Origin of the sequence: Actinoplanes sp. G11-F43 (assembly GCF_050589265.1) — a bacterium.
GTDB lineage: Bacteria > Actinomycetota > Actinomycetes > Mycobacteriales > Micromonosporaceae > Actinoplanes.
The window spans coordinates 170719-220560 of the sequence record NZ_JBNZCE010000006.1; the positions used below are offsets into that span (position 1 = coordinate 170719).

General features: G+C 70.2%; 44 protein-coding genes and 2 rRNA genes (1 of these 46 only partly in view). 28 read left to right on the forward strand and 18 right to left on the reverse strand.

Annotated elements, in window-relative coordinates; genetic code table 11:
• From ACQ0O7_RS08150 to ACQ0O7_RS08170, 5 genes are all read left to right on the forward strand, one after another.
• On the forward strand, positions 1-907 hold the 3' portion of the coding sequence (locus ACQ0O7_RS08150) for a neprosin family prolyl endopeptidase (protein ID WP_430781164.1). Its footprint begins 164 nt before the window's first position; the window shows 907 of its 1071 coding nt (coding positions 165-1071); the start codon falls outside the window, past its left edge; the stop codon is at positions 905-907.
• Between the two features lie 146 nt (positions 908-1053).
• Positions 1054-1575: a sigma-70 family RNA polymerase sigma factor gene (locus ACQ0O7_RS08155; protein WP_430781165.1), complete on the forward strand. Its 522-nt coding sequence runs from the start codon at positions 1054-1056 to the stop codon at positions 1573-1575.
• Positions 1572-2291 (forward strand): zf-HC2 domain-containing protein, encoded by a 720-nt coding sequence (locus ACQ0O7_RS08160; protein ID WP_430781166.1) that lies wholly within the window; start codon positions 1572-1574, stop codon positions 2289-2291. Before ACQ0O7_RS08155 ends, ACQ0O7_RS08160 begins: the two co-directional genes overlap by 4 nt.
• Positions 2292-2322: 31 nt before the next feature.
• The gene (locus ACQ0O7_RS08165) at positions 2323-3345 is read left to right on the forward strand and encodes a S66 family peptidase (RefSeq protein WP_430781167.1); all 1023 of its coding nucleotides are present in this window, start codon (positions 2323-2325) and stop codon (positions 3343-3345) included.
• Positions 3346-3445: 100 nt separating this feature from the next.
• Positions 3446-6526 carry a S8 family serine peptidase gene (locus ACQ0O7_RS08170; protein ID WP_430781168.1) on the forward strand — a complete coding sequence of 1027 codons (3081 nt, stop codon included), beginning with the start codon at positions 3446-3448 and terminating at the stop codon, positions 6524-6526.
• On the opposite strand, the gene ACQ0O7_RS08175 is transcribed toward ACQ0O7_RS08170, so the two are convergent.
• Complete coding sequence (locus tag ACQ0O7_RS08175; protein ID WP_430781169.1) at positions 6523-7002, reverse strand: response regulator; 480 nt, start codon at positions 7000-7002, stop codon at positions 6523-6525. The genes ACQ0O7_RS08170 and ACQ0O7_RS08175 overlap by 4 nt on opposite strands.
• A gap of 75 nt (positions 7003-7077) precedes the next feature.
• Here ACQ0O7_RS08175 and ACQ0O7_RS08180 point away from each other — a divergent pair, with 75 nt between their 5' ends.
• The gene (locus tag ACQ0O7_RS08180; RefSeq protein ID WP_430781170.1) at positions 7078-8091 is read left to right on the forward strand and encodes an NADPH:quinone reductase; all 1014 of its coding nucleotides are present in this window, start codon (positions 7078-7080) and stop codon (positions 8089-8091) included.
• Here the strand turns inward: ACQ0O7_RS08180 and ACQ0O7_RS08185 are convergent.
• The 6 genes from ACQ0O7_RS08185 to pseB all read right to left on the reverse strand — a co-directional run bounded on the left by ACQ0O7_RS08185 (position 8069) and on the right by pseB (position 14366).
• Positions 8069-9073: a PseG/SpsG family protein gene (locus ACQ0O7_RS08185; RefSeq protein ID WP_430781171.1), complete on the reverse strand. Its 1005-nt coding sequence runs from the start codon at positions 9071-9073 to the stop codon at positions 8069-8071. The two genes, ACQ0O7_RS08180 and ACQ0O7_RS08185, sit on opposite strands and share 23 nt — an antisense overlap.
• A gap of 85 nt (positions 9074-9158) precedes the next feature.
• Positions 9159-9884 (reverse strand): cytidylyltransferase domain-containing protein, encoded by a 726-nt coding sequence (locus ACQ0O7_RS08190; RefSeq protein ID WP_430781172.1) that lies wholly within the window; start codon positions 9882-9884, stop codon positions 9159-9161.
• Positions 9881-11359, reverse strand: a complete 1479-nt coding sequence (locus ACQ0O7_RS08195) for a hypothetical protein (protein ID WP_430781173.1) — start codon at positions 11357-11359, stop codon at positions 9881-9883. Before ACQ0O7_RS08195 ends, ACQ0O7_RS08190 begins: the two co-directional genes overlap by 4 nt.
• The gene (locus tag ACQ0O7_RS08200) at positions 11356-12258 is read right to left on the reverse strand and encodes a hypothetical protein (RefSeq protein WP_430781174.1); all 903 of its coding nucleotides are present in this window, start codon (positions 12256-12258) and stop codon (positions 11356-11358) included. Before ACQ0O7_RS08200 ends, ACQ0O7_RS08195 begins: the two co-directional genes overlap by 4 nt.
• Before the next feature lie 3 nt (positions 12259-12261).
• Positions 12262-13386, reverse strand: a complete 1125-nt coding sequence (locus tag ACQ0O7_RS08205; RefSeq protein WP_430781176.1) for a DegT/DnrJ/EryC1/StrS family aminotransferase — start codon at positions 13384-13386, stop codon at positions 12262-12264.
• The gene (gene pseB / locus ACQ0O7_RS08210; RefSeq protein WP_430781177.1) at positions 13386-14366 is read right to left on the reverse strand and encodes a UDP-N-acetylglucosamine 4,6-dehydratase (inverting); all 981 of its coding nucleotides are present in this window, start codon (positions 14364-14366) and stop codon (positions 13386-13388) included. The genes ACQ0O7_RS08205 and pseB overlap by 1 nt, the downstream gene beginning before the upstream one ends.
• A 190-nt stretch (positions 14367-14556) precedes the next feature.
• Here pseB and ACQ0O7_RS08215 point away from each other — a divergent pair, with 190 nt between their 5' ends.
• From ACQ0O7_RS08215 to ACQ0O7_RS08245, 7 genes are all read left to right on the forward strand, one after another.
• On the forward strand, positions 14557-14799 hold the full coding sequence (locus ACQ0O7_RS08215) for an acyl carrier protein (protein ID WP_430781178.1): 243 nt from the start codon (positions 14557-14559) through the stop codon (positions 14797-14799).
• A complete protein-coding gene (locus tag ACQ0O7_RS08220; RefSeq protein WP_430781179.1) occupies positions 14796-15527 on the forward strand; it encodes an SDR family NAD(P)-dependent oxidoreductase in 732 nt (243 codons plus the stop codon). Before ACQ0O7_RS08215 ends, ACQ0O7_RS08220 begins: the two co-directional genes overlap by 4 nt.
• A complete protein-coding gene (locus ACQ0O7_RS08225) occupies positions 15524-16726 on the forward strand; it encodes an AMP-binding protein (protein ID WP_430781181.1) in 1203 nt (400 codons plus the stop codon). The genes ACQ0O7_RS08220 and ACQ0O7_RS08225 overlap by 4 nt, the downstream gene beginning before the upstream one ends.
• Positions 16723-17757, forward strand: a complete 1035-nt coding sequence (locus tag ACQ0O7_RS08230) for an acyl-protein synthetase (RefSeq protein WP_430781182.1) — start codon at positions 16723-16725, stop codon at positions 17755-17757. Before ACQ0O7_RS08225 ends, ACQ0O7_RS08230 begins: the two co-directional genes overlap by 4 nt.
• Positions 17754-18935 carry an acyl-CoA reductase gene (locus ACQ0O7_RS08235; RefSeq protein WP_430781184.1) on the forward strand — a complete coding sequence of 394 codons (1182 nt, stop codon included), beginning with the start codon at positions 17754-17756 and terminating at the stop codon, positions 18933-18935. Before ACQ0O7_RS08230 ends, ACQ0O7_RS08235 begins: the two co-directional genes overlap by 4 nt.
• A gap of 78 nt (positions 18936-19013) precedes the next feature.
• Positions 19014-20318, forward strand: coding sequence for a sensor histidine kinase (locus ACQ0O7_RS08240; protein WP_430781185.1), 1305 nt, complete (start codon positions 19014-19016; stop codon positions 20316-20318).
• Positions 20319-20346: 28 nt separating this feature from the next.
• Positions 20347-20991: a response regulator gene (locus ACQ0O7_RS08245; protein ID WP_430781186.1), complete on the forward strand. Its 645-nt coding sequence runs from the start codon at positions 20347-20349 to the stop codon at positions 20989-20991.
• Positions 20992-21001: 10 nt separating this feature from the next.
• Here the strand turns inward: ACQ0O7_RS08245 and ACQ0O7_RS08250 are convergent, their stop codons facing one another.
• Both ACQ0O7_RS08250 and ACQ0O7_RS08255 read right to left on the reverse strand, forming a co-directional pair.
• The gene (locus ACQ0O7_RS08250) at positions 21002-21346 is read right to left on the reverse strand and encodes a fluoride efflux transporter FluC (RefSeq protein ID WP_430781227.1); all 345 of its coding nucleotides are present in this window, start codon (positions 21344-21346) and stop codon (positions 21002-21004) included.
• The gene (locus ACQ0O7_RS08255) at positions 21343-21687 is read right to left on the reverse strand and encodes a fluoride efflux transporter FluC (protein WP_430781228.1); all 345 of its coding nucleotides are present in this window, start codon (positions 21685-21687) and stop codon (positions 21343-21345) included. Before ACQ0O7_RS08255 ends, ACQ0O7_RS08250 begins: the two co-directional genes overlap by 4 nt.
• A gap of 291 nt (positions 21688-21978) precedes the next feature.
• Here ACQ0O7_RS08255 and ACQ0O7_RS08260 point away from each other — a divergent pair, with 291 nt between their 5' ends.
• A complete protein-coding gene (locus ACQ0O7_RS08260; RefSeq protein ID WP_430781188.1) occupies positions 21979-22806 on the forward strand; it encodes a hypothetical protein in 828 nt (275 codons plus the stop codon).
• Positions 22806-24509 carry a class I SAM-dependent methyltransferase gene (locus tag ACQ0O7_RS08265; protein WP_430781189.1) on the forward strand — a complete coding sequence of 568 codons (1704 nt, stop codon included), beginning with the start codon at positions 22806-22808 and terminating at the stop codon, positions 24507-24509. The genes ACQ0O7_RS08260 and ACQ0O7_RS08265 overlap by 1 nt, the downstream gene beginning before the upstream one ends.
• A 112-nt stretch (positions 24510-24621) precedes the next feature.
• Here the strand turns inward: ACQ0O7_RS08265 and pseI are convergent, their stop codons facing one another.
• The 4 genes from pseI to ACQ0O7_RS08285 form a co-directional block, all read right to left on the reverse strand.
• Positions 24622-25638, reverse strand: coding sequence for a pseudaminic acid synthase (pseI, locus tag ACQ0O7_RS08270; protein ID WP_430781190.1), 1017 nt, complete (start codon positions 25636-25638; stop codon positions 24622-24624).
• Entirely contained in the window at positions 25635-26093 is a 459-nt protein-coding gene (locus ACQ0O7_RS08275; RefSeq protein ID WP_430781191.1) for a GNAT family N-acetyltransferase, read from the reverse strand. Before ACQ0O7_RS08275 ends, pseI begins: the two co-directional genes overlap by 4 nt.
• A 4-nt stretch (positions 26094-26097) precedes the next feature.
• Positions 26098-27159: a glycosyltransferase family 2 protein gene (locus tag ACQ0O7_RS08280; RefSeq protein ID WP_430781194.1), complete on the reverse strand. Its 1062-nt coding sequence runs from the start codon at positions 27157-27159 to the stop codon at positions 26098-26100.
• An 81-nt stretch (positions 27160-27240) separates the two neighbouring features.
• Positions 27241-29490 (reverse strand): putative bifunctional diguanylate cyclase/phosphodiesterase, encoded by a 2250-nt coding sequence (locus tag ACQ0O7_RS08285; RefSeq protein ID WP_430781195.1) that lies wholly within the window; start codon positions 29488-29490, stop codon positions 27241-27243.
• 139 nt (positions 29491-29629) lie between these two features.
• On the opposite strand from ACQ0O7_RS08285, the gene ACQ0O7_RS08290 reads away from it, so the two are divergent.
• On the forward strand, positions 29630-31192 hold the full coding sequence (locus tag ACQ0O7_RS08290; protein WP_430781196.1) for an APC family permease: 1563 nt from the start codon (positions 29630-29632) through the stop codon (positions 31190-31192).
• On the opposite strand, the gene ACQ0O7_RS08295 is transcribed toward ACQ0O7_RS08290, so the two are convergent.
• The gene (locus ACQ0O7_RS08295; RefSeq protein WP_430781197.1) at positions 31164-31664 is read right to left on the reverse strand and encodes a hypothetical protein; all 501 of its coding nucleotides are present in this window, start codon (positions 31662-31664) and stop codon (positions 31164-31166) included. The genes ACQ0O7_RS08290 and ACQ0O7_RS08295 overlap by 29 nt on opposite strands.
• 166 nt (positions 31665-31830) lie before the next feature.
• Here ACQ0O7_RS08295 and ACQ0O7_RS08300 point away from each other — a divergent pair, with 166 nt between their 5' ends.
• From ACQ0O7_RS08300 to ACQ0O7_RS08325, 6 genes are all read left to right on the forward strand, one after another.
• Positions 31831-33405, forward strand: a complete 1575-nt coding sequence (locus ACQ0O7_RS08300; protein ID WP_430781198.1) for an alpha/beta hydrolase — start codon at positions 31831-31833, stop codon at positions 33403-33405.
• Between the two features lie 241 nt (positions 33406-33646).
• Positions 33647-34237: a TMEM165/GDT1 family protein gene (locus ACQ0O7_RS08305; protein ID WP_430781199.1), complete on the forward strand. Its 591-nt coding sequence runs from the start codon at positions 33647-33649 to the stop codon at positions 34235-34237.
• A gap of 13 nt (positions 34238-34250) precedes the next feature.
• Entirely contained in the window at positions 34251-35159 is a 909-nt protein-coding gene (locus ACQ0O7_RS08310; protein WP_430781200.1) for a cyclase family protein, read from the forward strand.
• 24 nt (positions 35160-35183) lie between these two features.
• On the forward strand, positions 35184-36392 hold the full coding sequence (locus tag ACQ0O7_RS08315; RefSeq protein ID WP_430781201.1) for a tetratricopeptide repeat protein: 1209 nt from the start codon (positions 35184-35186) through the stop codon (positions 36390-36392).
• Positions 36393-37013: 621 nt separating this feature from the next.
• A complete protein-coding gene (locus tag ACQ0O7_RS08320; protein WP_430781202.1) occupies positions 37014-37739 on the forward strand; it encodes a tetratricopeptide repeat protein in 726 nt (241 codons plus the stop codon).
• A gap of 38 nt (positions 37740-37777) precedes the next feature.
• Positions 37778-38497 (forward strand): LamG-like jellyroll fold domain-containing protein, encoded by a 720-nt coding sequence (locus tag ACQ0O7_RS08325; protein ID WP_430781203.1) that lies wholly within the window; start codon positions 37778-37780, stop codon positions 38495-38497.
• Here ACQ0O7_RS08325 and ACQ0O7_RS08330 read toward each other — a convergent pair.
• Positions 38487-39563: a glycoside hydrolase family 18 protein gene (locus ACQ0O7_RS08330; protein ID WP_430781204.1), complete on the reverse strand. Its 1077-nt coding sequence runs from the start codon at positions 39561-39563 to the stop codon at positions 38487-38489. The two genes, ACQ0O7_RS08325 and ACQ0O7_RS08330, sit on opposite strands and share 11 nt — an antisense overlap.
• 86 nt (positions 39564-39649) lie before the next feature.
• Here ACQ0O7_RS08330 and ACQ0O7_RS08335 point away from each other — a divergent pair, with 86 nt between their 5' ends.
• The 3 genes from ACQ0O7_RS08335 to ACQ0O7_RS08345 all read left to right on the forward strand — a co-directional run bounded on the left by ACQ0O7_RS08335 (position 39650) and on the right by ACQ0O7_RS08345 (position 43947).
• Complete coding sequence (locus tag ACQ0O7_RS08335) at positions 39650-41593, forward strand: alkaline phosphatase family protein (RefSeq protein ID WP_430781205.1); 1944 nt, start codon at positions 39650-39652, stop codon at positions 41591-41593.
• 6 nt (positions 41594-41599) lie between these two features.
• On the forward strand, positions 41600-42709 hold the full coding sequence (locus ACQ0O7_RS08340; RefSeq protein WP_430781206.1) for a hypothetical protein: 1110 nt from the start codon (positions 41600-41602) through the stop codon (positions 42707-42709).
• A gap of 89 nt (positions 42710-42798) precedes the next feature.
• Positions 42799-43947, forward strand: coding sequence for a hypothetical protein (locus ACQ0O7_RS08345; protein WP_430781208.1), 1149 nt, complete (start codon positions 42799-42801; stop codon positions 43945-43947).
• A 6-nt stretch (positions 43948-43953) separates the two neighbouring features.
• Here ACQ0O7_RS08345 and ACQ0O7_RS08350 read toward each other — a convergent pair whose 3' ends face one another.
• Both ACQ0O7_RS08350 and ACQ0O7_RS08355 read right to left on the reverse strand, forming a co-directional pair.
• Positions 43954-44613 carry a DedA family protein gene (locus ACQ0O7_RS08350; protein WP_430781210.1) on the reverse strand — a complete coding sequence of 220 codons (660 nt, stop codon included), beginning with the start codon at positions 44611-44613 and terminating at the stop codon, positions 43954-43956.
• Positions 44614-44732: 119 nt separating this feature from the next.
• Positions 44733-45452 carry a SigB/SigF/SigG family RNA polymerase sigma factor gene (locus ACQ0O7_RS08355; RefSeq protein ID WP_430781229.1) on the reverse strand — a complete coding sequence of 240 codons (720 nt, stop codon included), beginning with the start codon at positions 45450-45452 and terminating at the stop codon, positions 44733-44735.
• Between the two features lie 392 nt (positions 45453-45844).
• Between ACQ0O7_RS08355 and ACQ0O7_RS08360 the strand changes: the two genes are divergently transcribed.
• Entirely contained in the window at positions 45845-46282 is a 438-nt protein-coding gene (locus ACQ0O7_RS08360; protein ID WP_430781211.1) for an ATP-binding protein, read from the forward strand.
• Here the strand turns inward: ACQ0O7_RS08360 and ACQ0O7_RS08365 are convergent.
• Entirely contained in the window at positions 46264-46413 is a 150-nt protein-coding gene (locus ACQ0O7_RS08365; protein ID WP_430781212.1) for a hypothetical protein, read from the reverse strand. The two genes, ACQ0O7_RS08360 and ACQ0O7_RS08365, sit on opposite strands and share 19 nt — an antisense overlap.
• A gap of 747 nt (positions 46414-47160) precedes the next feature.
• Between ACQ0O7_RS08365 and ACQ0O7_RS08370 the strand changes: the two genes are divergently transcribed.
• A 16S ribosomal RNA gene (locus ACQ0O7_RS08370) occupies positions 47161-48678 on the forward strand.
• A gap of 570 nt (positions 48679-49248) precedes the next feature.
• Positions 49249-49842 (forward strand): 23S ribosomal RNA (locus tag ACQ0O7_RS08375); the annotation flags it as partial.

The following is a 49842-nucleotide window of genomic DNA, read 5'->3' on the forward strand; positions in this document are numbered from 1 at the left end:
CCCGTGGGGCGACGCGCCGGAGGACCTCGACACCGGGCGGGACGGGGCCAGCAGCCGCTCGCTGAAGGCGGCCGGGCTGGACGCCGCCGCGCCGGACACCAGCGGCGAGGAGGCCGGCGAGGCCTTCGCTCCGAAGGGCGCCACCAACGGCCGGAGTTTCCGCCGGTCCGAGCGGACCACAGTGGTCCCGCCGGTGCCGCCGTCCACCGGCCCGTCCGCGTCCGCCTCCGCCTCGGCCCCGGCCGACGACAAGCCGGCCGTCCACTTCCACTACAACGTGGGTGCTCAGGCGGCGGTCACCGAGGGCGCCTACGCCAACATGACCATCAGCCGGCCGGTCCTGGACAAAGAGGACTACCACTCGCTGGCCGAGATCGCGGTGCAGAACGGTGACGGCACCCAGGTCGTCGAGGTCGGGTGGAACGTGGACCGGGTGGTGAACGGCGACGACGACCCGCACCTGTTCGTCTTCCACTGGGTGGACGGCAAGCCCACCTGCTACAACGGCTGCGGCTTCGTGCAGTACAGCGCCAACATCCGCCCCGGCGACACGCTGCCGCAGGACACCGTCAAGAAGTTCGGCATCCAGTACATCAGCGGGGCCTGGTGGATCGCGTACGACACCGAGTGGGTCGGCTACTACCCGGACAAGCTCTGGAGCACCAGCGGCTTCACCAAGTCCGGCAACGTGCAGATCTTCGGTGAGGTGGCGGCGGCCAGTCTCAAGCCGTGCACCCAGATGGGCAACGGCCGGACCCCGGACGACACCACCGCCGCCCGGGTCAGCAGCGTCACCTATCTGAACGGGCCCACTGTGGACATGGCCGTCCGGAGTACCTCGGACGTGTACCCGGTCTCCAAACTGAGCACCCGCACCTTCCGCTACGGCGGCCCCGGGGCCTGCTGATCTCGTCTTTCCCGATCGATGCCCGGTACCCGAAAGGGTGCCGGGCATCGATGTTTTCCACTTCGCCGGGCGGCCCTTGAACCGGTCCACATGCCACGATGTACATCCCTGTGGACGGGATCCACCCGAGGGGAGAGCTGGCGCCGATGAAGCGACGGGTGAGCCCCGACGAGCAACTGATGACCGCGCTCTACACCGAACACTATGCCGTCTTGATCAACTTTGTCTCCCGCTACGTGTCGGACCGGCACAAGGCGGAGGACCTGGTTCAGGAGACGCTCCTGCGGGCCTGGAAGCACATCGACCACCTCGACCCGGAACCGGGACGGACCAGGTCGTATCTGCTCACCATCGCCCGCAACGTGGTGACCAACGCCTGGCGCGCCGAACAGCGCAGACCACGCCTGGTCGCCGATGAACACGCGGTCAACTCGGTGCCGTCGGCTGACAATGTTGATCAAATGGTGGAAGGCTGGCTGGTGGCGGAGGCCCTCGAACGGCTCTCGCCGGAACACCGGGCGGTCATCCAGGCGATGTACTACGAGGGGCAGAGCGTCGCGGACGCGGCCCGGAAGCTGTCGGTGCCGGAGGGCACCGTCAAATCCCGGGCCTACTACGCGGTACGAGCATTACGCACGGTCTTTGAGGAGATGGGGATGCTTCGATGAGCGACCTCGACGAACACGGTGCCCTCCACCGGCTGCTGGGCGGATATCTCCTCGGTGGGCTCGATGAGACCGACACCGAGAAACTCGACGAACACCTGCACGACTGCGCGGAGTGCCGGGCCGAACTCGACCGGCTGGCGCCCGTACCGGAGATGCTGCAGAGCCTGCCGGACACCCGGAACCTGGCCGGCGGGGCCACCCTGGCGGTCGGGCCGACCGCGCGGCCCAGTCCCCAGAACATCGAGAACCTGCTCAGCCGGATGCGGGCGGAGAAGTACAAGGAGACCCGGGTCAGCCGGACCCGCTGGCTGGTCGCCGCCTCGATCACGCTGATCGCGGCCGGCGCCATCGGCTACGGGATCATGACCAACACCGGTGACCCGACCGTGCAGGGGCCACCGGTCGCCCTGCCCAGCGCGGTCAGCGCACAGTTCCAGCCGGCCCCGGGCAGCGGCCTGACCGGCGCGGCCGGGGTGACCCCGAAGAAGTGGGGGGTCGAGGTCTCGCTGGCCGTCGAGCGGATGTCCGGCAACGGGCCGTTCCTCTGCCTGGTCCGGATGAAGGACGGCAGCACCCAGCAGGCCGCGGCCTGGGGGGACACCGCCGACGGCGAGGCGAAACTGACCGGTGCCAGCTCGGCGCAGATGTCCCAGGTCGAGGCGATCCTGATCACCGACCGGGACGGCAAGGTGCTGGGCACGGCCTCGATGGCCTGAAAGCGGTTGCCGGGGTGGGTTGAATGGGATCATGAAACTCCGCCCCGGTGACCGTGTCGCGGTCGTCTCACCGTCGTTCGCCGCGCCCGCCCTCTTCCCCGCCGTCCACGAGCTCGCCATGCGGCGGCTGCGCGAGGAGTTCGGTCTGGAACCGGTCGAGTTCCCGACCACCAGGCGCTTCGGCGCCACCCCGCAGGACCGGGCCGCCGACCTGACGGCGGCCTATGCCGACCCGTCGATCCGGGCGGTGCTGGCCACCATCGGTGGCGACGACCAGATCACCGTGCTGCCGTTCCTGGACCCGGCGTCGTTCCGGGCCGATCCCAAGCCGTTCCTCGGCTTCTCCGACAACACCAACCTGCTGAACTGGCTCTGGGGCCAGGGCGTCCCGGCGTTCCACGGCGGCTCCACCCAGGTGCACCTGGGCCGGGGCGGCGGGGTCGACGAGATCCACGCGGCGTCGTTGCGGGCCGCGCTCTTCGACGGCGGTGACCGGGAGATCACGCCGGTGGCCGAGTTCTCCGAGGAGGAGATCGGCTGGGACGATCCGCGGGCGCTGGTCGAGTCGCCGCCGACGGTGCCGAGCCCTGGATGGCACTGGCACCGGCCGGAGCGGACGGTCACCGCGCGGACCTGGGGCGGCAACCTGGAGATCCTGCACTGGAACCTGGCGGCCGGCCGGTGGATCCTGCCGAACGAGCGGTACGCCGGATCGATCCTGCTGCTGGAGACCTCCGAGGAGCAGCCGTCGGCCGGGGAGGTGTTCCGGATGCTGCGCAACTTCGGTGAGCGGGGTCTGCTGGAGCAGTTCCCGGCGGTGCTGGTGGCGACCGCCAAGGCGACGGTGTTCAGCGCACCTCGGCCCGTCGGGGACAGGGCGAAATATCGCGACGAACAGCGCGAAGCGGTCCTGAAAGCGTTCGCCGCCTACCACCCAGAGGCGATGATCACCTTTGGAATCGACTTTGGACACACCTCGCCACAGTGGATTCTTCCGTACGGCGGGCGGATGACCGTCGATGGAGTGGCCCGCCGGATCATCGCGCACTACTAGGCTGGTGCTCGAAACAATTCCGGGGCAGACTCCTTGATCAGATCGACCCATGGCGATTACCGCCATGGGTCGAAACCTGTCTTGAGGGAGGCACGCCCGCGTGGGCCCAGAAAAGATCAGCAGGCGGTTCGCCGCCGCGGCGGGCATCAGCGTTCTGATGACCGTGGCCGGTGTCGGCAACGCCACCGGTGCGGCCGCCGCACCGTCGCTGCGGCAGACGTTCGAACCGGTCCCGGCCGGCTCCAAGATCACCAACTTGCCGGCCGGCATGCGGGACCGTCAGGTCACCGTGATGGTCGAGCTCAGCCAGGACCCGGTCGCGGTGGTCGAGGCCGCCGCCGCGGAGCCGCTGACCAGCACCCAGAAGAAGCAGCGCCGGGACCGGATCCGCACCGAGCAGACGCCCGTCGAGACGAGGGCCCGCCAGCTCGGCGGCACCGTCCTCGGCGCCTACCAGGACGCCTACAACGGTGTGAAGGTGCGGGTCGCCGCGAACGAGCTGGAGACGCTCGCCGCCGCACCCGGCGTGGTCGAGGTGCACGCCCTGCAGCTGGTCAAGCCGGACAACACCCGGGGCGCGGCGCTGATCGGGGCGCCGGCCGCGTGGAGCGCGCCGGACAACCTGCGCGGCGAGGGCATCAAGGTCGCCGTGATCGACTCCGGCATCGACTACACCCACGCCGACTTCGGTGGACCCGGCACCCCGGCCGCGTACGCCACCGCCCACGCCGCCGAGGCCACGGCCGCCGACCCGAAACTGTTCGGCCCGCGAGCGCCGAAGATCAAGGGTGGCATCGACCTGGTCGGCGACAGCTACGACGCCGACCCGGACAGCGCGACCTACCAGCCGGTGCCCAAGCCGGACGCCAACCCGCTGGACTGCGGCGGCCACGGCACGCACGTGGCCGGCACGATCGGTGGCTACGGTGTGACCGCCGACGGCAAGACCTATCCCGGCCCGTACGACAGCGGCACGATCAACGCCAAGCAGTGGATCATCGGCCCAGGTGTCGCCCCGAAGGCCGACCTGTACGCGGTCCGCGTCTTCGGCTGCAACGGCTCCACCGACATGACCGTGGACGCCATCAACTGGGCCGTGGCCAACGACATGGACGTCATCAACATGTCGCTCGGCTCCCCGTTCGGCACCGCGGACTCGCCCGAGTCGGTGGCCGCCGACAACGCCTCCAAGAACGGCGTGATCGTGGTCGCCTCGGCCGGCAACTCCGGCCCGGCGCCGTACATCACCGGCAGCCCGGCCGCCTCCACCAGCACGATCAGCGTCGCCGCCAGCGACCCCACCCCGGCCTTCCCGGGCGCGAGGCTGTCCCTCGGCATCGACGCGATCAACGCCAACGGCGCGACCTTCGCCGACGGCCTCACCGCCCCGGTCAAGGTGGTCGGCAACGGCGCCGGTGGCATCGCGCTCGGCTGCAGCACCGCCGAGTTCGCCGCCGCCGGAGTGACCGGCGCGATCGCGGTCGTGGCCCGGGGCACCTGCGCCCGGGTCGCCAAGGCGATCTACGGCCAGGCCGCCGGCGCGGTCGCGGTGATCCAGGTCAACAACGTGGACTCGCTGCCGCCGTACGAGGGCCCGATCACCAGCAACCCGGACACCGGTGAGGCCGCCACCGTCACCATCCCGCTGCTGGGTGTCCCGTCGTCGGCCGCCGCGACCCTGATCGCCGCGGACGGCAGCACCATCTCGGCGGACAACATCAACCTGGAGAACCCGGGCTACAAGGCGACCGCCAGCTTCTCGTCCGGTGGCGCGCGGACCGGTGACAGCTGGCTCAAGCCGGACGTCACCGCCCCCGGCGTGAGCATCTTCTCGGCCGGCGTCGGCGCGGGCACCGGCACCGTCGCGATGTCCGGCACCTCGATGGCCGCCCCGATGACCGCCGGCCAGGCCGCACTGGTCAAGCAGGCGCACCCGGACTGGCGCAAGGTCGAGTACTGGAAGGCGGCCATCGTCAACACCGCCGACCCGGCCGGAGTCGCCGACTACTCCACCCGCGTCGACGGCGCCGGACTGGTCCAGGTGCCGGGCGCGGTGAACACCCAGGTGGTGGCGCTCGGTGACAAGGGCACGTCCACCCTCAACTACGGGTTCGCCGAGCTGGACAAGACGTACAGCAAGCGCAAGGTCGTCAAGGTCAAGAACCTGAGCCGGGACAAGCAGACCTTCACCGTCGCGGCCACCCTCCCGGCCGGCAGCCCGCACCGGGTCAAGCTGTCGAAGAAGACCGTCACCCTGGCCGGCAAGGGCGAGACCGAGGTCGGCGTCACCCTCGAGGTGGCGGCCGGGACCGCCGGGGACAACAGCGCGTTCCGTGACGTCGCCGGCCTGATCACCCTCACCCCGGCGAAGAAGAGCAACGACGGGGTCACGCTGCGGGTGCCGTACTACCTGGTCCCGCAGGCCGTGTCGAAGGTGAGCACGTCGGTGGACACCGGCGCCCTGAAGAAGAAGGGCACCGCCACCGCCACCGTCACCAACCGCAAGGGCGTCGTCGCCGGGACCGCCGACGTGTACGCGTGGGGCCTGTCCGACGCCAAGGACGCGCCGGGCGCCGCCGACCTGAAGGCCGTCGGGGTGCGCAGCCTGCCCGCCGACAACGCGGTCGCGTTCGCGATCAGCACCCACAACCGGCTGTCCAACGCCGCCCGCAACGAGTTCGACGTGTACGTCGACGTCAACGGCGACAAGGTCGACGACTACCTGGTCGTGGGCGCCGACTACGGCCTGCTCACCACCGGCGACCTGACCGGTGAACTGGTCACCGCGGTCTTCGACCTGCGCACCGGCGGCGGCACCCTGGAGTTCTACGCCGACGCGCCGTACGACAGCGGCACCGTCGTCCTGCCGGTGCTGATCTCGCAGCTCTGCGCGGAGGGCTCGCCGTGCCTGTCGCCGGAGAACCCGCGCCTGAGCTACCGGGTGGAGACGGTCGGCCTGATCGACGGCAACAACGACGAGATCGCCGGCACCGCGACGTTCAACCCGTTCACGCCGGCCCTCGCCGCCGGCCTGACCGGTGAGATCGCGCCGAACCGGACGCTCACCACCACCGTCACCCTGGACCGGGCCGAGTTCGCGAAGAGCCCGGCCAAGGGCCTGATGGTGGTCAGCCAGGACAACGGCAGCGCCACCGAGGCGCAGCTGATCACGGTCCGCTAGGCGGATCTGCGGTACGGCGGTCGCTCGGTCCCGATGTCCGGGACCAGAGCTTGCCGGGCGGCCAGCAGGGCCGCCCGGGCCGCCGTCGCCGACCGGGCGGCCCGGCCCGCCCGGAGCCCGAGCAGCATCTCCAGCCGGGAGCCGAGCAGCACCCGGCTGAACGGTTTCGGCAGGTAGTCGTCGGCGCCGGCGTGCAACGCGGTCATGATCTGATGACGGTGCACGTCGGCGCTGATCAGCATCACCGGCGTGGTCGCGAACGCCGGCGAACCCCGGATGATCCGGCACAGCTCGATCCCGGACACCCCCGGCATCCGGACGTCGGCCAGCACCGCGTCGACGCCACCACCGGCCAGCAGCTCCAGCGCGGCCCCCGAGTCGCCGGCGGCCACCACGTCGTACCCGAGCCGGTGCAGCACGAGCGTCATCAGCTCACGGTGATCCAGCTCGTCGTCAGCGATCAGCACGGTGGCCACAGGAACCTCCAGAACTCGGCACTACTCCTGTTCGGCAACCCGGACGTACCCCTGAGCGCGAAATAGGGTGGGGGTATGCGTGCTGCCGTATTCCACGAGCCGGGTCCCGCTTCCGTTCTGCAGATCGTCGACCGCGCACTCCCGCTGGCCGGTGCGGGGGAGGTGCGGGTGCGGATCGTGTACTCGGCGGTGAACCCGACCGACACGGGCACCCGGTCCGGTCGTGGGGTGCCGGACGGGGTGGCGCCACCGCGGGTGCCCAACCAGGACGGGACGGGTGTGGTGGACGCGCTCGGCGAGGGTGTGCACGACCTGGAGCCGGGTGACCGGGTGTGGGTGTGGGACGCCGGGTTCGGCCGGGCGGACGGGACGGCCCAGGAGTATGTGGTGCTGCCCCGCCGTCAGGTGGTGCGGATGAACGACGACGTGCCCCTGGAGGTCGGCGCCGACCTGGGGATTCCGGCGCTGACCGCGCACCGCTGCCTGACCGTCGCGGCGGACGGGCCGGACCGGCTGGAGCCGGGTGCGCTGGACGGCCGGACCGTGCTGGTGGCCGGGGGTGCGGGCGCGGTCGGCAACGCGGCGATCCAGCTCGGCAAGTGGGCCGGCGCGACGGTGCTCACCACGGTCAGTTCGAAGGAGAAGGCGGATCTGGCGCTGGCCGCCGGCGCCGACGCGGTGATCAACTACCGCGAGGAGGACGTCGCCGCCCGGGTGCGGGAGATCAGCCCGGCCGGGCCGGACGTGATCGTCGAGGTGAGCACCGGCAACCTGGATCTGGACCTCGACGTGATCGCCCCGGGCGGCAACATCGCGATCTACGTGGGCGGGAAGTTCAGCGTGCCCAGTTTCAAGGCGATGATGAAAAATGCCAGCCTCGACTTCGTGCTCACCTACACCACCACCGCGGAGGAGAAGGCGAACGCGGTGGAGGCGGTGGCCGAGGCGGTCAACGCGGGCGCCTTCCGGGTCGGCGAGGACGCCGGGCTGCCGATCATCAGGTTCCCGCTGGACCGCATCGATGAGGCGCACGAGGCGGTCGAGAACCACGCGGTCGGCAAGGTTCTCATCGAGGTGACACCGCTCTGAGCAGGGCGTCCGCGACACGTTCGACACCCCGGCCGTCGACCGCCGACCATCCCCGGGTGGCCAGCACGGTGCGGGCGGCCGGGTCGAGCAGCAGCCTTCGCAGGGTGGTGACGGCGGTGTCGCCGAACTCGCCGAGCCGCCCGATGCCGGCGGCGTAACCACGGGCGATGGTCTTCTCGTACCCCAGCGACTGGTTGTCGACCACCCAGACCAGGGCGGCCGCCCGCCCGAGGCAGAGCAGTTCCCAGGTGGACGTGCCGCTGGCGCTGACCACCAGATCAGCCTCGGTCAGCAGTTCCGGCAGCCGGTCGGTCGGGTCGATGATCGTGAAGCTCTGTCCCTCACCGGCCGGCACCGCGCCGAGTTCGGTGCGCAGGCCGGCGTCGGCGGCGATCACCGTCGCGTCGAACGGCGCCGCGGTGTCCGCGAGCAGTTGCGCGATCTGAGGCGCGGCACGGTAGGCGTCGGTTCCGCCGAAGAACGCGACCACCTTGGGGGTACGTCCGGAGCGGTGCACCGGGGCGGTGGGAGGCCGCAGCCGGCGCACCGACGTACGCAGCAGCGCGTGGTCGATTCCGGTCAGCAGAGTGCCGTCGGCGTCGAGTTCGGTGTCCAGGTTCTGATCGACGTAGATGTCCGCGTCCTGGCCGCGCGTCTCGCCGTCCACGATGGCCAGCACGGTCCGGCCGGTGGCCCGCACCGCTTTGCTGTGCGCCGGTGGCAGCGTGTACGAGTCCACCACCAGCGCGTCCACCCCGAGCCGCTGGACCGCCGCGACCAGGCCCACCTCGTCGTACGGGGCCGGATGCCAGGGCAGTCCGCGCTGCCGCAGCTGGGCCTCGGCCCACGCCACCCCGCCGAGATCGCTGAGAAAGTGCACCTCGACGCCACGGGCGACGAGTTCCTCAGCGAGAGCCACACACCGAACGAGGTGCCCCACTCCAGTCCGGGCCCCCGCATCACACCGGATCCCCACGATCATGCTGTGCCAGCCTTGGCATGCTCTTCTGGCCCTCGCCCGGGGCGTGGTCGGTTCGCTGCGGGTGGGTGCCGCTCGGTGCAGGCGATCATGCCTGATCAAGTTCCTTCTGGGCGATGTGCGCGTTCAGGCCGGCGAGCTCGGGGCGGTCGGCGAGCCAGTCGGCGAGTTCCCGGACGGCCACCGGGGCGTCGCCGAAGTGGTCGACGATCGCCTCGATCAGCCGCCAGTCGTCCTCGGTGTCCAGAGTCAGCCGCAGGTACGACAGATCCGGCAGCACGGTCATCCCGATCACGTCGAAATCGGCCGGGTGCGAATAGATGTACGAGGTCACATGCGTGCGGTGGTGGTCGTACGCCAATTTGTCGATCTCTTTGAGCACCGGCCCCCGAACCGCCTCGACGTCCAGCCCGCGCGGCAGCGTCCGGGTGATCGAGGTGGTCAGATAGTCGGCGCCGGAGGCGGTGAACACCCGGTGGGCGCGGGCGACCAGCCGTGGATCGAGCAGCGGGCAGTCCGCGGTGAACCGCATCACATGCTCGGCCGACCGGGTCTCCAGCACGCCGAGGAACCGGGTGAGCACGTCGTCGACCGGCCCGCGGTAGCACTCCACACCGATCCGCGCGCATTCGGCGACCACCGCGTCGTCGGCCGGTTCGATGGTGGTGGCCACCACCAGGTCGTCGAGCACACCACTCTCCCGGGCGGCCCGCGCCACCCGATCGAGGACGGTGCGCCCGCCCAGGTCGCGCAGCACCTTGCCGGGCAGCCGGGTGGAGCCCATCCGGGCCTGAATGATCCCGAGGGTGGTCATGTCCGTCCTTTTCGGATGCGATTGCGGGCCGCGCGGGCCAGGACCAGCCCGGCTTTGGCGGCGCGATAGCCGAGGTTGCCGCTGAACGCGGCGATCTGTGTCTTGGCGCGGCCCAGTTCGGCCTCGCGCTTCTCCAGCTCCACCTCGAAGAACCGGGTGCGCTCCTCGGCGTCGGCGAGCCGCTTCCGCAGTTCGGTGAGCTGAGCTTCCTGCTCACGACGCCCGATCGACACCGACATCTCGGAGATGTCGGGTGGGGCGGAGACGCCGGCCGCCCCGGCGAGGACCGCGATCAGCCGGACCACGTCGGTGACGCCCGGCCACGGGTGGTGGTATCCGCCGTCGAGCAGGGTGTGCGCGAACCGGGCCAGCGCGTCCGGCAGCTCCGGCACACCCGGGTCCAGGATCGTGAACCGTTCGCCGTCGACCAGCACGTTGCCGGCCGCCGCCATCGGCAGCTCGGTCATCCAGCCGGTGAGCAGCCGCCGCAGTCGCGGCAGATCGTGCCCGAGAGCCGCGGTGAGCAGCCGCTCCTCCAGCAGATGGCCGGCCGGCAGCGGTTCCGCCGGCCCGTTCACCGGCCGGCGCAGCCAGCCGTCCGGGGTGCTGAGAAGCTCGGTGACCACCGGGGACGAGGCATCCGGGGACGCGAAGAGCACCGGTGGGAGCGGGAGGGCCGGACTCGGGCGGGCCGCGCGCTGGGCCGTCACCAGCCAGACGGGGGCCAGCTCGGCGCCGATTCCCCGGCGCACCGAGGCTGCGGCCAGTCGCCGTGGGTCGCTGAGGACCGGGATTTCGGCGTACGCCCCGGCCGTCGCGTGAGCGGCAAAAGCGGACAGCGCGTCCAGTGGCCCGTACCGCAGAGCCTCCGGGGTGGCCAACAGCGAAGGACGTCTGAGCGACGGCCAGCCGGACATCAGAGAGGTAACCGGGAGTCCCTCGGCACCGAGAACAGTGGTCAGCCGGTCCGGCCGGCCGGGTTCCCCACTGAACTCGCCGAGTGGCGTCCAGGCGTCCGCCGCCGGATCCGCGGTCGCCGTTCCCGGATCGACCAGGCGGTGGACGCCCAGCTTGTTCTCGACCGCGAGCAGCAGCGTGCCACCGGGCCGCAGCGCCCGTTTCAGCACCCGGACCGATTCGGCCCAGTCCAGCGGGGTGTCCTCCGGTGAGACCAGGCGGCCGACCCCGTCCAGGGCGACGACCACGTCGTACCGATCAGTCTCGGTCAGTTTCGAGAGAGTGCCGCACAGCACGTCCACGTCGGGCAGTGCTTCGGCGTCCGGCCGGGACCGCAGCAGGCAGGTCACCTCACGCCGGTCGGCGAGTGCCCGGATCAGCCCGGTGTGGTGTGGCCCGGCGACCAGCACCCGGATTCCGGTGGGCAGCCGGTCGAGCAGGTGCCGGTAGAGGGGGCCGTCGGCCGGCGGGTGTTGTTCGGCGTATTCCGGCATCTCGCCGCCGATCATCGTGATCATGCCGGCCAGCCGAGGATCGCGCGGAGTTCGGCCGGGGAGGCCAGGTGGCCGTCGCCCAGTTCGGCCAGCACCGTCGAGCGGGCCCGGTCCGGGTCGGGGGCGACGCCGTGCAGTTCGGGCCATTCCCGGCGGATCCGGTCGGGGGTGGCGGTGTCCTCGCGGTCCAGGTACATCGGGTCGCCGTACACCGCGGGCGCACATCCGGCCGCGGTGCCGTACAGGATCGCGGTGCTCAGCCGGTTGGACGCGACCCGGCGGTGCCGGCGCAGTTCGGCGAGCTGGCCGTGCAGGAACCGGGCGTCGGTACGCATCCGCATGTACCCGCGGTAGCCGTGGCAGATCACCCGGCCGGCCTGCTCGTACAGCGCCCGGATCCGGCTGTCCTCGAACTCGTTCCAGTACAGGCAGAAGGTGATCGGGCCGTCCTCGGTGGCGACGATCTCGTCGATCAGCCGGTGATGGTCGCCGCTGACCTTCTGCCCCTCCCACCCGTGGAACGGATACCAGATGGTCCCCTCCCTCCGTGCCGCGTTGTGGTCCGGTTCGGACCGTAGGTCGGCACGCGGTTTGGCCTGGCGCGCGGCTTCCGGGTCGTGTGCCGCGTTGTGGTCCGGTTCGGACCGCAGGTCGGCACGGGCCAGGGAGCGCAGCAGGTAGAGGAAGGGCGCGCCGATCACCGTGGCCAGTGGCCGGTCCATCGACCAGGCGCGGCGCCGGGTGCGCTCGGACCAGACGAAGATCGGGCTGCCGGGGGCGTACGGGGTGCCCCCGCCCAGCCCGTCCACCACGTTCCAGCCGTGCTGGAGGTAGCCGTCGATCCGGGGCGGATCGGCCGGGTCCAGGCCGCAGTACTCGGCGAGCACGTGCGCGTGCCCGTAGAAGTGGTTGCCGTGGTGCACCCGTCAGCTCCCGAGGATGCCGCGCAGCGCCTCGACCACACGATCCTGATCGTCGTCGGTGAGGTCGGCGAAGAGCGGCAGGGACAGCTCCTCGGCGTAGAAGGCCTCCGCGTTCGGGCACATCCCGCGCCGGTAGCCGAGGTCCTCGAAGACCGGATGCCAGTAGACCGGGATGTAGTTGACCTGCACACCGATCCCGGCGGCCCGCAGCCGGTCGAACACCTCCCGGCGGCGACCGTCGAGGATCCGTACCGGATAGAGGTGGCGCATCGGGTCGACGTCGTCGGCCTGGACCGGCAGCCGTAACCCGGGCACATCGGCGAGCAGCTCGTCGTAGCGGGCGGCGAGCTGCCGCCGCCGCTCCTTGAACGCCGCAAGGCGGCGGAGCTGGGAGCTGCCCAGGGCGCAGAGCACGTCCGGCAGCCGGTAGTTCAGGCCGAACTGGTGCACCTCCTGATGCCAGGCGCCCTCGTCCGGGTACCGCATCCGGGCCCGGTCCCGGACCAGCCCGACGGTCCGGAACTCCCGGAGCCGGGTGACCAGTTCGGGCCGGGTCGAGGCGATCGCCCCACCCTCCGCGGTGGTCAGGTTCTTGGTCGGGAAGAACGAGAACGTGGTCAGGTCGGCGAGGGTGCCGACCGGCCGGCCCCGGTAGAGCGAGCCGATCGAGTGGGCGGCATCCCCGAGCAGGTACGCCCCGGCCCCGTCGGCGATCTTGCGCAGCCGGTCGTAGTCGGCCGGCACACCGGCGTAGTCGACCGCCGCGATCACCTTCGTGCGCTCGGTTACCACCGCCTCGACGGCGGCCGGGTCGAGGTTGGCGCTGTCCTCCTCGACGTCGGCGAAGACGACGGTGGCGCCGAGCATGGCCGCGCCCGAGGCGGTGGCCACGAACGTCATCGGTGTGGTGACCACCTCGTCACCGGCGGACACCCCGGCCGCCGCGTACGCCGCGTGCAGCGCCGTGGTGCCGTTGGTGACCGTGACGCAGGGCGCGCCGGCCACCTCCGCCAGCATCGCCTCGAACTCGGCGACCCGCGGCCCGGTGGTCAGCCAGTCACTGCTCAGCGCGTCGATGACCGCCGCGACGTCGGACTCGTCGATGGACTGTCGCCCGTACGGCAGCATCAGGACTCCGCGAGCATGTCGCGCATCTCGTCCACCGAGAGCCACAGGTCGTTGTTGTCCGAGCGGTAGTTGAAGCCGTCGGCGACCTCCTCACCACCGGCCGGCGACTCGTAACCCCAGCTCGCCACCACCGGCTGGACCACGTAGCGGTCCTTGAAGCGCAGCGTGCGGCGGCTGTCGTCGGCGGCGATCATCTCCTCGTGCAGCTTCTCGCCGGGCCGCATGCCCATCTCGTGGGTGGCGGCGCCGGGCGCGACCGCCTCGACCAGGTCCATGATCCGCATGCTGGGGATGCGCGGGACGTACAGTTCGCCACCCTGCATCACGTCGAAGGAGTCGACGACGAACTTGACCGCCTGGTCCAGGGTGATCCAGAACCGGGTCATCCGCTTGTCGGTGATCGGCAGGCTCTTGCCCTCTTCGGCGAGCTTGCGGAAGAACGGGACCACCGAGCCGCGGCTGCCCATCACGTTGCCGTAGCGGACCACGGCGAGCCGGGTCGGGTGGGTGGCGGCGTAGTGGTTGCCGGCGATCACGATCTTGTCGGCGGCCAGCTTGGTCGCGCCGTACAGGTTGATCGGGCTGGACGCCTTGTCGGTGGAGAGCGCGACGACCTTCTTGACCTCGGCGTTGATGGCCGCGTCGATCACGTTCTGGGTGCCGTTGATGTTCGTCGCGACGAACTCCGACGGGTTGTACTCGGCGGTGTCCACCTGCTTGAGGGCGGCCGCGTGCACCACGTGGTCGATCCCGTGCATGGCCCGGGCGAGCCGCTTCTCGTCCCGGATGTCGCCGATGAAGAACCGCAGCCGCGGGTCGTCGCCGAACATCTGGCGGACCTCGTACTGCTTCAGCTCGTCACGCGAGAAGACGACGATGCGGGCCGGGTCGAGATGGGTCAGCGCGTACCGCAGGAAGGCCTTGCCGAAGGAACCGGTGGAGCCGGTGACAAGGATCGAGGAGCCGGCGATTTCAGACAAGGTTTTCTCCGAGGGGATCAGCGAGAGGCTGGTTACGAGCCGGAAGCATAACCAGCGGAATCGCTATTTCCAGACGAGCGGGAGAACGCCAAATTCAGTTCATTTCCAGTTCAGCCGGGATTGGTCCCCACGACCGTGGAGCTGCGGGAAGGTAGGACTCCTCTGATCACCCCCACCCTGGAGTAATACCGTGACTGAGCTGCAGAGACTACGCGAGGCGTTCCGTGCCGCCCTCGATCTTCCGGCGGACGCGCCCGTGGACGACCTGCGCTACCAGGACAACGAGAAGTGGGATTCGCTCGCGCACATGTCCCTTGTCGCGACCATTGAAGATGAATTCTCGGTAATGATTGACACCGACGATGTAATCGATATGTCCAGTTTTAAGGAAGCCGTGCGAATCCTCGGTAAATACGGGGTGGACGTCAAGTGAGTGTCGCCCTCGTGACGGGTGCGTCGCGCGGCATCGGCCGGGCCACCGCGCACCGCCTCGCCGAGCAGGGCTTCGACCTGGTGCTGCACGGCCACGGCCCGGACGCCGTCGCGGCGACCGCTGCGGAGCTGGCCGGCAAGCACGGCGTCACCGTCGTGCACGGGGCCGGTGACATCGCCGACCCGGCCACCAGCAAGGGTCTGGTCCGGCTGGCCTTCGAACAGTTCAAGCGCCTGGACGTGCTGGTCGCCAACGCCGGTACGCACGCCGCCGGGATGCTCGGCATGACCCCGGACGGCACCGTCGAGCGGCTGTTCGCGGTGAACGCGGCGGGGGCGGCGTACACCCTGCAGAACGCGGTCCGCCTGCTGGCCCGCGGGACGAACCCGGCGGTGGTGCTGACCGCCTCGATCACCGGCACGCACGGCATCGCCGGGCAGGCCGTCTACGCCGCCTCCAAGGCCGCCGTGGTCGGCCTGACGAGGTCGGCGGCCAAGGAACTCGGCCCGCGCGGCATCCGGGTCAACGCGGTCGCCCCCGGCTTCATCGCCACCGACATGCTGGACACCCTGGACGAGGCCGGCCGCGCCGACCGGATCGCGGACACCGCCCTGGGCCGTCTCGGCACCGCCGAGGAGGTCGCCGACGTGATCGCCTTCCTCGTCTCCGGCCAGGCCCGATTCGTCACCGGACAGGTGATCGGGGTGGACGGGGGACTGACGCTGTGAACCTGCTTCATCCCGGCGCGACGGTGATCGACGCGGCCACCGGCGAGGTCCTGACGCCCGCGCTGATCGACGCCGCCGCGGCGGCCCTGCCCGCCGGGTCGCCGGTCTTCCTGCCGATGACCAGCACCGTCGCGTCGATCGCCACCTACCTGGCCGCGTTGCGCGCCGGCCGGCCGGTCCTGCTGCTCGACCCGGACCTGGACCAGACCGCGCTGCGGGCCCGGTTCGGCACCGATCGGACGCATCCCGATCTGGCGCTGCTGCTCACCACCAGTGGCTCGACCGGGGACCCGAAACTGGTCCGGCTGTCCCGGTCCGCGGTGCTCGCCAACGCCGAACAGGTGGCCGGGAGTCTCGGCATCACCGGCGACGACGTCGCGATCACCACGTTGCCGTTGTTCTACTCGTACGGCCTCTCGGTCCTGCACTCGCATCTGCTCCGCGGCGCGACCGTGGTGCTGGAGCGGACCGGGATCACGCGGAAGGACTTCTGGACCGCGGTGAACGAGCACCGGGTCACGTCGATGGCGTTCGTGCCGTCGCAGTACGAGATGCTGCGCCGGCTCCGGTTCGACCCGGCGAAGTACCCGTCGGTGCGCACCCTCACCCAGGCCGGCGGCCGGCTGCGCACCGAGCTGGTGACCGAGTTCGCCGGAAAGACCGAGCGGTTCTTCGTGATGTACGGCCAGACCGAGGCCGGGCCGAGGATGGCCTGCCTGCCACCGGCCGCGACCGCCGAGAAGCTCGGGTCGGTCGGGGTGGCGATGCCCGGCGGGGCGTTCGAAATCGAGGACGGCGAGGTCGTCTACCGAGGACCCAACGTCATGATGGGGTACGCCGAAACCGCCGCCGACCTGGCCCGCGGTGACGACCAGGGTGGTGTGCTGCGCACCGGTGACCTGGGCCGGCTCGACGACGACGGCTTCCTGTTCATCACCGGCCGGCTCAAGCGGATCGCCAAGGTCTTCGGGGTCCGGATCAACCTGGACGACGTGGAACGGCACTTCCCGGTGGCGGCCGTGGCCGGGGACGACAGGCTGGTCGTCTTCACGTCCGAGGACGACACCCGGGTACTCCGCACCAAGATCTCCGAGTGGCTGGGCACCCACTTCAGCGGGATCGACGTGCGCACCGTCGAGGCGCTGCCGCTGCTGCCGAACGGCAAGACCGACTACCGCGCCCTGGAGGCGTCGCTGTGAGTGTCTTCACCCTGCCGCAAGCTGAGAAGGAAGCGCGGCTTCTCGGGGAATTGTCGGCTCTGACCGATTTCCACCGGGCGAACTGCGAGCCCTACGACCGGATTCTCACCGCTTCCGGCTTTTTCGCCGCATCCGACATATCCGCACTGCCCTGGCTGCCGGTACGGCTCTTCAAGACCCTGGAACTCAAGAGCATCCCGGACGACGAGGTCTTCAAGGTCCTCACCTCCAGCGGCACCACCGGCGACGTCAGCAAGATCTACCTGGACAAGGCGGCCGCCGCCGAACAGCAGCGCCGCCTCGCCGCCACCGTGCAGACCGTGCTCGGCCCGAAACGCCTGCCGATGATCCTGGTCGACACCAGGGCGATGCTGAAGGACCGCCGCTCGTTCAGCGCCCGGGGCGCCGGCGTGCTCGGCATGTCCACCTTCGGTCGCGACCACGTCTGGGCACTCGACACCGACGGCGCCGTCGACCTGGCCGCCCTGCGCGGCTTCCTGGCGAAACACGGCGACCAGCCGTTCCTGATCTTCGGGTTCACCTACCTGGTCTGGCTGCACCTCTACGAGGTGGCGCTGGAGCACGGGCTGGACCTGAGCAACGGCATCCTGATCCACTCCGGCGGCTGGAAGAAGCTGATCGACCAGGCCGTCTCCCCGGAGGAGTTCCGGGCCCGGCTGGCGAAGGTCGGGCTGACCCGGGTGCACAACTACTACGGCATGGTCGAGCAGATCGGGACGATCTTTCTTGAAGGCCCTGACGGTGGCTCGCTGTACTGCCCGGACTTCGCGGACGTCGTGGTTCGTGACCCGCAGACCTGGGCGGAACTACCGCCCGGGAAACCGGGCCTCCTGGAAGTGGTGAGCACCCTGCCCACCTCCTACCCTGGCCACGTGCTGCTCACCGAGGACCTCGGCGTGGTGCACGGCATCGACGACGGCGAGTGGCCGGGCAAGCGCTTCTCGGTGCTCGGCCGGCTGCCCCGGGCCGAGGCGCGGGGCTGCTCGGACACGTACCGGAGTGCGTCATGAAGTTTCGTTTCGGGGTCGAAGGCGACCTCACCGCACCGTCCGGGGACCGGCTCACCGTCGGTGATCCGCGGGTCGTCGACTTCCTCGCCAAGCTGGCCCGCAAGCTGCTCGCTCCGGCGGTGGCCCGGCGCTTCCCGGAGCTGGGATCGCTCGGCTACTTCCTGCGGCCGGCCGAGTTGCGGCGGGCGGTCGCGGCGATGCGGCGCGACGACGCGCTGGTCTTCCCCAGGGGCAACGTCTTCCACCTGCCGCCGGCCAATGTGGACACCATCTTCGTCTACTCGTGGGCGCTGTCCGCGCTGGCCGGCAACCACAACGTGGTCCGGATCTCGTCCCGGTCGGCGGGCGCGGCCGAGGTGATCCTGGAGGCGCTGAACGAGACCGAGGCCGACCCGGTGATCGGGCGGACCCAGAAGATGGTGACGTACGGCTACGACGACACGATCACCGCGGCTCTCAGCAGGTGGTGTGACCTGCGGGTGATCTGGGGCGGCGACACCGCCGTCGACACCATCCGCAGGCAGCCGCTCCGGCCGTCGGCCCGGGACCTGACCTTTCCCGACCGTACGTCCTGGGCGGTCCTGTCGGTTCCCGGCTGGCATGCCGCCGACCCGGCCGCACGCCGGGCCGCGGTGGTCGGGTTCGCCAACGACGCCTACTGGTTCGACCAGGCCGCCTGCTCGTCACCACGCTCGGTCTTCCTGATCGGCGACGGGGACACCGCAGCGGTCCGCGCGGAGTTCCTGGACCTGCTGCTCGACGTGGTGGACCGGCGCGGCTGGACGGTGGACGCGGCGATGGCCGTGGAGAAGCGGGTCACCGCCTACGGGCTGGCCGCCACCGGAGCCGCCACCGCGCTGGACTTCCCGGACAACCGGGTGACCGCGGTGACCCTGGCCGGCCCCGGTGCCGCGCCGCGCCGCTGGATCGGGGCCGGCGCCTTCCCGTTCGCTGAGGCGGGCTCGCTGCTCGACCTGGTGCCGGCGATGAACCGGCAGGACCAGACGGTCAGCCACTTCGCGTTCGCCGAGGCCGAGTTGCGGGCCTTCGCCACCGAGCTGGGCGGCCGCGGCGTGGACCGGATCGTGCCGTTCGGGTCGGCGCTGACCTTCGGTGCCATCTGGGACGGGTACGACCTGCCGTCCGAATTCACCAGGCTGACCACGCTGCAGCCGTAGGTGGTAGGGATAACCCCACCACACAACGGGCGGTCCACCGGATCGCGCCGGTGGGCGCCGGTGCCTAGCGTTTGTGGCATGACCACCACATACGCCGGCGCGGCGCCCACCCACCGGGGCGGACGGCTGCGCCAGCTGGGCATCGACACGCAGTATGTGCTGCTCGGCTTCCCGCTCGCCCTGATCACCCTGGTCGTCGGCCTGACCGGGTTCTCCCTCGGTGTCGGCCTGGCGGTCCTCTGGGTCGGCCTGCCGCTGCTGGTCGGCACCCTGATGTTCGCCCGCGGGTTCGCGGTCACCGAGCGGGCCCGGATCGGCCCGGTGCTGGGGCAGCGGGTGCCCCATCCGCCGTACAAGAAGGTGCGCGGCCAGGGTGCGTTCCGCCGCACCCTGGCCCCGCTCACCGACACCCAGTCCTGGCTCGACCTGCTGCACGGCATCCTCCGGCTGGTGCCGAGCGTGCTCGGATTCTGCTTCGTGCTGGTCTGGTGGGCCGGCGCCCTGGCCGGGTTGTTCTACCCGCTCTACGACTGGGCGCTGCCGCACCCGCCGGACAACTACGGGTTGCACGAGCTGCTCGGCTTCCAGGACACCATGGGCGTCCGGATCCTCTTCAACCTCAGCTTCGGCATCTTCTTCGCCGGCACGCTCTACTGGGTGGCCCGCGGTGCCGCCCTGATGGAGGCCTACTTCGCGAAGGCTCTGCTGAACGGGGCGTACGACCTGCGGATGCAGGTGGCCGCCGCAGAGCAGGCCCGCGACCTGGCCCAGCAGCAGAAGGCGGCGGCCGTCTCGGCCGAGGCGGTGGCGCTGCGCAAGCTGGAGCGCGACATCCACGACGGCCCGCAGCAGCGGCTGGTCCGGCTGGCGATGGATCTGGGCCGGGCCGAGCAGCAGTTCGCCGACGACCCGGAGCGGGCCCGCGCGATCGTGGCCGAGGCGCTGTCGCAGACCCGGGAGACCCTGGACGAGCTGCGGGCCCTGTCCCGTGGCATCGCCCCGCCGATCCTGGTGGACCGCGGGCTGCAGGCGGCGCTGACCGCGCTGGCCGGCCGGTGCACCGTCCCGGTCGACCTGGACACCCCACCGCTGGAGCGGCTGGACCCGGCCGTCGAGTCGACCGCCTACTTCGTGGTGGCCGAGGCGCTGACCAACGTCGCCAAGCACAGCCACGCCAACGAGGTGCAGGTCAGCGTGCAGCGGATCGCCACCGGCCTGATCGTGACGGTGTCCGACGACGGGGTGGGCGGGGCGAGCCTGGCCAAGGGGCACGGGCTGGCCGGGCTGGACGACCGGGTGCGCGCGGCCGGCGGGGTGCTGGCGGTGGACAGCCCCGCCGACGGAGGGACGCGGCTCACGGCGGCACTACCGCTGCCCCTCTGAGTGCGGGGTGATCTGACAGCATGACGGCATGCGGGTGGTCATAGCCGACGATGCGGTGCTGTTGCGGGAGGGCCTGATCCGGCTCGTCGAGGAGAACGGTCACACCGTCGTCTCGGCCGTCGGGGACGGGCCCGCACTCGTCGCCGCGATCAAGGAACACCGTCCGGACGTCTCGATCGTGGACGTCCGGATGCCGCCGTCACACACCGACGAGGGTCTGCGGGCCGCGGTCGAGGCCCGTGCGGCGGTGCCGGGCAGCCCGATCCTGGTGCTCTCGCAGTACGTCGAGGTGTCGTACGCCGATGATCTGCTGGCCGATCGCCGTGGGGCGGTCGGCTATCTGCTCAAGGACCGGGTGTCGCTGGTCGCCGAGTTCCTGGACGGGCTGAAGCGGGTGGCCGAGGGCGGCACCGTGCTGGACCCCGAGGTGGTGGGCCAGCTGCTGGTGCGCCGGCACCGCGACGACCCGATGCGCGGCCTCACCCCACGGGAGCGGCAGGTTCTCGCCCTGATGGCGGAGGGCATGACGAACACCGCGATCGCCCGGTCGATAGTGGTGACCGACGGCGCGGTGGAGAAGCACGTCCGCAACATCTTCACCAAACTCGGCCTGCACCAGGACGAGGAGCAGCACCGGCGGGTGCTGGCAGTGCTGGCCTACCTCCAGACGTAGGACGTCCTCATCAGCCGGCCACCGTGTGGGCGAGGGTGCCGCCGAGCACGGCGGCGCCCACTCCGGCGGTGATGCTGAGCAGGGCGTACCCGGTTGCGGCGGCGATCTCCCGGCGCCGGGTCAGGGTGAGGATCTCCCAGCTGAACGTGGAGTACGTGGTGAGCGCACCGCAGAACCCGGTGCCCAGCATCGCGACCAGGCCGGGGGAGAGCGGCAGCCCGAGCACCAGCCCGAGGACGAACGACCCGGCCACGTTGACCACCAGGGTGCCCCGGTGGTCCCGCACCACCTGGCTCACCAGATAGCGCAGCGGCGCCCCGATCGCCGCGCCCAGGGCCACCAGCAGGGCGGTCATCGCCGGGCCGCCAGGCTGCCGGCCAGCACCGCGAGCAGGCATCCGATCAGGGTGGCGGCCAGATAGGCCAACCCGGCGGCGGACACCTCGACGATCGCGGTGGAGAAGGTGGTGTAGCCGCCGAGGAAGCCGGTGCCGAGCAGTAACCGGGGCAGGCGGCGCTCGATCCGGGTGTGGAGCACCCCGATCAGGAAACAGCCGGACACGTTGATCGCCCAGGTGGACCAGGGGAAACCGGTGGGGGAGTGCGGCCACGCGGTGGAGATGCCCCACCGGGCCAGGGCGCCGAGGACGCCACCGGCGGAGACGACGGCGAGTGCGGTGCGATCCACTTCTCGCAGGCTAGTCCCCGGCGGCCGGGGGGACGTGGCGGCGTCCACCCCGGCCGGTTCCGGGTGCTCCTACTGCTGGGGAGCGGTCCTGCGTCCACTGTAGATCAGGATCTTGATCGGGGCTTGGGCGGCCCCGTCCGGGACCTCGACCTTAATTCTGGCTGTCGAGGTGGTGACGTCGTGGTGGTGAGACGGCGATTTGGGCGTACAAAAGCGTCATAGGCTCTATAAAACGGTCACGATGCGCGCAGGAACTGCTGATAACGTGCGGCTCCGCACGCGGACGGAGCGGAACGAAGAATGCACCACGCGAATCATCACTACGGGCATGCGCACATTCTGGCCCGGTACTGCGGGATCCCGGAGCCCCTGCACCCACCACGGATCCGGGGGTACCTGCAACACGGCTGGAACATCGGGGACGGGCTGGCACCCGGGACGCCGTACGTGTCCGGCGCCCCGCTACTCGTGTGGTCCGAGGAGACCCGGCGCCGCTCCTGGTCACAGGGCCGGCGCAACGTCACGGTGGTCGGCGCGCCGTTCGCCTACCTGGTGGCGATGACGCCACCCGCCGAGGAACCCGGCGAGGGCACCATCTTCTACCCGTTCCACGGCTGGGAGGGCCAGCAGGTCCACGGCGACCACCAGCGGCTCATCGACGAGGTCCGGGCCACCGAGACCGGCCCGGTCACCGCCTGCCTGTACTGGAACGAGTACCGGATGCAGCCGGTCCGCGCCCTCTACGAGAAGGCCGGGTTCCGGGTCATCTGCCACGGCTACCGCGGCTTCTGGTGGCGCGACAACAACCCGGACTTCCTGGTCGGTCAGCTCGCCGAACTGCGGCGGCACCGGCGGGTCGTCTCCAACCGGCTGTGCAGCGCCATCTGGTACGGCCTGCTGGCCGGGCGGGAGGCCGCCGTCTACGGCGACCCGATGGTGCTCGACAACGCCGACATGACCTTCGGTGGCGAGCCCCGCCTGCACCGGCAGTGGCCGGACGTCTACGGCGCCCAGACCGACTACGCCACCTGTCACCAACTCGCCCGGGAACAACTGGGTGCCGATGAACTGGCCGGTCCCGCCGAGCTGCGCAAGCTCCTGGGCTGGCCGAAAGAGGGGTACGTGTGATGCCGGAGCGCCCGGACATGGCCGCGGCTGTCGCCGCGCCACCGCTGACCAACCTGATCCGGGCCGGCGGCGAGATGTTCAACTGGACCGACCCGGCCGACCGGGACAACCCGCTGCTGACCCACCTCGTCGTGGAGCTGGCCGGGCCGGGCCGGACCGTCCTGGTCGCCGGGCCGCACCCGGGCACCCTGGTCGCCGCGCTCACCGCCGGCGGCGCCGAGGTGACCTGGCTGCTGCGGTCACTCGTCGACGCCGAGACGGCCGCCCGCGCCCACCCCGGAGTCACGGTGCTGTCCGGTGCCTTCGGCAAGGCCGACCTGACCGCCGGGTACGACGTGGTGGTCGCCACCGACGGCATCCAGCGGCTCAACTCGGCCGAGGGTGACCAGCTCCCGGCCGGGGAGTTGCTGGACCGGCTGGCCGGTGCGGTCCGCCCGGACGGCGCGCTGATCCTGATGCACGACAACCAGCTCGGCGCCCACCACACGGTCCGGCTCGACCCGGGCGCCCGCCACCGCGACGACTCCGCCTGGTACCCGGCCGAGGCCGTCGACGGCCCGGCCGCGCGTGGCCAGCTGACCGCGCGCCTGGCCGGGGCGGGACTGGTGGTGGACGCCGCGTACGCCGCGTTCCCGGAGCCGGGCGGTCCGGGCGTACTCGTCGGGGGTGCCACCCTCGGCGACGTGGCGTCGCCGCTGCGGCCCTGGCTGCGGACCGTCCTCGCGCAGGCCTACACCAGCGCCTTCCGTGGCCGTCCGGTGCTCAGCGACCCGCGCCGGCTGGTCGACCGGGCCCTGCGGGCCGGCGCCGAGGACACCGTGGCCGGTGGCTGGCTGGTCATCGCGCACGCACCCGGCGGCGACCAGCGGAGCCGGGCCTGGGACGACGTGCTGATCGAGGACGGCGGCGGGGTGTACGCCCTCGGCCCGGACGGCCCGCGGACGCTGGTGCCGCCCCGGCTCGTCGAGGTGGCCGGCCTGCGCCGGGCCGAGCTGATCCGGCCGGCCGGCGGCCCCGGGCTGGAGGAACGGCTGCTCGACCTGTGCGCGGCCGCCGACGTGCGCGGCCTGCGCCGGGAGATCGCCCGCTACGAGGTGTGGCTCTCCGGCCAGCCCGAGGACGGCCCGGCGGTGCTGGCCGACCTGTCCTCGATCGCGGTCACCGGCGACGACCTGACGGTGCGGTACGCCCGCTGGACGCCCACCGAGCCGGTGCCGGTGCAGGTCGCGCTGGTGCGGGCGCTGTGGCAGTTCGCGGTCCGGCTGATCACCTGGTCCCGGTCGCACCCGTGGCCGATCACGGCGAGCGCCGCCGACCTGGCCGCGATCCTGGTCGGGATGTCCGGCCGCAGCCTGGCCGACGAGGAACTGCGGGCCGCGATCGACCTGCAGATGACGATCGACAGCGCCGAGTACGGTCTCGGGCCGGCCGAACAGCGCGCCCACCGGCTGGCGCTGCGGGCCGTACAGCCGGGCACCGCTCCGCTGGACGTGGCCGGGTACCGGGATCTGACCGAGGCGCTGTGGCGTCAGCGGTACCAGGCGAGCCACCTGCTGGCGATGATGGAGTGGAACGAGCAGATCATCCGCTCGCGGGACAACGCGCTGAGCAAGATGGACTGGGAGTTGTCACTGCTGCGGCGGACCTGGGGCGGCCGGTCGTTGATGCTGGCGAAACGGGCGTACAAGAAGGTCAAGAAATAACGGAAGGGCGGCGTGAGCCGCCCTTCCGGTTTTCTGCCCTCCGTGGTCGAGGCCAGACCGTGTGCCGATTGATGGCTCGAATCGAGCCACCAATCGGCACACGAATGACGAGTTAGATCAAGTCCCAGGTCAGTGGGGTGCCCTTGGTGGCGTCGGTGGTGAAGGTGCGGCCCAGGACGGTGCCGATCAGGTTCGGTTCCAGCCCGCCGGTGGGTCTGATGGAACGAACGTTCTGTTCAGTTACCGGTTCCCCCGCCCGCACGTCGGCCACCACGTACAGCGACCGCCGGAACCGCAGGCTCTCCCGCTCCGCCTCGGTCGGGCCGATCGACGTGGTGCCGAGCGCCTGCCAGGCCCGCTCCGACTCGGTGACCAGCAGCTTCAGCTCGGCCCGGTCGAGCGAGAAGGCCGAGTCCACCCCACCGTCGGTACGGTCCAGGGTGAAGTGCTTCTCGATCAGGACCGCGCCGTACGCCACCGCCGCGATCGGCACCCCGATCCCCATCGTGTGGTCGCTCAGCCCGATCGGCAGCCGCAGCGCCTCGGCGAGCACCGGGATGCGCCGCAGGTTGGTCTCCTCGGGCGGCGCCGGGTACGACGCGGTGCAGCTGAGCACGGTGATGTCGGTGGCACCGGCGCCGCGGGCGGCCTCCACCGCGGCGGTGATCTCGTGCAGCGTGGCCATGCCGGTGGAGATGATGATCGGCTTGCCGGTGCCGGCGGCCAGCCGGATCAGCGGCAGGTCGGTGATCTCCGAGGAAGCGATCTTGTACTTCGGCGCGTCCAGCTTCTCCAGCAGCTCGACGGCGGTCCGGTCGAACGGGCTGGAGAACGGCGTGATGCCCCGCTCCCGGGCCCGGTCGAAGATCGGCGCGTGCCAGTCCCACGGCGTGTGCGCCCGCTCGAACAGCTGGTAGAGGTAGTCGCCGCCCCACAGGTCGTGGCCGGACGAGATCTGGAAGCGCGGGTGCTTCACGTCCACCGTCATGGTGTCCGCGGTGTACGTCTGGATCTTGATGGCGTCGGCGCCGGCGTCGGCCGCGGCATCCACCAGGGCCAGCGCCCGGTCGAGCGAACCGTTGTGGTTGCCCGACATCTCCGCGACGATGTACGGCTTCCTGCTGCTCATCTGTTTCTCTCCGTCCAGACGACCGTCTTCGGCACGCCGTCGACGAGTCGTTCGTATCTGCGTGTCTCGCGGAACCCGAATCGCCGGTGCAGCGCGAGGACCTGCGTGTTGTCGGCGAGCGTCTCGCCGCCGAGGGTGTCCAGGCCGAGGGTGCCGAAGGCGTACTCGACGGCCTCCTTCTCCAGCCGCATCCATGCGGGCAGGAGGCGCGGTCCGAGCCCCTCGACGTCGAGGTAGAACGACCAGGTGGTGCCGTCGAAGATCACCACCCCGGCCGGGCGGCCGCCCTCCTCGTCCTCCTCGTAGATGAGGACGTTCCCACTGCGCTTCGCCCACCAGGCGGCGTGCTCGGTGGGCTGGATCTCGTGCGTGGTCAGGCTGACGGCGCGGACGTCCGGATGGTTGCGCCAGGGCAGGACCAGGTCACGGTCGGAATCTCGGGCGGGTCGAAGCACGCCGTCAACGTAGGGAGCCGGTCTTGACCCGCTGTGGCGGTGACGGGAGGTCCGGGGAAACCACAGGTGTCCGTTGGGTGGACCGGCGCCGGATGCCCGCGACCCGGTATCCGGTGCGCAGGGCGGCGTACATCGCGTAGCTGTTCGCGGCGACCAGACGGTGCTTGAGACCGGGCGTACCGGCGGGAGGGAGGTATCCGGCCGGGCGGTGCCGGCGGTAGAGGGCGGCGATCTCCCGGAAGAACGCGCGGCGGCGGCTCGGGTGCACCCGGCTCTCGTTGCCGGCCACCACCAGCAGGTGGCTGATCATCAGGGTGAAGACCCGCACCCGCAGTGCCGGGTCGGCGTCCGTGCCGTCCAGCCAGGCGTAGAACCGGTCCCACTGCTCGAACGCCTCGAAGTGCCGGTCGCTGCGGGTCGCGGTGATCGCCCCGAACCGGCCGACGCGGTAGTGGTAGCAGACCCGGTTCAGCACGTCGACCCGGTCGGCCGCGATCAGGACCGGATTGCTGAACGGGACGTCCTCGTACCAGCCGGCCGGGAACTTCAGATCGTGCTTGGCCAGGAAGTCCCGGCGCAGCACCCGGTTCCAGGCGGTGTGCTGGACACCGATCAGGCGGCGCAGCTCGGGCGGCCCGGCCAGCAGCGGCGAACTCGGGTCGCTCTGCAGCCGGCCGCTCTCGTGCACCCGCAGGTGGTCGATGAGCAGCACGTCCGGTTCGGTCTCCCGGAGGCGCTCCAGCACGGCCCGGACCGAGCCGGCCGGCAGCCAGTCGTCGCTGTCGACGAACCAGACGTAGCGGCCCCGGGCCTCGGCCAGGCCGGCGTTGCGGGCCAGGCCCAGCCCGACGTTGTCCTCCAGGTGCAGCACCCGCAGGTCACCGTGGCGGTCGGCGTACCCGTCCAGCATCAGGCCGCAGGTGTCCGGTGAGGCGTCGTCGACGGCGATCACCTCGACCTGGGCGTTCTCCGCGGCGGTCAGCCCGGCGCGGATCGATTCGAGGCACTGGTAGAGGTAGCCCTCGACCGCGTAGACCGGCACTACGACGGTCAGCAGAACATCCATGCGATCAACCGTCGTTCCCGTCGGTGAAGTCGAGGGGAACGACGGTTGTCGGGGATCTACATCACAGGCAATTTCACCGGTCTATTCGGGGTCGGGCGGGAAGAGCAGGTCGCTCATCGCCGCGGAGGTGAGCGGCTCGGCGAAGTAGTAGCCCTGCCCCAGCTCGCAGTTGCCGTCGGCGAGTTCGCTGAGCTGCCCGGCGTCCTCGATGCCCTCGGCGACTGTGGACAGTTGCAGGGCCTGGCCGAGCTGGATGATGCCGAGAGTCAGCGCGGCGGCGGCCGGCACGTCACCGACGTCGTCCACGAACGATTTGTCGATCTTGATGATGTCGACCGGGAACCGCCGCAGGTACGCCAGCGACGAATAGCCGGTGCCGAAGTCGTCGATGGCCAGGCGTACGCCCAGCGCCTTGATCGCCTCCAGCCGGTCCAGCGTCTCCTGGCGGTGATCCACCAGCAGCGACTCGGTCAACTCGATGACCAGGCACTCCGGCGGCAGCCCGCTCTCCGCCAGCACCGAGCCGACCACCTGCGGCAGGTCGGCCCGCTCCAGCTGGACCGCGGACAGGTTGACACTCACCGACAGCGGCTTGCCCGCTTCCCGCCGCGCGTTCCAGCGGGCCGCCTGGTGGCAGGACTCGCGCAGCACCCACTCGCCGATCGGGACGATCATCCCGGTCTCCTCGGCCAGCGGGATGAAGTCCAGCGGCGGGATCATCCCGCGCTCCGGGTGCTGCCAGCGGACCAGCGCCTCCAGTCCGGAGATCTCGTGGGTGGCCAGCCGGACGATCGGCTGGAACCGCAGCTGGAACTCGTGCCGCAGCACCGCCCGCCGCAGGTCGGCCTCCATCTCCAGGTGCCGCTGGAAGGACTCGCGCATCGCCGGCTCGAAGACCGCGTACTGGTCCTTGCCCTTCTTCGCCTCGAACAGCGCCAGGTCGGCCCGGACCAGCAGCTCCTGCGCGTCGTGCTGACCGGCCTCGGCGAAGGCCACGCCGATGCTGCAGGTCACGAACGTCTCCCGGCCGTCCAGGTCGAACGGCTCGCGCATCGCGGTGACGATCCGCCGGGCCACCGGGATCGCCGCCTCCACACTGCCCGCCTCCGGCAGCAGCACGGCGAACTCGTCCCCGCCCAGCCGGGCCGCGGTGTCGTCGGTCCGCAGGCACTCGCGCAGCCGGTCGGCGACCGCGGCCAGCAGCCGGTCCCCGGTGCCGTGCCCGAGCGCGTCGTTGATCATCTTGAACCGGTCCAGGCCGACCAGCAGGGCCACCACACCGCCGGTGCGCAGACCACCCAGAGCGTTCTCGGTACGGGTGACGAACAGCGATCGACTGGCCAGCCCGGTCAGCGAGTCATGGAACGAGGAGTTCATCTCGGTCAGCGTCCGCGCGTCGGTGACCGCCAGGCTGGCGTGCTCGGCGAAGGCCAGCAGCATCTCCCGCGACGCCTTGTCCCAGTCACGCCGGGCCCGGTGGGTGCCGGCGAACATCGCGCCGACGACCACCCCGTTCTCGTGCACCGGCACCGCCATCACACTCTTGATCCGGTGCCGCACCAGCTCCGGCACCGCGATCGGCGAGCTGGCGTAGTCGTCCACCGCGACCAGCTCATCGCCCATGATCGACAGCCCGACCACGCCGAGGGTGGCGATCGGCATCCGCTGCATCCGGGGCGGCACGTCGTCCGGGATGCCCGACGAGGCGACCAGGCTCATCCGGCCCGGGTCGTCGTTGTCCAGCACGGTCAGCCCGGCCAGGTCGACGCCGAGCAGCTCGGCCACTCCGGTGGAGACCCGGTTCAGGATGTCCGCCAGCGGCTCGCGCCGGGCGATCGCCCGCTGGATCCGGCTCAGCTCGTCGAACAGCCGCTGCCGGCGCTGCAGCGAGTCGATCAGGCGGTTGTTCTCCTCCGCCTGCCGCCGTTCCGCCTCGACCAGGTGCAGGGCCTGCAGGCTCAGCTCCAGGACCCGGGCCATGCCCCGGAGCAGGCAGACCTCCTCGTCGGTGAAGTCGCCGGTCTCGCGGCCCAGCACCAGCATGCCGGAGGACGTGCCACCGAGCGGCGCGACAGCGAGCGTGTAGGTGGCGTCACCCACCCGCAGCGTCGCCGGGCGGCCGACCAGATAACCGGCGGTCAGGGCGTAGGCGGGCAGCTGATCGGCGGGCAGCCCGACGGCCGCCGCCACGCCACCGTCGACCGTCAGGACGGCCAGGTCGGCGTCGAGCGCGCGGAGAGCGCACTCCACCGCGGCGTGCTGGGCGGCTGCCTCGTCGGGCCGATCGGCCACGACGGTGAGGAACTCCGTCAGTTGCTGAGTGGCGAGCACGAGGTTGCTGTCGGCCGGGTGCGGCCGGACATGAGGGAAACCCGCAAGCCGGACGGGGTTCGTGCCAATCTGGTCACGAACGGTCAGTGGATCGATACGGACGGTTGTCAAAGAGGGTCGGTTCCGACTGAATGGATCCGTGGAGACGCATGGGCTGGCGGCCGGCCGGGTCGGTGCCGCATCGATCGCCTTCCTCGGCGTGGCCGCGGCCGCCCCGATCGTCACCCTGGTCACCGTGGTTCCGGCGATGTTCGCCTCGGGCGCCGGCCCGCTGGTGCCCTGGGTGTTCGCCGGGGCCGGGCCGGCGCTGCTGCTGCTCTGCTCCGGGCTGGCCTCGATGTCCCGCCGGTTCCCCAGCACCGGCGCGGCCTACTCACTGGTGGCGCGTGGTCTCGGCCGTCCCGCCGGGCTGGCCGTCGCCTGGCTCGCGGTGGCCGGCTACCACGCGATCCAGTTCGGTCTCTACGCGCTCGCCGGGGTGGCCGCCGCACCGCTGCTGAGCAGCTTCCTCGGGCTGACCCTGCCCTGGTGGGTGGTGGCCGCGGCGTGCTGGGCGATCGTCGCGATCTGCGGCACCATGCGGATCGAGGTGGCCGCCGGGCTGATCGGCCTGTTCGCCGTCGCGCAGGCCGCGGTGCTGACCGGGCTCGCCGCCGCCAACGTGCTCCAGCCGTACGGCGGCCGGGTCACCGCCGCATCGATGACGGTCGCCGATCCGGCCGTTCTGGACCGGCCCGCCCTCGGGCTGCTGCTGGCGGTGGCGGTGCTCGCCTTCGCCGGGTTCGAGTCCACCGCCGCCTACGCCGAGGAGGGTTTCCAGCCCCGCCGCAGTGCCGGGTTCGGCGCGCACGGGGCGGTGCTGCTGCTCACCCTGCTGCTGGCCGGCCTGACCTGGAGCATGCTGGTCGCCGCCGGGCCGGAGCGGGCCGCCGCCGTCGCCGGTGCCAGCGGTCCCGAGATGCTCTTCGCCCTGGCCGCCGAGCGGCTCGCCCCCTGGGCCGTCACCCTCGGCCGGTTCATGCTGCTCGCCGGGGTGGTGGCGGCGATCCTGGCGCTGCATCAGGTGATCGCCCGTCAACTGTTCGCGCTGGGCCGGGAGCGGGTGCTGCCGGGTGTCCTCGGGCTGGCCCGGGGCCGGACCGCGGCGCCCCGGTCCGCTTCGATCGCCCAGTCGCTGATCGCCGGGGCCACCCTGACCGGCGCCTATCTCGCCGGTGCCGACCCCGGCCCGGGTACCGCCCGCTGGCTGATCGTCGGCGGCGCCCTGAGCATTCTGGTACTCCTGCTGCTGGTCTCGGTGGCGGCGCTGCTGCATCTGAACCGGGTGCCCGGGCGGGAGGGCGCCTGGGGTCGCTTCGTCGCGCCGGTGCTGTCCACCGTGGCGCTGGGGAGTCTGGCCGTGCCGGCCTTCGGCGACCTGCCCGCACTGCTCGCCATGCCGGCCGGATATCCGCTGGTCCGAGCCGTTCCGGCAGCTCTGGCCGGGTGTGTGCTGCTGGCGGTGGCGCACGCGCTGCTGTTGCGGCGGTTCGCCCCGGTCCGCTATGCCGGGATCGGCCTGGCCGGTTTCGTGGTGGTGGTCAAACCGCCGCCGTTCACCCCGCACGCCGAGCCGGAGGCGCCGCCGGCCATTCCCCGGCAACGTGATCCCGGCGCCCACCGCCCCGAGCGGGTCAGCCAAAGAAGTCCCGGACCTGGGTGAGCGTCAGATACCCCTGCGGTTCCAGCTCGCGCGGGATCGACGGCAGCGCCTTGGCGGTGACCGGCACGTCGTCGGCGTTCTCCGGCAGGGGCGACGGCGCGGGGGTGGGCGGCAGGTCGGCCAGCGCCATCGCCTCCCGGATCACCTCGAACATGGTGCGCACTTCGAGGGCGGCCCGCAGCGCGAGCTCGTCCGGCCCGGTGCCGGAGGGCGGCAGCGCGCAGGTGAAGTTGGCCCGCAACTGGTCGCCGACCCGGTGCAGGTCGGCGCTGGGGCGCAGGTGGTCGAGCCGTCCCTCGGTGACGATGCCGAGTTCACAGCCGCGGAATCCGGACGCGTGCCACCACTGCTGCCAGCGCGGGTCGGCGTCCAGGGTCTGAACGGCGTGCTGCAACGCCACCAGGTAGTACCGGGGAGCCCGGCCGTCCCGAGTTGCCGTCCCCAGCCGCGGGCGGAGCCAGAACTCGTCCATGGTTCGCAATGGTCGCAAATCAGGCGGCTCCCGGTGCGGATTCCGGGGTGGCGCGTCCGAGTTGATTACATAGTGACCACCATTTATTTACCGAAAAACCACCTTTTGTGGGGGTAACTCGGCGTGTACGGGTGATAGGCGACGGCGAGCCCCACAGCATGAGGGAATGAGAAGATTCTGGGCGGCCGCCGCGGCGGTCGCGCTCTGCACGGCCGGCGCCGGTGTGACCACCCGCGCTCAGGCCGGGACGGCGCGCGGAGGGCCGGCACCGATCGCATGGAGCGCCTGCACCGACAGCACCTTGAAGTCGCACGGCGCCGAGTGCGGATTTCTCTCCGTGCCGATGGACTACGCGAAACCCGACGGGACGAAGATCCAGCTCGCCATGTCCCGGATCAAGGCCAAGGTACCGGCCGCCAAACGCCAGGGCGTCCTGCTGGTCAACCCGGGCGGACCCGGCGGATCCGGCCGGGGCATGGCCACCCTCGGGCAGCACGTGCCGAAGCAGGCCGGCGCGGCGTACGACTGGATCGGCTTCGACCCGCGCGGGGTGGGCGCGAGCAAACCCAAGCTGACCTGTGACAGCGGCTACGCCGGCTACAACCGTCCGCCGTACGTGCCGGCCAGCCCGACCATCGAGAAGGCGTGGCACGCGCGCACCACGAAGTACGCGGCCGCGTGCGCCGAGGCCGGCGGCCCGCTGCTGGACCACATGAGCAGCGAGGACACCGTCCGCGACATCGACCGGATCCGGGCGGCGCTGGGCGAGGAGAAGATCAGCTTCTACGGCTTCTCGTACGGCTCCTACCTCGGCCAGGTCTACGCCACCCGCAACCCGGAGCGGGTGCACCGGATGGTCCTGGACGGTGTGGTCGACGCCGGCCGGGTCTGGTACCGCTCGAACCTCGACCAGGACGTCGCCTTCGACAAGGCGATCAAGGTCTACTTCGGGTGGATCGCCAAGTACGACGCGGTCTACCACCTCGGCAAGACCGCCGCCGCCGTGGAGAAGACCTACTACCAGCAGCTCAAGGCGCTGACCGAGAAGTCGGCCGGGCAGATCGGGCCGGCCGAGCTGACCGACGTCTTCCTGCAGTCCGGCTACTACATCTTCGGCTGGGAGGAGACCGCCCGGGCGTTCGCCGCGCTGGTCCACCAGAAGGACGTGGCGCCGCTCAAGCGGATCTACGACGAGAACCACCCGAAGGAGGAGGGCTCCGACAACGGGTACGCCGTCTACCTGGCCGTCCAATGCACCGACGCCCCCTGGCCGGCGAGCTGGAAGAAATGGTCCCGGGACAACTGGCGGGTGCACCGCAAGGCGCCCTTCGAGACCTGGGGCAACGCCTGGTACAACGCGCCCTGCCGGCACTGGGCCGCGGACGCCGGCCGCCCGGTCGACGTGGACGGCGCCAAAGCCCCGCCGATTCTGCTGATCAGCGAGACCCTGGACGCGGCCACCCCGTACTCCGGCGCGCTGGAGGCCCGCCGCCGCTTCCCGAAGGCGGCCCTGCTGGAAGGGGTCGGCGGCACCACCCACGCGGGCTCGCTGTTCGGCAACGCCTGCGTCGACAACACCATCGCCGACTACCTGGCCACCGGCGCCCTGCCGGAGCGGGTCAAGGGGAAACGCTCGGACAAGCAGTGCGAGCCGACCGCCCAGCCGACCCCGCTCAAGGCGGCCGCCAAGAACGCGGTCAGTGAACGCCTGCGGCTGCAGGAGAACATCCTGAACCGATGAGGAGACGGCCCGGTGGCATCCGTCACCGGGCCGTTGACCAGCACGTGGGTTATGCTCGGTCCCGCGAAGGGGAGTAGCTCCCAATGTCGCGGTCGACATACTGATCCCGGTTCTCCGGGCTCCGGCCGCGCGGCCTCGGTCCCCGGGGCGAGCGAGACCTTCGACCAGGCTGTATTCGTTACGGCCGGGTCGAGGTCGCCCTGTGCCCTTCAGCCCGGTCGTGTTTCACCGGGAGTTGTTTGTGGAAGCATTCCTCGCCGCGCTGGGCATCAGCTTCGCGGTCATCTTCGTCGCCGAACTGGGCGACAAATCCCAGCTGATGGCGATGACGTTCGCCACCCGCTTCAAGACCATCCCGGTGCTGCTCGGCATCACCGTGGCCACCGCCGTGGTCCACCTGGTGTCAGTGGCCATCGGCTACGGGCTCGGCGCCACCATCCCGACCGGCTGGATCTCACTGATCGCCGGTGTCGCCTTCCTCGGATTCGGCGCCTGGACACTGCGCGGCGACAAACTCACCGACGACGAGAAGACCAAAGCCGAGCGGGCCGGCGGCAAGTCCGCCTTCTGGTTCGTCGCCGGCGCGTTCTTCCTGGCCGAGCTGGGTGACAAGACCATGCTGGCGACCATCACACTGGCCACCCAGCACGGCTGGTTCGGGGTCTGGATCGGCTCCACGGTCGGCATGGTGGCGGCCGACGCGCTCGCCATTCTGGTCGGCCGCTATCTCGGGCGTCATCTACCCGAAAAGGTCATCAAGTACGGAGCCGCCGCACTCTTCGCTATCTTCGGCATCTGGTTGATCACCGAAGGTGTGATCGAAGTGCGATAAAAGGGAGCCAACCGTGCTGGAATACCGGGCCGAGTTCGACGCCGAAGTAGCCCTCGACGGTGGGGGCGAGCTGAGGGCGCGGGGCTTCCGGCTCGTCATCCCGCACGCCGACGTCACCGACGCCGAGATCGCCGGCATGCTGATCGCCTCACTCGCCCCACAGCGGGTGGAACGGGCCGAGGTCAGCGGCGTCCGAATCTTCGCCGAACCGCACCCGCCGGCCGGGGACTCCCCGGTCGAGCGGGTCCGGTACATCGAACTCAGCCACGTCATATCCGACGGCCTGGTGACCATTCCCGGACTGCCCGCCCCAGAGATCACCGCACACCTGACCCGGGACGCCTCCCGGGCCGTCTACGCGCCCGGCACCGAGTTCGCGATCGACCGGATCAGCATGATCGGCAACACCGGCACCTACCTGGACAGCCCGTACCACCGCTACCCGGACGGCACCGACCTGGCCGGGCTACCCCTGGAACGGCTGGCCGGACTACCGGCCGTGGTGGTCCGCGCGGTCGGCCCGGAGCGGGGCGTCACCGCCGAAACCCTGGCCCACGTCACCGTCGCCGGCCACGCCGTACTGCTGCACACCGGCGGCGACCGGCACTGGGCCACCCCCGGCTACACCACCGACGCGCCCTACCTGACCAGGGAAGGCGCCGAACTGCTCGCCGACCGGGGCGCCGCCCTGGTCGGCATCGACGCGGTCAACATCGACGACATCTCCCCGGCGGCCGGCGGCGAACGGCCGGCGCATACGCTCCTGCTGGCGGCCGGAATCCCAGTCGTCGAACACCTCACCAACCTGCGCGAACTGCCCCCGCTCGGAGCCCGGTTCACCGCCGTCCCACCCCGGATCTCCGGATTCGGCACGTTCCCGGTCCGCGCCTACGCAACAGTGCCGGACGAAGAAGACGCCTGAGACCGCCCGTCGAGGAACCGGAGCATGACGCAGAACCTGGACCTGGCGAGACTCCAACTCGGCCGGGGCGAGCCGGCCGCCGCCGCCGAACTTCTCGGCCCGATCCTGGCCGCCGAACCCGACCACGTGCCCGCCCTGGTCCTGATGACCCACGCCCAGCTCGCGCTGAAGAAACCGGAACTCGCCGACGAACTGGCCCGGCGCGCCGTCGAACACGCCCCGGAATGGCCGGACGCCCTGTCCGCGCTGAGCCGGGTACACACCGAGATGGGCCGGCACGACGAGGCGATCGCCACCGCGCGGGCCGCCGCCGACCGGCAGCCACTGAACCCGTTCCGCCACCACCGCCTGGCCTGGGCCCTGCTGGAGGACGGCCGGTTCGCGGTCGAGGCCGAGCACGCCGCCCGGGAGGCGATCCGGCTGGACCCGCAGGAGGCCGACTTCCGGATCACCTACGCGATGGTGATGAAGCAGCTCAACCTGAACGACCGGGCCCGGCAGGCACTCCGCGACGCCCTCGCCCTGGAACCCGACAACCCGATCGCACGACACGAACTGGCCGCGCTCGACGTGGTGCACCACAACCCGTTCGCCCTGACCCGGCTGGCCCGCGGCGCCTCCGGCCTGGTCGGCGCGCTGCGCTCGGACCCGAAACAGGAGGCCAGCCGGTTCCTGCTGGACCTGGCACTGCGGCAGTTCCTGGTCTGGACCGCGATCATCCTGGCCTTCCTGGCCTATCTGGGCTGGCGTTTCACCGAAACCTCCACCGGCACCGCCCGGATCTTCGCCGCCGTCGCGGTGCTGGCCCCGGCCACCTACGCCGGCTACTTCCTGCGCCGACTGGATCCCGGCCTGCGCCGCTACCTGCGCGACCTGCTCACCGAAGGCCGGCAGCGAGTGGCGCTGGCCGCCGCGGCGGTGGCGGTGATCCCGCTGCTCCTGGCCCTGGTGGCACCGGAACCGTGGCTGCCGGTCCTGCTGGGCACCGCCACGTTCGCCGGTTTCGCGGTCCGCCTGCTGACCGCCCCGGTCGACGAACCGGGCGGCTCCGGCCGCGGTCTGAGCACCGCGTCACTGTGGCGGATCGCCGTGGTGGGCGCCGCGCTCGGCATAGGTTTCGGCTTCACCGACGCCCTGACCGACCCGTGGCGCCTCCCAGTAGCCGGAACAGCCTTCGCGATCACCGCGGTGGTCCTGGTCCTGATCGCGCGCCGCCGCCAGCGTCTCTCATAAACCTTTTCCGGTACGCCCCACCAAACGGTCCCGCCTCGTCCCCGCGACGCAGTCCCCCCCACCAGACCGCCCGGCGCCCGCCGGGCAAATGCGCCCCAAACCCCTCACCCCCGTCGGCTAGCCGTACCTCAGGCAGGTATCCCCACCCCCAATTCCCGGCTAGCCGTACGTCAGACAGGTATCCCCACCTCCAACTCCCGGCTAGCCGTACGTCAGACAGGTATTCCCGCCCCCAATTCCCGGCTAGCCGTACCTCAGACAGGTTATGGAGTGCCAGTAAGACACCTGAGGTACGGCTGGGCTGGCCGAGCCGTACGTCAGCCATGTAACGAGGCCCCTGTTACCTGCCTGACGTACGGCTAGCCGGGAATTGGGGGCGGGGATACCTGCCTGAGGTACGGCTAGCCGGGAAGTCAGGGTGGGTTGTGGGGCTTTTGGGACCTCTGAGGTACGGCTAGCCGTAGGCCGGGCGTGGGTGGGTGCGTCTGCCCGGGAGTCTCGGGCGCGCTGGCCTCGCGGGGTGGCCACAGAGCTTCGGGTACTCGTACAAAAGGCTCAGAAAGGTTTTGATCCTGCCGATTTGCATCGTGTGATTTCCCGCAGTTCATCCGGAGTCGCCTGATGACCGAGTTAGCCCCCTCCCCGGGCTTCAACCTCACCCTGCCGGCGGACGCCGCGGCGCGTTCGTTCGTGGATCCGAGTGAGTCCGCCGTGGCCCGGGCCGCCGCCCTGTTCGAGGACATGCAACCGGATCAGGCCGCGGAGGCTCTCGCCCCGGTGCTGGCGAGCCGCCCGGATTCGGCGGCCGGCTGGATTCTGATGGCCCGGATCCGGCTCACGCTGGATCAGGTGCAGCCCGCTCTGGACGCGGCGACCCGTGCGGTGGAGCTGGCGCCGGAGGATCCGCGCCCGCCGGCCATCGCCAGCCGGGCGCTGACGCTGCTCGGTAGGCACGACGAGGCGATGAGCATGGCCTACCGGGCGGTGATCGTGGAGCCGAAGAACCCGCTGTGGCACGACCGGGTGGCGTGGGCGCTGATGGCGGCGGATCGCCAGCTGGGTGACGCCGAGCAGGCGGCCCGGACCGCGGTGAGCCTGGATCCGAACGAGGCGCACTTCTACTTCACGCACGGGGTGACGCTGGCCGCGCTGGGGCATGTCGATCAGGCCCGGCAGGCGCTGCTGACGTCGTTGCGGCTGGAGCCGGAGAATCCGGTGGCCCGGCACCGGCTGGACGTGCTGAACGGCACTGCTGTCCCGGTGCCGGAGAAGAAGAAGCGCGGGTGGCGGCTGTTCGGGCGGAAGAGCGCCGGCAAGCCGGTACGGCCGGAGGAGTTCCGCCCCTGAAATGACCCACAGAATACCGCATAAGTGATAATCCGGGCATGCGATCGTGTTTACCGGCTGCGGCTCTGTTCCTCGTCGTGCTTCCCGGCACACCGGCGCGGGCTTCCGAGCCGCTGCCGGTGACCGCGATGTCCGCGCACTACGGGTTCAACGGCCGGTCCAGCAGCATCATCGACGAGTCCGGCAACGGGCACACCCTGCGGGTGATCTCGTTCCAGGGCGGCCGGGTCCGCCCGGTGGTGCACGGGCCGGGCACCGCGCTCGCCTTCCCCGGCAAGTGCACCGACCGGATCTGCCCGCACGTGGCCCTGCAGAGTGCCTGGTCCGCCGACCTCAACCCGGGCACCCGGGACATCGGGTTCGGCGCCGACGTGCTGCTCACCGCGGCACAGACCAGCTCCGGCCAGAACGTGCTGCAGAAGGGCTACTCGGTCACCAGCAGCCAGTACAAACTCCAGATCGACGGGATCGCCGGGCACCCGAGCTGTGTGCTCGTCGACGACCGCCGGCCCATCATCCGGGTGGTCCGCAGCACGGTCACCGCCGCCGACGGCCGCTGGCACCGGCTGCGCTGCCAGCGGTCCGGCACCCGGCTGGAGATCTTCGTCGACGACGTGCTCCGCGGCCGCACCCTCGTCCCGGCGAACCTGCGGATCACCAACGACATGCCGCTGAGCATCGGGGCGAAGGGCGCCTACCGGGACAACGACCAGTTCAACGGCGTGCTCGACAACGTGTGGGTACGGATCAGCCGTTGAGCGCGGTCAACAGCCGGGCATCCGGGGTGTCCCCGGACAGCTCCCAGGCGAACATCCCGGCCAGCCCGCGGCCCCGGGCGTACTCCACCTTCGCCCCGATCGTCTCCGGGGTGTCGTACGACCACCACTGGCCACCGCACCGCGCGTACGCCGTCCCACCCAGCGTCCCGGTCGGCGGGCACCGGCCGGCCAGCAGCCGGTAGTCCTCCATCCCGGTGGTGCCCCGCCCGTAGAACCCCACCCCGATCAGCAGCTTCGACGCCGGCACCCCGATGTTCAGCAGCTCGGTGACCGTCGCGTCGGTGGTGGCGGTGTCCCGCGGGATCCCCGGGTAGGCGCTCAGCGGGGAGTGCGGCGCCTCGGTGAACCCGGTCGTCCCGAAATAGTCGTACGTCATCGCGCCCAGCCAGTCCGCGTGCCGGGCCGCCCCCGCGTAGTCGGCGGCCCGCAACTTCGCGATGTCGGCCGGCACCGCCGCGGTGATCACCGCGTCCGCACCCAGCGCGGTCCGCAGCGCCGCCAGCATCGCGGTCAGCGCACCGGGCCCGCTGGTGTCGCACTCGCGGCCGCAGGCGTTCGGGTACTCCCAGTCCACGTCGATCCCGTCGAACAGCCCGGCCCAGCGCGGATCGGCGAGCAGCGCCCGGCACGACGCGGCGAACCGGGCCGGATCCCGGGCCGCCTCGGTGAACCCGGCCGAGTCGTTCCAGCCGCCGAACGACCACAGCAGCTTCAGCTCCGGGTGCCGCGCCTTCAGCTTGCGCAGCTGCCCGAACGTGCCCCCGCCCGGATCGGCCACCCCGTCCACACTGTCCTCGGCCGCGGTCGGCTTCTGATACGCCGCCCACGCGTCCCCGACCGCGCACTTCCCGTCGACGATCTTGCCGAACGCGTACTTCAGATGGGTGAGCCGGTCCGCCGCCAGGTCCTTCACCCGATAGCCCCGGTCGTAGACCCCCCACTCGGTGAAATACCCGGCCACCACCAGCGGAGTCTTCGGTGCCGGAGGTGACGTACCGCACGCGGACAGCAGCAGAAGCATGAGGAACAGCGCCCGGAATCGCATCGGCCCGAAGGTATCCGCTGGTCAGGGCAATCGACGCGCCGTTCCCCCGTTCGGGTGCCCGTGCCCCGGTGTGCGATTGTCGAGACGTGGCCATCAACGCCCTGCTCACCCGGCTCCGGGCCGTGCTGCGCAGTGCCCTGACCACGTTCGTGGTCCTGACCCTGACCCTGTGGCTGATGCCCGGGGTCGGCAGCACGGACGTCGTCGACACCCTCGGGCTGGTGGTCCTGGTCGCCGTGGTCGGCGCGGTGCTCCGGCCGCTGCTGCTGCTCGGCATCACCGCCCTCGGCGGCTGGGCGGCCATGCTGCTCGGTGTCGTCGCCCAGGTGATGGTCATGGTGGTGGCGCTGCGTCTCGACCCGGGCAACCGGATCAGCGGCCTGCCCAGCCTGGTCACCGCCGCCGTGGTCGCGGTGATCGTGGCCGCGCTGATCGACTGGATGGCCGACGCCGGCAGCGACGACACCTTCGTGCGGGAGGCCCGCCGCCTGATGCGCGCGGTCCGCCGCCGCTCGGCCGGCCGGCTGCTCACCTTCCGCCGGCAGCCGCCCGGCACCGAGCCGGGCCTGCTCATGGTCCAGCTCGACGGGGTGGCCGAGCCGGTGCTGCGCTGGGCGATCCGGGCCGGCAATCTGCCCACCCTCGGCCACTGGCTGCGCACCGGCAGCCACACCGCCCGCGGCTGGCACACCGGCCTGCCGTCCACCACCCCGGCGTCGCAGGCCGGCATCCTGCACGGCGCGAGCCGGCAGATCCCCGGCTTCCGGTGGTACGAGAAGGAGACCGGCAAGATCATGGTCTCCAACCGGCCCCGGGACGCCGCGGTCATCGAGAGCCGGCTCAGCGACGGCCGGGGCCTGCTCCGCGACGGCGGGGTGAGCATCAGCAACGCGTTCAGCGGCGATGCCGTCACCAGCCTGCTCACCGTCAGCCACGCGGCACTGCCGGGCCGGTCGGCGCGCGGCTGGGCGGCGTTCATGGCCTCGCCGTACGGGTTCACCCGCGCCCTCGTCCTCGGCGTCGCCGAAGTGATCACCGAACTGCACCAGGCCCGCCTCCAGCGCCGCCGCAACCTTCAGCCCCGGGTCAGCCGCTCCGGCGCCTTCCTCGCCCTGCGCCCGGCCTCGATGCTGCTCCGCGACGTCAACGTCTCCCTGGTCGCCGAGCAGATGGCCCGCGGCGTCCCGGCGATCTACTGCGACCTGGTCGACTACGACGAGGTCGCGCACCACGCCGGCCCGGCCCGCCCGGAGTCGATGCGCCAGCTGGAGAGCCTGGACCGGATGCTCGGCGTCCTGCAGCGCCTCGCCCCGGAAGCGGCCCGTGACTACCACCTGGTGGTCCTCTCCGACCACGGGCAGAGCCAGGGCGCCACCTTCCGCCAGCAGTACGGTGAAGGCCTCGACGACGTGGTGGCCCGGCTCGCCGCCGACACCCTGGTGGTCTCCTCCGGCAACCTGTCGATGATCTATCTGACCCGGTTCCCGGGGCGGCTCAAGCAGCCCGCCATCGAGCACGCCCACCCGCACCTGATCAGCGGGCTCGCCATCCACCCCGGCGTCGGTGTGGTCGTGGTCCAGGGCGAGGACGGGCCGATGGCGTACGGGTCCGGAGGCTCGCACCGCCTGATGGACGGCGTGGTCGTCGGCATCGACCCGCTCGCGCCGTACGGCGACCACGCCCGCGCCGACCTGCTGCGCCACCAGAGCGCCGCCCACGTCGGTGACCTCGTGGTGATCAGCTCGGTGGACCCGGAGACCCAGGAGGTGCCCGCCTTCGAGGAACTCGTCGGCTCACACGGCGGCCTCGGCGGCTGGCAGACCGAGGCGATGCTGGTCCACCCATCGGCCTGGCCGGTCACCCACCAGCTGACCGACCCCGACGCGCTGCACCGGCAACTCGTCGACTGGCTGGTCATGCTCGGCCTGCGTACCCCGGAGACGGCAGCCCTCGACCCGTCCCAGCCGATACACCCATCCGACCTGGAAAAGGAGCAGACCGCGCGACTTTCGCCCATCCGGGAGAGTTGAGCACGTGTGCGCCTGTTAGTCCTGATCCTCGCCGTCGTTCTCACCACCGCCGTCCCGGCTCACGCCGTCACCTCCACCACCCGGACGGCACCCACCTTCAACGGAACCGTCCACGCCGTCGCCTATCTCGGCACCACGGTCTACGTGGGCGGATCGTTCACCAAGGCGAGCTGGAACGGGCGCAACTGGCCACGGGAACGCCTCGCCGCCTTCGACGCGCGGACCGGCGCCCTGCTCAGCTGGGCACCCACCGCCGACGGCACGGTCCGGGCCCTGGCCGCCGGGGCCGGCGCCGTCTACGCCGCCGGGAACTTCCACCGGGTCACCGGCCTGCGCCGCGACTCGATCGCCAAACTCCACCCCACCACCGGCAGCCTGTTCAGCTTCCGGCACCACATCACCGGTACGCCGTACACCCTGGCCACCGGCAACGGCCGCCTCTATCTGGGCGGCAGCTTCACCATGGTGAGCGGCCGGCGGCAGGCCAACCTGGCCGCGTTCACCCTGGCCACCGGGGCCATCGACACCGGCTGGCAGGCGTCCGCCGACGACCGGGTGCACACCGTCAGCACAGCCGGCGGGCGGGTCTACGTCGGCGGCGCCTTCAAAACGGTCAACGGCGAGAAACGGACCGCCCGGCTGGCCGCCGTCGACGCCGGCACCGGCGTCCTCGACCGCTACTTCCGCCCCGACGCCCCCGCCGAGGTCAACGCGATCACCGTCGACGGCAGCGGGGTGTACGCGGCCACCGGCGGCCAGGGCGGGCGCGCGTTCGCCTACGCCCTCGACGGCCGCACCCGCTGGCAGCGCGTCTTCGACGGGGACACCACGGCGATCGTCACCATCGGCGGCATCGTCTTCGTCGGCGGCCACTTCGACCGGGTCTGCACCACCGCCCGCAACGGCCCGCACGGCAGCTGCCTGGACGGCTCGGTGCCCCGGGTCAAACTGGCCGCCATCACCGGCGAGGGCACTCTCACCGACTGGGATCCGAAAGCCAACGGCGTCATCGGGGTACGCGTCCTCAGCACCGACCCGTACAGCGGCGTCCTCGACGCGGGCGGCGATTTCACCACCATCGGTGGCCAGATCCGCCCCCGGTTCGCCCGCTTCTGACACCCGGCGCCTAACGCCCGCACAGCACGCGCACAGCCGAGGTCGGCACTCTTTCCCTGGTCAGCACCCGACCGGACCGAGGAGAGCCGATGACTCAGCACGATCCGACCTCCCGTACCGGGCCGGTCCCGCGCCACGCCGAAGCCCGCTGGGACCGTACGGCCCCCGGTGAGCCGGCTCGCCCGTCCGAGGTGCCCGACCCCAACTCGCTGCCGTCGGGCTGGTCCCCGTCCGGAACCGCCCACACCGGCTCCGCCCACATCGGCCCCGCCCACACCGACCACGGCGTGCCCACCGCTTCCTTCACCCCCGGAGCCCCGACCGGCTTCGCCTCCGGTGCCGTCTTCCCGGGTGCTCCGGGCGGTGCGCCCGCCTCCCGGGACCATCACGGGACCGGCTGGGATGACGCACCTGCCTTCCGGGACCGGCACGGGTCCGGCTGGGATGACGGGTCCGGTTCCCGGGGGCGTCACGGGTCCGGCTGGGATGACGGGTCCGGTTTCCAGGGGCGTTACGGGACCGGCTGGAGCGAGGTGCCCGCCGAGACCGGTTCCGCTCCGGACCACTTCGATCCGGCCGCCTCCTGGAACGACGGCACCACGACCGATCGGAATCCCTGGACGATCACCCCGCTGCCGGACCGCTTCCCGGCCGAGTGGAGCGACACCACCTGGAACGACACCGCCGTCCCGGGCTCGGGTCCACCCGGCTGGACCGGGGCGGCCCCGCCCCGCCGGACCGAGACGGCCTCACCCGGCTGGACAGGGGCGGCCCCACCCGCCGGCACCGGGAACTCCACGGCTCCCGAGCCCGCGACCGGGCAGTGGGGTGCGGCCACCGGCTGGAACACGGCCGGTGCCGTTCCGGCGGAGACACCGGCTGCCTGGGATGGCGGGGAGGGGGCCCGAGCCGCTGAGCCCCGGAACAGCGCCCGGAATGCCGTGCCCGGTCCGGCCCCGGTTCGGTCGTGGGAGGAGGCGGGGAATCAGCGGTCGTCACCCCGTACCGAAATCGGGTCTTTCGGCAGCGACCGGCCGGGACCGGCCGACGCACCGGAGGTGTCACCGGCGCCCGCGACCCACCGCGGCCCCCAGCGGACCCTGGTCATCGCCGTGATCGTGGCGGCGCTGGCGGGTGGCGGGGTGGGCGCCGGAATCATGGCGGCGATCGGCGGGGACACCGCGGCGACCGCACCGGCGACCCCGGCCCCCGCCGAGCAGCCGGCCGAGACCGGTTGACGCCGGTCAGGCCTGGCTCTCCTCGACCGCGGCGGTTCGCGCGCGGCGGCGGCGGATGTGCCGGAGGTGCAGGAACGCGTAGGTCCCGATGGCTACGACCACGAGTGCGATGGCCGGCCACTGGTACTTGTGCACGTGCCCCATGATCGTCACGAGGTTGGCGCCCAGGAAGTAGGCGAGGGTGCACCAGAAGCCCACCCAGAGTGCCGCGCCGATCGCGTTGTAGAGCAGGAACGTCTTCCACGGCATCCGGGTGATGCCCGCGATCACACCGTTGAGCTGGCGCAGGCCGTCGATGAACCGGGCCACCACGATGATCCGGTTGCCGCGGCGGGCGAAGAACTCCTCGGCCTTCGCCAGGCGGGCCGGGGTGACGAAGATGTACTTCCCCCACCGGTGCACGATCTTGCGGCCGCCCCGGAGCCCGATCCAGTAGCCGATGTTGTCGCCGATCACCGCTGTCACGAACGAGATCAGCGCGACCAGGAAGATGTTCATCCGGCCGTAGCCCGCGTAGATCGACCCGGCGACCATGATCGTCTGGCCGGGTGCGGGAACGCCGAAGCTCTCCACCACGATCACGCCACCGATCGCCAGATATCCCCAGCGGTCCAGGATCGGGGCCACGGTGTGCAGGAACCCGGGAAGGTCGGCAGTAGGTGGCATCCGCTACACGGTAGCTGTAGTCGGCACCCTCGAATGCACAGACCTGGGTCACACGGGCATCTTCTTCATGACAGAACAGTGGCGCCGACCACAGGCCGGCGCCACTGTCACACGGAGAGTCAGATGGAGTCCGCGGCGAGCTGGCCGCGCAGCTTGGTCAGCGCCTTGGTGAGCAGCCGGGAGACGTGCATCTGGGAGATGCCGATCTGGTCGGCGATCTGGCTCTGGGTCAGGTTGCCGTAGAACCGCAGGGTCAGGATCTTCTGCTCGCGCTCGTCGAGCGTGGCCAGCGCCGGCCCGAGGGCGACGCGGGTCTCGGCGACCTCGAACTCGTGGTCCTCGCCGCCGAGGGTGTCACCCAGCTCGGTGGTGCCGTCGGCGCTGATCGGGGTGGACAGGGACGTCGCGTTGTACGCCCGGGCGCCCTCCAGGCCCTCCAGCACCTCCTCCTCGGTGATGCCGAGGTGGACGGCGATGTCGGTGACCTGCGGCGACCGGCCCAGCTTGTGGGTGAGGGTGGCGTTGGCCTCGGTGATGGCGAGCCGCAGCTCCTGGAGGCGGCGGGGCACCCGGACCGACCAGGTGCGGTCCCGGAAGTGGCGCTTGATCTCGCCGATGATGGTGGGGATGGCGTAGCCGGCGAAGTCGACGCCGCGCTCGGGGTCGAACTTATCGATGGCCTTGATCAGCCCGACGTTCGCGGTCTGGACCAGGTCGTCGGTGGGCTCGCCGCGGCCGGAGTAGCGGTGGGCGAGGTGGCGGGCGAGAGGCAGCCAGGCCTCGATCGCCCGGTCGCGCAGTGCGGCTCGCGACGGGTGGGTGGCCGGCATCGCGGCCATCGCGGCGAGCAGCTCAGCGGCACTGTCGGCGGACGCCTCAGCGCTCGCCGTGGTCGTGGGCGACACCGTGGTGGTGGTCTCGGTGACGGTCATGTCGTGGTCCTCCCTGGCACCGTTCCGGAGAGCCGGCCCCATGGTTGGGGCCCGGGTCGGGTGGGTATCCATAGCCCGTGCGGGCAGCGTTTGAGACGCGCCTTCCGGGCACACTAGGCCGTTCGGTTACGCAGACTCTATACGACAGGTCGAGAGAACACTAGCCGAAAGTATGAGGCCTAAAGTGTGTCAAAACGGTCTAAAAACACCTCAGGCAATCGTGATCTAGACCTCTCGTACAGCCGAAGCCAACTCTTCCGGGTATCCGTTTTTCCCCCGGGAGTGGGCAAGATGGGCACATGACGTCGCCGCCCGCTCCCGTCCCGCACGCGGCGGCGGCCGAGCTCCGGCGCTGGACCCTGGAGGACGTCGGCGGTCTGCGCCATCTGCGAGCCGACCTCCGGGAAGCGGTCGCCGGCACCACGCTCGACACCGAGGACGGCCTGGACCGGCTCACCGTCGTCGCCACCGAATTGGCCACCAACGGTCTCCGGCACGGCCGACCACCCACCGTCATCCGTCTGCTCCTCGAACCCGGCCTGCTGATCCTCGACGTCGCCGACCACGATCCCGACGGTGAGCCGCAGGTCGACCTGAGCCGGCCGGTCGGGCTGGGCGGGCTCGGGCTCCGGTTGGTCAAGACCTTCGCCACCGACTTCGGCTGGCATCGCACCGCCAAGACCAAACACATCTGGGCGACATTCGATCTCGTACGGGGTCAGGCCGCGCCGAGCTGAGTCGCCCGCCGATCCGCAATCCCCTCGGGCCGGGTGCGCTCGGTCTCTCTCGCCTCGTCACTTCTCCTCTCCTCTGCGTTGTCCTCCTCCCTCTTCTTCTCCTCCTCCTCCTCCTCCTCGCGCGGGGTCATCCTGTCCCGGCCTTCGTATGTCCCGGCGGCTTCCGGTACTCGCTTCGGCGTGCGCCTTCCTCGCACGGGCTCCTCGCGTCTGCCTCCTTGCTCCTCCTTGTCCTTGCTCCTCGCTTCCTCGCTCCTCCTTGTCGGCGTGGGTCCCCGTCCCGGTCGGGGTTGATTCCTCCTTACCCGCCGCCGGTATTCGCTCCGGACCATTCCGGTTGCTGTTGTGGTGCGGGATGCGGATGAGAGACATGTTCATTCCGTGGCGGATCCACTTCGTATGGTCATTGGTCTCTTTCGGCCCGGCGGCACCGATGGCAACGGCAGTGCACAGGGGTGCGGGGGGCGATTTGGCGTTGCGGGAGCGACCGGGTAATGTTCTGGGAGCCGGCAGGGAAACGGGCGAGGCAAGCGGGTCAAGCAACACTGAGCCGCAGCGGCCGTCCTGCCAAACCCCAAAGAAGAGCACCACGAAGCATCGTGTACTCTTCGGCGGGACTTGAGCGAATTCCTCGCTCACCGAAACCGAGGAAAACCCCGGATTTGGCGAGACGGAATAGCTCGGGTAAAGTAGAGCGAGTGCCCCGGAGGGCGGGCCGCGAAAGCGGAGCGCAGGATGGTGTGCGGTTGTTCTTTGAGAACTCAACAGGGTGCTTGATAAGCCAGTGCCAATTATGGCAATACCCCGGCCTATCTTTCGGGATGGGTTGGAGATTCCTTTGGCAACTTTTTGTTGCCAGGAGCGCTTTTCCAAAGATTTTGTTGGAGAGTTTGATCCTGGCTCAGGACGAACGCTGGCGGCGTGCTTAACACATGCAAGTCGAGCGGAAAGGCCCTTCGGGGTACTCGAGCGGCGAACGGGTGAGTAACACGTGAGTAACCTGCCCCGGACTTTGGGATAACCTTCGGAAACGGAGGCTAATACCGAATACGACTTCCTGCCGCATGGCATGGACGTGGAAAGTTTTTCGGTTCGGGATGGACTCGCGGCCTATCAGCTTGTTGGTGGGGTAATGGCCTACCAAGGCGACGACGGGTAGCCGGCCTGAGAGGGCGACCGGCCACACTGGGACTGAGACACGGCCCAGACTCCTACGGGAGGCAGCAGTGGGGAATATTGCACAATGGGCGGAAGCCTGATGCAGCGACGCCGCGTGAGGGATGACGGCCTTCGGGTTGTAAACCTCTTTCAGCAGGGACGAAGCGCAAGTGACGGTACCTGCAGAAGAAGCGCCGGCCAACTACGTGCCAGCAGCCGCGGTAAGACGTAGGGCGCGAGCGTTGTCCGGATTTATTGGGCGTAAAGAGCTCGTAGGCGGCTTGTCGCGTCGAATGTGAAAACTCGGGGCTCAACTCCGAGCTTGCATTCGATACGGGCAGGCTAGAGTTCGGTAGGGGAGACTGGAATTCCTGGTGTAGCGGTGAAATGCGCAGATATCAGGAGGAACACCGGTGGCGAAGGCGGGTCTCTGGGCCGATACTGACGCTGAGGAGCGAAAGCGTGGGGAGCGAACAGGATTAGATACCCTGGTAGTCCACGCTGTAAACGTTGGGCGCTAGGTGTGGGGACCCTCTCCGGGTTTCTGCGCCGCAGCTAACGCATTAAGCGCCCCGCCTGGGGAGTACGGCCGCAAGGCTAAAACTCAAAGGAATTGACGGGGGCCCGCACAAGCGGCGGAGCATGCGGATTAATTCGATGCAACGCGAAGAACCTTACCTGGGTTTGACATGGCCGCAAAACTGTCAGAGATGGCAGGTCCTTCGGGGGCGGTCACAGGTGGTGCATGGCTGTCGTCAGCTCGTGTCGTGAGATGTTGGGTTAAGTCCCGCAACGAGCGCAACCCTCGTTCGATGTTGCCAGCGCGTTATGGCGGGGACTCATCGAAGACTGCCGGGGTCAACTCGGAGGAAGGTGGGGATGACGTCAAGTCATCATGCCCCTTATGTCCAGGGCTTCACGCATGCTACAATGGCCGGTACAAAGGGCTGCGAGACCGTGAGGTTGAGCGAATCCCAAAAAGCCGGTCTCAGTTCGGATCGGGGTCTGCAACTCGACCCCGTGAAGTCGGAGTCGCTAGTAATCGCAGATCAGCAACGCTGCGGTGAATACGTTCCCGGGCCTTGTACACACCGCCCGTCACGTCACGAAAGTCGGCAACACCCGAAGCCGGTGGCCTAACCCCTTGTGGGAGGGAGCCGTCGAAGGTGGGGCTGGCGATTGGGACGAAGTCGTAACAAGGTAGCCGTACCGGAAGGTGCGGCTGGATCACCTCCTTTCTAAGGAGCAACTTTCCGCGAAAGCGGACAGTGGCCCGCACCGCCCGAATGTGGTGGTGGGGTGCTCATAGGCGGAGACACTGGCTAGTCAGTTCCGGCAACGGCCGGCTTCAGCAAGTACAGCCTTCACGGGCGTGGAACGCGGGTCGGTGCGGCTGGAAACTGGCGACAAAAGATAGCACCCTGTTGGGTATCTGAAAGAACAACCNGACAGTGGCCCGCACCGCCCGAATGTGGTGGTGGGGTGCTCATAGGCGGAGACACTGGCTAGTCAGTTCCGGCAACGGCCGAATCACCTAGTACGCAGACTCTTCGGGGTTTGTTGGAACGGTCTCGGTGCGGCTGGAAACTGGCGACAAAAGATAGCACCCTGTTGGGTATCTGAAAGAACAACCACCCCGGCTGAGGCCGGCGGACCGGGCTGCGGCTCGGGGTTGTTTTTCAATGCCAGGCACAGCCTGGTAGCGCATACCGCTCGATTGAGGTCGGGGTCTGGTGAGCTACTGGTGGGGTTGTGGGTTGGTCGTTGGTTGAGAATTGCACAGTGGACGCGAGCATCTTGTTTTCTGTGGTTAAGTTGTCAAGGGCGAACGGTGGATGCCTTGGCACCAGGAGCCGATGAAGGACGTGGGAGGCCGCGATAGGCCTGGGGGAGCTGCCAACCTAGCTGTGATCCCAGGGTGTCCGAATGGGGAAACCTGGCACGAGTCATGTCGTGTCATCCGCACCTGAATTCATAGGGTGTGTGAGGGGAACGCGGGGAAGTGAAACATCTCAGTACCCGTAGGAAGAGAAAACAACCGTGATTCCGTGAGTAGTGGCGAGCGAAAGCGGATGTAGCCTAAACCTTGTGCGTGTGATAGCTGTCAGGCGTTGCGCATTGGGGGTTGTGGGACCTGTTTGAAGGATCTGACAGTTCTTCGAAGAGTTACAAAGTTATAGATTAGTTGAACGGTGTGGGAAAGCCGACCGTAGAGGGTGAGAGTCCCGTAAGCGAAAGTCTATGACCTCTTTACAGTGTTCCCGAGTAGCAGCGGACTCCTAGAATCTGCTGTGAATCTGCCAGGACCACCTGGTAAGGCTGAATACTTCCTGGTGACCGATAGCGGACTAGTACCGTGAGGGAATGGTGAAAAGTACCCCGGGAGGGGAGTGAAATAGTAC

Excerpts from the sequence above, each read along its gene's own strand:
- ACQ0O7_RS08155 (WP_430781165.1), top strand. The coding sequence starts at position 1,054 with ATGAAGCGACGGGTGAGCCCCGACGAGCAACTGATGACCGCGCTCTAC.
- ACQ0O7_RS08160 (WP_430781166.1), top strand. The coding sequence starts at position 1,572 with ATGAGCGACCTCGACGAACACGGTGCCCTCCACCGGCTGCTGGGCGGA.
- ACQ0O7_RS08165 (WP_430781167.1), top strand. The coding sequence starts at position 2,323 with ATGAAACTCCGCCCCGGTGACCGTGTCGCGGTCGTCTCACCGTCGTTC.
- ACQ0O7_RS08180 (WP_430781170.1), top strand. The coding sequence starts at position 7,078 with ATGCGTGCTGCCGTATTCCACGAGCCGGGTCCCGCTTCCGTTCTGCAG.
- ACQ0O7_RS08185 (WP_430781171.1), bottom strand. The coding sequence starts at position 9,073 with ATGATCGTGGGGATCCGGTGTGATGCGGGGGCCCGGACTGGAGTGGGG.
- ACQ0O7_RS08190 (WP_430781172.1), bottom strand. The coding sequence starts at position 9,884 with ATGACCACCCTCGGGATCATTCAGGCCCGGATGGGCTCCACCCGGCTG.
- ACQ0O7_RS08195 (WP_430781173.1), bottom strand. The coding sequence starts at position 11,359 with ATGATCACGATGATCGGCGGCGAGATGCCGGAATACGCCGAACAACAC.
- ACQ0O7_RS08205 (WP_430781176.1), bottom strand. The coding sequence starts at position 13,386 with ATGCTGCCGTACGGGCGACAGTCCATCGACGAGTCCGACGTCGCGGCG.
- ACQ0O7_RS08235 (WP_430781184.1), top strand. The coding sequence starts at position 17,754 with ATGAAGTTTCGTTTCGGGGTCGAAGGCGACCTCACCGCACCGTCCGGG.
- ACQ0O7_RS08240 (WP_430781185.1), top strand. The coding sequence starts at position 19,014 with ATGACCACCACATACGCCGGCGCGGCGCCCACCCACCGGGGCGGACGG.
- ACQ0O7_RS08245 (WP_430781186.1), top strand. The coding sequence starts at position 20,347 with ATGCGGGTGGTCATAGCCGACGATGCGGTGCTGTTGCGGGAGGGCCTG.
- ACQ0O7_RS08250 (WP_430781227.1), bottom strand. The coding sequence starts at position 21,346 with ATGACCGCCCTGCTGGTGGCCCTGGGCGCGGCGATCGGGGCGCCGCTG.
- ACQ0O7_RS08260 (WP_430781188.1), top strand. The coding sequence starts at position 21,979 with ATGCACCACGCGAATCATCACTACGGGCATGCGCACATTCTGGCCCGG.
- ACQ0O7_RS08265 (WP_430781189.1), top strand. The coding sequence starts at position 22,806 with ATGCCGGAGCGCCCGGACATGGCCGCGGCTGTCGCCGCGCCACCGCTG.
- pseI (WP_430781190.1), bottom strand. The coding sequence starts at position 25,638 with ATGAGCAGCAGGAAGCCGTACATCGTCGCGGAGATGTCGGGCAACCAC.
- ACQ0O7_RS08280 (WP_430781194.1), bottom strand. The coding sequence starts at position 27,159 with ATGGATGTTCTGCTGACCGTCGTAGTGCCGGTCTACGCGGTCGAGGGC.
- ACQ0O7_RS08295 (WP_430781197.1), bottom strand. The coding sequence starts at position 31,664 with ATGGACGAGTTCTGGCTCCGCCCGCGGCTGGGGACGGCAACTCGGGAC.
- ACQ0O7_RS08300 (WP_430781198.1), top strand. The coding sequence starts at position 31,831 with ATGAGAAGATTCTGGGCGGCCGCCGCGGCGGTCGCGCTCTGCACGGCC.
- ACQ0O7_RS08315 (WP_430781201.1), top strand. The coding sequence starts at position 35,184 with ATGACGCAGAACCTGGACCTGGCGAGACTCCAACTCGGCCGGGGCGAG.
- ACQ0O7_RS08320 (WP_430781202.1), top strand. The coding sequence starts at position 37,014 with ATGACCGAGTTAGCCCCCTCCCCGGGCTTCAACCTCACCCTGCCGGCG.
- ACQ0O7_RS08325 (WP_430781203.1), top strand. The coding sequence starts at position 37,778 with ATGCGATCGTGTTTACCGGCTGCGGCTCTGTTCCTCGTCGTGCTTCCC.
- ACQ0O7_RS08330 (WP_430781204.1), bottom strand. The coding sequence starts at position 39,563 with ATGCGATTCCGGGCGCTGTTCCTCATGCTTCTGCTGCTGTCCGCGTGC.
- ACQ0O7_RS08345 (WP_430781208.1), top strand. The coding sequence starts at position 42,799 with ATGACTCAGCACGATCCGACCTCCCGTACCGGGCCGGTCCCGCGCCAC.
- ACQ0O7_RS08350 (WP_430781210.1), bottom strand. The coding sequence starts at position 44,613 with ATGCCACCTACTGCCGACCTTCCCGGGTTCCTGCACACCGTGGCCCCG.
- ACQ0O7_RS08355 (WP_430781229.1), bottom strand. The coding sequence starts at position 45,452 with ATGGCCGCGATGCCGGCCACCCACCCGTCGCGAGCCGCACTGCGCGAC.
- ACQ0O7_RS08360 (WP_430781211.1), top strand. The coding sequence starts at position 45,845 with ATGACGTCGCCGCCCGCTCCCGTCCCGCACGCGGCGGCGGCCGAGCTC.
- ACQ0O7_RS08365 (WP_430781212.1), bottom strand. The coding sequence starts at position 46,413 with ATGACCCCGCGCGAGGAGGAGGAGGAGGAGGAGAAGAAGAGGGAGGAG.